Consider the following 57,671-nt stretch of genomic DNA (forward strand, 5'->3'; position numbering starts at 1 on the left):
ATCAGCTGATGATCGTGTAATCGGGGAAGGCAATCCGGGGGTTATGACAACAAAAATTTACGAAGCCTTTATGAAACGTGTGTGAAAACGAACCTGTCCCGTGAATGGGATAGGTGTTTTTTTTGTTTTAATACATTGAATTTTCAGTAAATAAAATGGTCAATTTTTAAATTGTATGTAATAATAACGGAAATACATTTATTGATTGCTTTTATTTTAAAAATATTAAAAAGGGGAATCGCAATATGAATGATCAAAAATTAAAAATTAATGGTGAGCGTTTGCAAGAATCATTAGAGGCTTTTGCGGATTTTGGACGGACAGAGCGAAATGGTGTGACGCGTTTGGCACTGTCTGAAGAAGACCGGCTCGCACGTGATTATTTTCGTACATGCTGCGAGGGTATTGGTTTAGAAGTAAAAGTGGATGATATGGGCAATCAATACGCAATGCTTGCCGGACGTGAAAATAAGCCGCCGGTTGTCATGGGTTCTCATTTGGATTCAGTGAAAAAAGGCGGGCGTTTTGATGGCGTGCTTGGTGTAGCAGCGGGACTTGAAGTGATGCGTACACTTGTTGAAAACAATGTCACACCCGCTATACCGGTTGTGGTCATGAATGTGACAAATGAAGAAGGAGCAAGATTTGAGCCGTCCATGATGGCATCTGGCGTGCTGTCCGGAAAGTTTGATAAAGAAACGATGCTTGCGAAAAAAGATGAGGACGGCATCACGTTTCATGAAGCGCTGCAATCAATCGGTTACGAGGGATCGATTGAAAACAGGCTGACAGAAGCGGAGGCATTTTTGGAGTTGCATATTGAGCAGGGGCCTATTTTGGAAAAAGAGCAGGTGTCAATTGGTGTCGTAGAATGTGTCCTTGGCATGGTATGCTATGAAATCGAGGTAGCCGGTGAATCCGATCATGCCGGCACGACGCCAATGTCAATGCGAAACGACGCGCTGTTTGCAGCGATAGATTTAATGAAAGAAGCACGCGAAAAATTGGCGGCGCTTGATGACGATCTTGTGTATACGATTGGCCGGGTCAGCGTGCTGCCAAATATTCATACCGTTATTCCAAATAAAGTAATTTTTTCACTGGAAGCGCGTCATGCATCAACTGACGTCATTAGTGAAGCGGAAAAAATCATCCGCGGCATGGAAGCATCAATGCAAAAAGCGGCATGTGACGTATCAGCGAAAAAGCTGTGGGGGCGCGACACTGTCTGGTTTGAGCCGGCGATTTGCGACGCATTTGAACAGTCCGCGGTTTCACTCGGCTATTCTCATAAGCGGATGGTAAGCGGAGCGGGGCATGATGCACAGTTTATAGCTTCCTACATTCCTTCTGCGATGATCTTTGTACCGAGTGTGAATGGAAAAAGCCATGATGAAGATGAATTGACTTCATGGGAAGACTGTGAAAAAGGGGTAAATGTGCTGCTTGAAACCGTGCTTTCGCTCATATAATCACACGGCCTCAGATGAAAGTCGCACGAAATAAATAAAGTCGCACCAACTCGGCTATGAATCGCATAAAACAGACAAAGTCGCACCACTAAAGCATAATATCGCACTAAACCAAACAAAAGGGCCCGCTCACTTGAAGTGATCGAGCCCTTTTTTAAAGATTTCCAAAATAATGTCGTGCTGCGTTTTGCTCATGACGTGCTGGCGAATTTCATTCAGCTCGGCAACAAGGCCGGCGTCTAAGTGGAGGTTGACGGTTTTTCCCTTATCAGACGGCTGAATGTCGTAGCCGTCGTCTCTTTTTTTTTCCTGGCCTTCAACGATTGTCAGCAATTCAAACGGAACGCTATCCGGAATTCGAATCAAATCGCCTTCGAAAAAAATCTCTGCTGCATCTTCAGAAAAAGAAATAGTTACCGGGTGGTCACTGCCACGGTTTTCATTTCGAATGAGGCGGGCTTTTTCTTGATTTTCTAATGTATTTTGAATGAGAATTTTAGCTTTCACGTCACGCCTCCTCTTTACCTAAACATGATTCTTTTATCCCTTTTTTTACCTCAAACGACGATTCTATCTGCACAGTATAGTGGAATTCGCCTTTTTCGAGCACCGCGTCCATAACCATGGCGCGCTCCCTTCCAAGCCAAACTTGATCCAGCACATCAAAAGCCGGTGTCAAGTAACCCTTTTCATATAAAAAGCTGTATGCATCAATTTTCGGGTATAAAAATCGTTTCTTTCCTTGCTTTGTGCGCAATGCGGGAAATGCCTGTTTTTCGTCAATCACTTCACCAAGATATCCTTCATCCGCCCATCGTTTAATTGTAGACATATTTAATTCGCGTCCGGTGTGACGATGAACGCGTTCAATGATTTCTTTGGACGACAAAAACTGTTTGCGCATTTCTTCCTGTTCAGCCACAACGGCCAGCTGACCACGCAGCTGCTCCAATTCTATCTCATATTCGGTTATTCTCTGTTCCAATTCATTTTTTTTCACGGCCGTCACTTCTCCCGTTGTTAGTCTCTTTATCGTACAACAAATGAATATCGCTTGTCAGAAAATATACCAAAAACGATGTTAATTTTTTTTGTTTGCTGTATAAATATTTTAAGATGCAATCAATGAATAATCAATAGACATAAAAATGCAAGGGGGAATGAAAAATGCACATGAATCGAATGAAAGATCGGTCTGTTTCTTTAACGGACCTGACAAAAAACTTTCTTGAGATCGAGCCGGATTTAACGGCTAAAGAAGCGCTGGATGAAGCGAACCGCTGTCTTTATTGCTACGATGCGCCGTGTATTACGGCTTGTCCGACATCCATTAATATTCCTTCGTTTATTAAAAAAATCGCGTCCGGCAATTTAAAAGGGTCCGCCAAAGTCATTATGGAAGCCAACCCCGTGGGTGCAAGCTGTGCACGGGTTTGTCCAACGGAAGAGTTGTGTGAGGGAGCGTGCGTCCTAAATAACGCATCACAGCCGATTATGATTGGCAACTTGCAGCGGCACGCAACAAATTGGGCCATACATAACAACGCGCAGCTGTTTAAAGCAGGAATGAAAAATGGCAAGTCGGTCGCTATTATCGGCGGCGGGCCTGCTGGATTGTCATCAGCACGTGAACTGGCCCGGCTGGGGTTTGACGTGACGATTTTTGAAGCGAAAGAGAAAGCGGGCGGTCTTGATACACATGGCATCGTTTCGTTTCGTCTTCCACAGCGCGTATCCATGTGGGAGGTGGAGCAGGTGGAAAGCCTGGGGGTAATGATTCGGACAAATGTAATGGTAGGCCGCGATATTGAGCCGGATGAAATTTTGAACACATACGATGCTGTTGTACTGGCGGTTGGAATGGCAAATGTTCCACTGGTCGGTATGGAAGGCGAAACAGTACAGGGCGTATATGATGCAATTGAATTTGTCGAATCAACGAAAACGCCGCCGATGGATACTCATTTAATCGGCAAAAAAGTCGTCGTTATTGGCGCCGGCAACACGGCAATTGATGCGGCAACGTGTTCAGTAAGACTTGGTGCCGCCGATGTGAAGATGCTGTATCGCCGAACGGAAGCGGAGATGACGGCATACGAATTTGAATATGAATTTGCGAAGCAGGAAGGCGTGGAATTCCGCTGGCTGACACAGCCGGTTGGCATTATCCAAAACGACGAAGGGGAGGTAACAGGGGTCAAATGCATTCGAATGGAGCTTGAGGCAGCAGACGAGTCAGGACGCCGCCGGCCGATGCCGGTTAAAGGGTCGGAATTTACGGTAGAAGCAGACGCCGTGATTCGAGCAATTGGCCAGACCCGATATGTGAGATTGATTGAAGCGTTTGGCTTAACACATAAATGGGGCACGGTCAAAGTCGACTCCAATACGTACCAAACGTCTAACAAAAAAGTGTATGCGGCCGGCGACGTTATTTTCGGCGATGGACAGGGCGATGCAATGGTCGTCTCAGCAGCTGAACAAGGAAAGCAGACCGCGTATTCTATTTACGAACAGCTTGTCGGAAGCGGCATGGCGCAAACATCTTAAAAGGGGGAGATCGGTAATGGCAGACTTACGAGTAAATTTTGCGGGAATTCAAGCACCAAATCCATTTTGGCTTGCATCCGCACCGCCGACCAATTCAGGCTATCAAGTGCAGCGCGCATTTGAAGCAGGCTGGGGCGGCGCGGTTTGGAAGACACTTGGCGATCCTGTTATTAATACGTCTTCCCGGTTTGCGGCCATGCATTTTAATGGCCAGCGGGTGGCGGGGTTTAACAATATTGAATTAATTACGGATCGTCCTCTTGAAGTAAATCTAAAAGAAATTTATGAAACAAAAAAAAGATTTCCGAATCATGCGGTGATCGCTTCACTTATGGTGGAGCCAAAGCAGGAAAAGTGGCATGAAATTGTTAAAAAAGTGGAAGCGGCCGGCGTAGATGGCCTTGAATTAAACTTTGGCTGCCCGCACGGTATGGCAGAACGCGGCATGGGTGCGGCATCCGGACAGGTGCCGGAACTTGTGGAAAAACAGACGAGGTGGGCAAAAGAAGCAGCCAATACACCGGTGATTGTGAAGCTGACACCGAATATCACTGATATTACCGCAACGGCCTGGGCGGCGGTGCAGGGCGGCGCGGATGCGATCAGTATGATTAATACAATTAACAGTCTCGCCGGCGTGGATCTTGATTCGTGGAATACCGTGCCGAATGTGGCCGGAAAAGGAGCGCATGGCGGCTACTGCGGTCCAGCAGTCAAACCGATTGCGTTAAACATGGTCGCGGAATGCGCCCGCAACCCGGAAATTAATATACCGATTTCTGGTATTGGCGGTATTTCCAACTGGAAAGATGCGGCTGAGTTTATCTTGATGGGAGCAGGCAGCGTGCAGGTTTGTACGGCGGCCATGCACCATGGCTTCAGCATTGTAGAAGACATGATTGACGGCCTAAACAACTATTTGGACGACAAGCAGCTTGCGTCCGTTGAAGAACTGATTGGCCGAACGGTGCCCCGCTACTCTGATTGGGGCAACCTCGACTTGAACTATAAAATTGTCGCCAGCATTAACAAAGATACGTGCATTAACTGCAACAAATGCCATATCGCCTGTGAAGACACAGCCCATCAATGCATCGATATGCTGACGTCGCCGGATGGAAACAAATATTTGCAGGTGCGCGAAGAAGACTGCGTTGGCTGCAACCTTTGCTCGATTGTCTGTCCGGTAGACGGAGCAATCGATATGATTGAAATTCCAAACGGTCCGCCGATGACGTGGAATGAACGCCAGACAGCCATTGAACAGCCAATCGCTTAATAAAAAAGGAGCGGATCGAGATGAAAAAGATGATTAAAAACGGTGTAATTGTGACAGCGACGGATCAATACGAGGCAGACGTTTTCATTGAAAAGGGCAAAATCGCTAAAATTGGTGCCCATCTCGATGACGCAGCGGATGAAGTTATCGACGCGAAAGGCGCATTCCTTTTCCCTGGTGGCATTGACCCGCACACGCACCTTGATATGCCATTCGGCGGCACGGTAACCGCAGATGATTTTGAAACGGGCACTATTGCAGCAGCGTTCGGGGGTACGACAACGGTCATCGACTTTTGCCTGACGAATAAAGGAGAGCCGCTGCAGGGTGCGATAAATACGTGGCACGAAAAGTCGAAAGATAAAGCCGTCATCGACTACGGCTTTCACTTAATGATCGGGGAAGTGAATGATGATGTGCTGGCGGAAATTCCGGATGTGATTGAAAAAGAAGGGATTACGTCATTTAAAGTGTTTATGGCTTATAAAAACGTATTTCAGGCGGACGATGCGACGCTGTTTCGAACACTGCTAACAGCAAAAGAACACGGGGCGCTCGTGATGGTTCATGCAGAAAACGGGGATGTTATTGACTACCTTGTGACCGATGCGCTCCAAAAAGGCCACACCGATCCCATTTATCACGCATTGACCCGGCCGCCGGAAGTGGAAGGGGAAGCAACGGGACGGGCTGCCGCACTAACCGGTCTTGCCAATTCACAGCTGTACGTCGTTCACGTGTCGTGTGCCGAAGCGGCCAATAAAATTGCCGAAGCACGCCAGAAAGGCTTTCAAGTTTGGGGGGAAACGTGTCCGCAATATTTGCTTCTTGATCAAAATGATTTAGAAAAACCGAATTTTGAAGGAGCAAAGTATGTCTGGTCCCCGCCGCTGCGTGAAAAATGGAACCAGGACGTTTTATGGGATGCGCTGAAAAACGGCCAGCTGCAAACGATCGGCTCTGATCAGTGCTCGTTTAATTTCAATGGCCAAAAAGACCTCGGGAAAGACGACTTTACAAAAATTCCAAACGGCGGACCGATCATTGAAGACCGATTCAGCCTGCTATTTTCAGAAGGAGTGAAAAAAGGGCGTATTTCCATTCATCAGTTTGTGGACCTTGTCTCGACCCGTTCGGCCAAGTTATTCGGCTTGTTCCCGCAAAAAGGAACGATCGCCGTAGGCAGTGACGCAGATATCGTTATTTTTGATCCGGACAAAGAACGGACCATTTCTGCCGAAACGCATCATATGAATGTTGATTACAGTGCATTTGAAGGGATGAAAGTGACAGGCGAACCGGTCTCCGTACTTTCACGCGGTGAATTTGTTATTCGGGACCGGGAATTTACCGGCAAGCCAGGCAGCGGCCAGTATATAAAACGAAGCCGCTACAATAGTACGCAGACCCGCCAGGCGATAACTGTTCAATAACAACTAAATACGAGGAGGAATGACAAATGAAAAAGTCCAGCCGTTATTTAAAATCTCCGGATTTATTGCCGATTGCTCATAGCGACCGTAAAATTGGCACCTTTGGTTTTGCGCTCATGTGGGTCGGGATGGCGGTTGTTTTAGCTGCTTTTGCAATTGGAGGAGCAGCCGTCGAACAGATGCCGCTTTCATGGGTGCTCGCCGCGTCCTTTATCGGCTGTGTGCTGATCGGCCTTTTCATCTCGGTCATTGCCGATATTGGTATTGAGCATGGATTGTCATTCCCCGTATACATGAGGGCGCCCTTTGGAACGGTCGGAACGCATATCCCATCCGCTATCCGCGGCATTGCCGCATCCATGTGGTTCGGGATTAACACGTATTTTGGCGCAATGGCGATTAATGGAATTTTAAACATTTTATTTGGCTTTGATAACTGGTTCGTCTGCTTTCTTGCCTTTGTCGCTGTACAGGTCGCAAATACGATTATTGGAATTAAGTCAATTGAAAAATTCGCGGATTTAGCTGCGCCGGTCATTATTTTAATTTCGCTTTGGATGTACGTGACATTGGCCGACCAAGCTGCCGCAGCTGATAAAAACGTCTGGTCGTGGGTGGAAAATCCACTGACTGGGGGGTTGTTGTTTAACGCATTCATGGTCGTCATTCTTGGGAACATGGGTTATTGGTCTACACTGGCAGCCGATATTTCGTCGATTTCACGTTTTATTAAAGCACCGCAGTTTGAACGAAGCTGGGTGAAACGCAATAAAAGTGTGCTTGTTGGCAGCTTGATTGCTATGCCGCTTACACAAACGTTTGTGGTCGCTATTGGCGGTGTCGCCTTCATTGCGGTTGGCAACTATGATCCGGTAGCAGCGTTGCAGGAAACATCAAGTGGGATTGTGCTGGCGATCTTGCTGCTGATGATCGTGTTTGCGCAGTGGTCGACGAATACAGCTGCAAACTTAGTTCCGGCTGCGACCGTATTCTCGAATATCGGCGGACCGAAAGTGCCTTTTTACATTGGCGTATTGGCGGCTGGCGTAATCGGGATGGTCACACAGCCGTGGAATTTGTTTAACGTACTTATGCCGTTTTTGCTCGTTGCTGGCGGTATACTTGCCTCCATTGTCGGCATTTTATTTGCTGATTACTATTTAATCCGCAAACGCCGTGTGAATGTACCGGATTTATATGAAATGGATGGACAGTACCGCTACCATTACGGCGTCAACTGGGCCGGTATTATTTCCTGGGTAATCGGCGGCGCGCTCGCCGTCACGTTTTCAACGTATTCATTTTTTATGGGCTTTGCGGTCGGAGCTGCTGCATATTATGTACTGGCAAAGTTTTGGTGGTTTAATAAATACCCACAGGCTGAGCTTGAAGACCCGGACGATGACAAATACCTCGGTGTGACCGTTGGGCGTGACTGGACTATTCCGTTAGAAGGCGAACCGGCTGCCGAAGAGCTTCCGGCTGCCGTGGGCGAAAAACTGTAAAGGGGGCGTGTTTTTATGTCGGACTACAAAGGGTTTTTAAAGGAAAAAAACGCCGTTGACGAACTTATTCAGGACGGTTACCGCATCATTGCGGTGAAAGAAACGCTTGAAGGGGATTTCATCGAATTTGAACGGCATCTCGAACGAAAAGAATTGCAGCTGCTGACGGCGGACGCGCGCAAATACATCGGGACGATTATTGTCGAGGCGAAAAGAGGTGGACATATTGATTCATACGGCGGAGCATTCGAGCAAGCTGGCGCAGCAGGATCGTGACCATCTTTGGCACGCGATGGTCAAGTTTAATGAGCAGGCATCACCACTCATGGCGGTCAGTGGAGACGGTGCCTGGTTTACCGCCGCAGATGGAAATCGGTATATGGACGGCGTATCCGGCCTTTGGTGCTTAAACTTAGGTCATGGCCGAAAAGAAATTGCGCAGGTGGTGTACGATCAACTGATGAATGTTTCCTATTTCCCGCTGACCATGAGTCATGAGCCAGCAATTGAACTATCGGCTAAATTAAGTGAGCTGCTCGGAGCGCCGTACACAACCTTTTTTACGTGCAGCGGCTCGGAAGCCAATGAAGCGGCGTTTAAAATTGCCCGGCAGTATCATGCACAAACCGGCAAGCCGGAAAAGATAAAGATCATTTCCCGCTACCGGGCGTATCACGGCTCAACGCTTGGTGCATTAAGCGCTACGGCACAGGCGAACCGGAAGCTGAAATACGGAGCGGAGGCGCCGGGTTTTCTTCACGTGCCGCCTCCATATGCCTACCGGCCGTCATTTGAAGATGATCTTGCTGCCGCTAATCACATTGAAAACGTGATCGAATGGGAAGGACCCGACACAATCGCCGCTGTTATTATGGAGCCGTTTATTTCCGGCGGCGGTGTTATCATTCCGACGCCGGCGTACTTGCAGCGGGTGGCGGAAATTTGCCGGAAACATAATGTGCTGCTCATTACCGATGAAGTTGTGTCCGGCTTTGGCCGCACCGGAAAAATGTTTGGCTTTATGCATTCGGAAGGCGTACAGCCGGACATTGTGACGATGGCGAAAGGCTTGACTGCTGGCTGCATGCCGCTCGGAGCAACAGCGGTTCGGGCGCATCTATATGACGCGTTTAAACAAGCAGAAGCGGGCTCTCATTTCCGTCACGTTTCCACATTCGGCGGTCATCCCGCTTCCTGCGCCGCGGCATTAAAAACAATTGAAATTTTAGAAGAGGAACAAATTCCGAATCGGGTGGCACGGCTTAGCCAGGACACAATGAAAGAATTAAACAGGCTTGAATCGTGCCAGATCGTCGGCGAAGTGCGCGGTGTCGGGTTCTTATACGGCATTGAAATCGTTGAGGATAAAAAAACGAAAGCCCCTGCATCTGAAGAAACAATGCTCGCCATTGTCGGTGGTTGTAAGGAAAAAGGGTTAATTATCGGGCGTAACGGCGATACAGTACCGGGTTATCAAAATATCTTAATCGTTGCCCCGCCGCTTTCTTCCACTGAAGAAGATTTACAATTTTTAGTTGATACTGTGAAAAATATTGTTAAAAAAGAGGCTGCAAAACAGTCGAATTCCGTAACGAGTTAAGTCTTAAACGAGTTTGCGAGCTGAATGCCTTCATTCCTATGAATGATCGCATTTTTCGCAAACTTTTTTCTTTGAGCCGGTCAAATGACCAGAAATCAGAATCGGGAGAAGAACATCGCTCTCAAAAGAAAAATAAGGCTTGCCCAATGACCAGTCCGGCGGTTCCAACAGCGGGGGCGATTTTCAATGTCATGACGCCGCTTGTTGTGGAAACGAGTGGATCCAGAGGGTCTTTAGTGGGTGAAGCGAGAAGGTGAATAAACCAATCCCAGCCTTTTGCTTTCATAGGGAAATCAGGAATGTCTACATGATATTCATCCAGTTTGGTTCGCAAATGGGATTCCTTTTTAAACGGGTCTTGATCCATTGAAATTTTCCTCCAACTCTTCTTTTAGTTGACGAACAGCTCTGTGCAGGCGGTGTCAAACACCTCTTTTTTTAGTTGTTACTTACTATACAAGTAAGGATGGATAAAGGTTCATTTAAATTGAACTATTTTTCAAATCGAGTTGCTGGGAAAGAGCAGCGAACCATTTCAGCGTGAGATTTTCTTCCAATATAATCAAAAGGCAAAAAGAAATGTGGTAAGCTGAAATCAATTTTCACAATATGGACGTTTGCCTGCCAGAGGAATCAATCGCGAATTGGAGGCTGAGACAATGAAAAGAACGGGGTATCGCGGCATTAGTTTTCAGGAAGCGGAACGGGTGGTGGCGAATCAGCATTATGAGCGAATGGAGAGGCGGCGGTTTCAGGATGGTCTTCAAGCGCGGTCTATTTTTGGTTCCGGCCTTTACTTGATTAGTGACGCCGTGCTCGCTGCTCAGTATGCGTTTTGTCATGCGGAAGCAGAAGGAGGCGGGCAGGCAGCAGTATTAAAACAGGAGATTGTGCTTGATCGGCCGCTTGTTATCAATTGCCGGTATTCTGAAACGCAGCTCCGGCAAGACGCACTTGATTGGAAATACAAAGGGAGACAGCTTCCGAATGTGCGGCCGGAACACGTTCACGCCTGGCTCGGCCGGACGACGAAAGAGTACGCGCTTGCCCATTCATTTGACGGCATCGTCTATCATTTAGATGATTCGCTCATTTATTATGTCGCATACTTTCAAGAAAAACAGGTCAGCGGCATTGATCTCGAATTTGTTTTTACAATGAATGGCGTATAAGACAGTTCATTCAAGCGTAAACGCCGCTTCTTTTGATACAATAAGAAGAAGACTCAACAGAGGAAGTGGCATACATGATTAGACGAAGCATGTTGTTATGCTTTTTTCTTATAAGCAGTATCACGCTGCCGGTGCAGGCATCCGCGATGAATTATGTGGCCATCGGGGATTCACTCGCGGCAGGACAGACACCGAACAGGGAAATTGGCGCGGGGTATGCGGATATGATTGCACTGGCACTGCAGCCAGAAGTCTTTTCCAAACAGCTTTCGGTGCCGGGGTATACGGTAGAGCAGGTCATTGGACAGGTGGACAGTGAAGTTGGCCAGAAAGCGATTCAATCGGCGGATTTGATTACGATTTCAGCTGGGGCCAACGATTTGCTGCCGCTTATCCAAAATGATTCAAACCGGGGGATGCTGTCATTTAATGCCGTCACAGCTGCTTTTTCGCTGAACGGAGTGCGGGAGGATTATGCGCTGCTGCTTGAGAAAATTGAGACGCTTAATCCGGATGCCGATGTGTATGCAATGGGTTATTATTTTCCGTATCCGCACGTGTTTGACCAGCATAAGCCGGCTGTCAGCAGGCAGCTGGACGTGCTGAACGAGATTATCGAGCAGGAAGCGGATAAAGCGGGAGCGGTGTTTGTTCCAGTTGCGGATCGGTTTGGGCTTGACGCAGCAGAGTACTTGCCGAATCCGGGGGATGTGCACCCAAATGAAGCGGGTTATTTAGAAATGGCCAATGCCTTTTTGGATATGTATGCACCGGGGATGCAATTGCCGGCTTCTATTCTAGAACAACTGCCGGAGCCCGTGTCGCTTTCGGAATTGCTGAAACAGCGGGAGGCGGCGGATGATGAGCCGGAAGAAACCAGTGAAGTTGAAGAAACGGCAGCGATTCAAGGCTGCACGAAAGAAGAAGTATACACTGCCGCACGATAAAAAAGGTATTCCCGGATATCCGGGAATACCTTTTTATTTTTAATTAAACGACACCTTGTGAAATCATCGCATCTGCGACTTTTACGAAGCCGGCAATGTTAGCGCCAACGACAAGGTTATCTTCATAGCCAAATTCAGCCGCCGCTTCTTTTGACTGCTTGTAAATGTTTTTCATAATGCCATGAAGTTTGGCATCTACTTCTTCAAATGTCCAAGGCACACGTGCGCTGTTTTGCGCCATTTCAAGAGCGGAAACCGCTACGCCGCCTGCATTGGCCGCTTTTGCCGGGGCAAAAAGAACACCGTTTTTCAAGAAAATATCGATTGCTTCAAGCGTTGAAGGCATATTCGCACCTTCACCGACAGCTTTTACGCCGTTGTTCACAAGAAGTTGTGCGGATTCTGCATCGATTTCATTTTGTGTTGCGCAAGGAAGGGCGATTTTACATGGAATGCTCCAAATGCCTGCGCAGCCTTCTGTGTAGGTTGCAGTCGGGTGGAAATTTACATATTCGCTGATGCGCTTACGTTCTACTTCTTTCAATTGCTTAACAGTAGCGATATCAATGCCGTTTTCATCATAAATGTAACCGCCTGAATCCGAGCATGCAACAACAGTTGCGCCAAGTTCTGTCGCTTTTTGTATCGCGTAAATGGATACATTTCCAGAGCCGGATACTACAACCGTACGTCCATTAAATGTTTTTCCTTTGTCGCGAAGCATTTCATCAACGAAGTAGACCGTTCCGAAGCCTGTTGCTTCTGTACGCGCAAGGCTTCCGCCGTATGCAATGCCTTTTCCTGTCAAGACGCCTGCTTCATAGCTGCCGCGAAGGCGTTTGTACTGACCAAACATGTAGCCGATTTCACGTGCACCGACACCAATGTCGCCGGCTGGTACGTCCACATCCGGACCGATATGGCGGTACAATTCTGTCATGAAGCTTTGTGTAAAGCGCATCACTTCATTGTCGGATTTTCCTTTCGGATCAAAGTCAGATCCGCCTTTACCGCCGCCGATCGGCTGGCCAGTTAATGAGTTTTTAAAAATTTGCTCAAACCCAAGGAATTTAATGATACTTGCATTAACAGACGGGTGGAAGCGAAGGCCGCCTTTATATGGTCCGATCGCACTGCTGAACTGAACACGGAAGCCGCGGTTTACCTGCACGTTGCCGTTATCATCTGTCCAAGGTACACGGAAAGAAATCACACGCTCCGGCTCTACCATGCGCTCTAAAATGTTATGCTGAATGTATTTTGGGTATTTCGCGAATACCGGTGTCAGCGATTCAAAGATTTCTTGAACCGCCTGGTGAAATTCATTTTCACCAGGATTGCGTTTTTTAACAATTTCAAACACATGGTCTACATATTGTTTAGCAGCCTGCATTTCTTGTGTTAATTCATTCGTAGTTGTCATTTTTATAATCTCCTTTGTACATAATAAACAATTTTCAGATAATATCATCATATTCTGAAAAAATGATGCCATCAATGCCTTAAAAAGATTGTATTGATATCATAAAGAGAATGATTTTTAGAAAAGAGAATAATAAACCTTTATTTTAATAAAAACCAGCTTTTTTAGATCGGAAATTAGCTAAAAAGAAAAGATGAAGGAAAATTGATCTCAATTTGAGAACAAATTAATAAAGCGTTCACGAAATAGTCAATATTCGTGAACGCTTTTATTATAATTACAATTGGCTGATCGTATACGCGAAAACGACCGCAATCGTAATCGGCACAAGCCAGCGCATAAGGGGCAGCCAGAACGTATAGGCTGCGCCAAGATTTCCTGCGCTTAATTCAAACTGTTCTTGTACAAGAGATTTATCCATTCGCCAAGCGATAAAAAGAGCGATAAGCAAATTGCCAAGCGGCAGCAGGATGTTGCTCACAAGATAATCGGTCATGTCAAAAATACTGCGCCCGAAATAAGAAATATCAGCTAGAACGCTAAAAGAAAGGGCCGCCGGAATACCAGCTAAAAAGACAACAATCCCGGAGATGAGTGCTGTTTTTTTACGGGAAGATTCTTTTCCTTTTGTAAAAGCCGCCGTAATGATTTCAAGCAGGCTGAACGACGATGTGAGCGTCGCAAATAAAAACAGCAATAAAAACATAAACAAAAACAATTCGCCGAATGGCATTTGTGAGAAGACCGCCGGCAGTACGACAAACAGAAGCCCTGGTCCTTCCGCTGGCTCTAAGCCAAAGGCAAAAACAGCCGGGAAAATGGCGAGACCAGCCAAAATTGAAACGAAAATATTCATAATTGCAACAGAACCTGCGGAGGATGGAATGCTGACGTCTTTTCCTAAATACGAGCTGTAGGTGACCATACAGGAAAATCCGACCGCAAGTGAGAAGAATGAATGCCCGAGTGCGTACAAAACTGCTTCCCCATTGATTTTTGAAAAGTCCGGCTGTAAGAAGAACGCCACACCTTCCAATGCTCCATCAAGTGTCAATGAGCGAATAACTAAAATGATAAAGAAAAGAAATAAACTGGGCATCATATATTTGCTGGCACGCTCAATCCCATTTTGAATGCCGGCTGCAATGACGATAATGTTCAGCAGCATAAACAGGGCATGTCCGCCAATCGTTAAGCCGGCATTTGTCGTGACAGCGCCAAACAGCGCCCCAGGATCGCCACCATCAATCACACCGCCATACAGGGAACGGACGGTATAAATAAGAACCCAGCCGCCGACAACACTGTAAAAAGACAGCAGTAAAAAGCAGCCGGCGACACCGAGTTTGCCGGTTACCGTCCAGAAGGAATCTGGTGCGAGTTTCTTATACGCGCTGACTGCCTCACGCCCGGATCCACGTCCAATAATAAATTCCGAAATAAGCATCGGCAGCCCGATCAGCATTGTAAAAAGAATAAATAAAAGCAAAAATGCTCCGCCGCCGCTCTGCCCGGTCACATACGGGAATTTCCATATGGCTCCGAGTCCGATCGCCGCACCGGCTGAGGATAAAATAAAGCCGATTTTAGACGACCATTGTTGCTGTTTTTCCAAAAAATCCGCCTCCCTTTACAAGTAAATTTTATTATTTTACTATAGCACGAATCGTATTCAGCGGCTGAATATATTTTCAAAGCGTAATGAATCGTTTATAATAAGTAAATTAAATTGATAACTGGAGTGTACAACATGACTGTAAACATAAATGCACGTGAAAACACATCGAACGGACAGAGCCGTTTTGCCAATCGCGGTCGGCTGCTCGTAAAGTGCCCGGATGGTCCCGGAATCGTGTCGGCGCTGTCAAGGTTTTTATTCGAACAAGGCGCGAACATTATTGAATCGAGCCAATACACAAGTGATCCGGAAGGCGGGACGTTTTTTATTCGTTTAGAATTTGACTGCGATGGATTAACAGAGAAGCGCGGCAAGATGGAAGCGGATTTTGTGATGCTGGCGAAAGACTTTGACATGGATTTCCGTTTTGCTTACAGCAATGACCGAAAAAAAACAGCTATTTTTGTTTCCAAAGAGCCACATTGTTTGTTAGAGCTTTTATGGGAATGGCAAAGCGGGGACCTGCAGACGGATATTGCGTTTGTGGCAGGAAACCATGAAGAAGCCCGCGGAATGGTTGAATCACTTGGGATCCCGTTCCATTACATCCCAGCGAACAAAGACATCCGCAAGCAGGTGGAAGAAGAGCAGTCGCGCCTAATTGAACAATACGATGTCGATGTTATTGTCCTGGCACGTTATATGCAAATTTTAACACCGGAGTTTGTCGAGAAATATCCGAACAAAATTATTAACATTCACCATTCGTTCCTGCCGGCATTTATCGGCGCGCGTCCATATGAGCGTGCATATAACCGTGGTGTAAAGCTAATCGGCGCAACGTCTCACTATGTAACAAATGATTTGGACGAAGGGCCGATCATTGAGCAGGATATTGAACGTGTGGATCATCGCGACCATGTAGCGGATTTGAAAAAAATCGGGCGCTCGATTGAACGACGCGTTTTAGCCCGTGCGGTAAAATGGCATTTAGAAGACCGGGTTATCGTACACGGGAACAAAACAATCGTGTTCCAATGAGAAAAAAGGATGTGCCAACTTTGGCGCATCCTTTTTTCTATCTTTTTCGCAAATTTCTTATAAAAGCAAACTAATCGTGCCACAAGGGCATAGAAAAGTTTCAGCTTCTTTTTCTGACGAAAGTTAAACGACTGGAATAAATAATTATTTAATGTAGACATTTCCCCGAGTTTGCCGCCGAGTTGACACAGCAGCCATCTTCAGGCGACGGAAGTGCGAGGGCCAGTCTATTTATGCGCTTGAACATAAAAAAGCCCTCCTTTTATTCACGCTCACACTATATGCGTAAAGAAGAGGGATGGTGCCTATTTTTGGAGAAAACGCCTATGGGCGCGAATCGACCGCCAGTAAAAAACAATGGACAAGATGAAAAGAGCAGGGCCTCCGTATAAAAGCGCAGTTTGTTCAGTCCAGAGAGCAGCGGGCACAGTCGGGAATGTAAGAGCTGTAAACAAAAGCGCATCCCGGCGGTTTTTCAGCAAATACCGCTCCATTTCAGCTTTTTCCCGGTGTGCGTCTTGCTGCTCACGGTGCCGGACCGGCTCATCGAGAGCGGACGACAGTTTTTGAGGAAGAGAAAGAAGCGGCCGCAGTGATTGAAGCAAAACCGTCTGTGGCGTCGTTTTTCCGGCATGCTGCTCAAGCCAGTTTAAAACCGGCTGCCGGCCAACTTTCATTAAATCAATATTCGGATCTAAAATATGCAAAAGACCGATAAACGTAGAGAACGCCCGTCCTAAAAACGCAAAACCAGCCGGCAGCTGCACTGGTTCCTGCTTGACAATCAGCTGTATTTCTTCCAGCAGCTGCCCGACGGCAAGATCATCCATTTTTGTGAAAGACTGCGATGTGTACGCATCGACCATCGCCTGGATCACACGTTTCAGCCGCACCTTGTCCGCATGCGGCAGTAAAAATTGCAAACCTTCAAGCCCGTCTACCACCTTCGTGTAGTCTTCCATTAAAATGCCTTCGATCATCGCGCGGATGTAGGTAGCATCAGCTGCTGGAAGCATGCCGACCATGCCGAAATCAATGAGTACAATCGTGCCATCTGCTCTTACTAATATATTGCCGGGGTGTGGATCTGCATGAAATCTGCCTTCCTGCAGCAACTGTTCTAAAAATATGGTGGTCAGGCGTTCGGCTAATGTATGCCGATCGATGCCGTTTTGTTCGAGGAAATTGAGATCCGTAATACGGGCGCCTTCAATCCACTCCATTACGAGCACACGCTTTGTAGAAATCTCACTGTTGTAGTCAGGGACGTCAACCTCATCAAATTGTTCATACCGCTTCTTAAAATAACGGCCGTTGGCAAGCTCGCTCCTAAAATCAAGCTCTGCTCCAATAACGGCGGTCATTTCACGGTATAAAGCAGGCAAGTCCGTCTGCCTGCCGAATTTCGTGAACCGTCCGGCGAGGCTCATGACGATCCTGACTGCTTTAAAGTCAACCGCGATAATTCGGTCAATATCCGGGCGCTGTACTTTCACCGCCACGTTTTCACCGGAATGAAGCGTTGCTTTATATACTTGGCCAATCGAAGCAGACGCGACCGGCTGCTCGTCAATATGAGCGAGAATCGTTTCAAACGGACCACTCCACTCCGTTTCCATGACCGCTTTGGCTTCTTTCCACTGAACGGCTGGCACGCGGTCAATTAAGTCTTCCAACTCCTCTAAAAACGCTTTTGGCATGACATCCGCCCGTGTGCTTAAAAACTGGCCGAGCTTAATAAGCAGCCCTTCCAGACGAAGAGCCGTCTGGCGATACTCTGCAGCCTGCTTTTTCACGAGCGCTTCCCATTTGCGGTTCGTTTCATCGGTCCACCTGCCACGGTGTCGTCTTTCAAATAACATCAGCTGAATAAAAAAAACAGCGGCCATTTTAACAATCATAAAAATACGGAAAAAGGCGATATTCGTCAAAAAATCCATCCTCTCCGGATACGTTTTTCAAAAGATAAAAAATACATATTTTTGGAAAATGCCCAGCTCCAAGCGCCATCGGCTCGAGATCATAAGCCCATCTCTTCTGGAAGCAAAAAGTGCCTCCGGCAGTGCTCGTTTTATGCTTGTCGCCGATAAACGAAACGGGCATTTTGCGCTTTTCTTAGTTTACCGGACGGGCGCCGCAGTTGTACAATTTCAGCTTTGGAAAGCGTAAAGTTTTTAAAACATGAAATTTGGGAACAAACACGGTAGTATGTATAAAAGCAAATCGAAGAGGAAGGAAGATGTGATGTTTGATTCTTTGCTGTTTTATTTAATGATCACGCTCGTTGTCGGGATTGCCTCTCAGTGGACGGCGTGGCGCTTCCGTCTTCCGGCGATTGTGGTCATGTCGGTCGCAGGGTTGTTAATCGGTCCGCTGTTCGGCTGGTTTAATCCAAAAGATGTATTCGGGGATTTATTCGGTCCGATTATTTCAGCGGCTGTGGCGATTATTTTATTTGAGGGAAGCTTAAACCTTGATTTTCGTGAAATCAGAACGGTCCGGCAGCCGATCCGCCGTATTGTGACAATCGGCGCGTTTATCGCCTGGATTGCGGGGTCCCTCGCGGCGCATTACGTAGCGGGATTATCTCTTGCTGTAGCATTTGTCATCGGTGGATTGTTTATTGTAACTGGACCGACCGTCATTTTGCCACTGCTGCGCCAGGCAAAACTAAAACCGCGTACGGCCGCTATTCTGAAATGGGAAGGGATTGTTGTTGACCCATTTGGTGCACTTCTCGCTTTATTCGCATTTGAATTAATTAAATTTTTTACAGGAGAAGTCACTGCGGCGACGTTTATTAACTTCTTATTTGGCTCAGCTTTTGCAGTTGTGCTTGGCGTTGTTTTTGGAATTGGACTCGGCAAAGCGCTTGAAAAAGGACGTGTGCCGGAGTATTTAAAATCACCGGCTGTTTTTGTGGTTGTCATCGCCTGCTTTACGATTGCAGATGAAGCGATGCATGAGACAGGTCTTTTAGCTGTTACAGCAATGGGAATGGTCATGGCGAACATGCACATTTCTTCTATTAAAGACATGCGTCATTTTAAAGAGAACATTTCCATTCTCTTGATTTCGACGATTTTTATTATGCTAACCGCGTCTCTGACGAGAGAGACGCTTATGCAGATTTTTGACGTCCATATTATTGCATTTGTATTGATCATGCTGTTTGTCGTCCGTCCGCTGTCGATTTGGCTGTCAACGGTTGGCACAGACATGACCAAACAGGAAAAAACGCTCGTCGGCTGGATTGCGCCGCGGGGGATTGTGGCGTTAACCGTATCCGGCTACTTTGCCCAATCTTTATTTGAAGCGGGTTACGAAGACGCTTCACTGCTCACGCCGCTAACATTTGCCCTTGTGTTTTCTACCGTTGTCGCCCACGGATTTTCGATCGGCTGGCTGGCGAAAAAGCTGGACCTTGCATCGACAAATAAGCCGGGTGTATTGCTTGTTGGCGGAAATACGTTTACCGCCAAGCTCGGCAAAACGATGCAGGACTTAAACATTCCGGTTCTTGTCGCAGATGAATCATGGCAAAGGCTCCATTCAGCGCGCCAGTCGAATTTGCCGGTGTATCACGGTGAAATTTTGTCTGAAAGCACCGAGTATCATTTGGAGCTGACACCGTATGAATACATGATCGCTGCAACAAGTGATGAAGCGTATAACGCGCTCGTCTGCTCGACGTTTGTGCCGGAAATGGGCCGTGTGAATTTATACCAGATCGCGGCTGGACCGGAGCGGACGGAAACAACGAAAGAATTTAACAAAACAGTTGGCGGAAAAGTGCTGTTTGATTCATCGGCTCACTACCAGGCGCTCACGTCCCGGGCTGCTGATTACGTATTTCGGAAAACGGAACTGACAGAACGGTACGGGTATGACAAGTATTTAAAAGAGATTGATGAAAATACATTGCTTTTGTTTATTGTTAAAGCTTCCGGAAAACTGGCATTTTACACGCGTGACGTTTCACCAAAAGGAGAAGCGGGGGACACAATTGTAAGCCTTATGCCGCCGGTAAAAGAGATTGCCAAAGCAAAAGAGAAAATTGCGGAACAGCGCCGCGATCAGTAAATTGAAAAAAGCGGCCTTCACCGGGGCCGCTTTTTTCTGACAGTAAATCAGAGAGAGTATGGAATGTATTTTGTAAGTTGAGCCGGTTAGATCGGCTTCTTGTTAATAATTATAAAAGTTTTTGAAAGTGCTTTCATTAAAAATTACACAAAATATCATATAAACGACATGAAGTAGAAAAATTTTGACGTTAAGAACAAATTTTAGCTCATATAGATAAGTGGGCGATTTTTTCTTATTAAATCATCGATTTTTGTCCCGCTTTTGTAACAAAAAGAGCTGCTTCGGAAGCAGCTCTTGTGAAGGGAAGGTTCTATATATAAACGCCGTACCGCTTTTTGGCTGGAAGTCGGTTTAAGATCGAATTCTGGAATCGGTTTTGCCAAAAGCGGCCGAACAGACGTCACGAAAGGGAAATAGGCTGTTCCTCACGCATCGTACCGATTTCAGCGAGTCGTGTATGCCAGGACAATGCTTTTTCGAGTATATGCGGTGTTTGGCCGCCGCGTGTGAGGGCCTCTTCGTAATAGCTGCGCAGCTGGTCTTTGTATGCCGGATGTGCACAATTTTCAATGATAACAAGCGCCCGTTCACGTGGTGCAAGTCCACGCAAGTCCGCAAACCCTTGCTCAGTCACGATGATGTCTACATCGTGCTCTGTGTGGTCAACGTGTGAAGCGAACGGGACGATGCTGGAGACCGCACCGTTTTTCGCTGTCGATTTCGTGACGAAAATCGCTGTCCGGCAGTTGCGGGCAAAGTCACCCGATCCGCCGATGCCATTCATCATTTTCGTACCGGAAACGTGTGTAGAGTTCACATTGCCGTAAATATCCACTTCAAGCGCCGTGTTAATGGACAATAAGCCAAGACGGCGGATAAGCTCGGGGTGATTCGATATTTCCTGCGGCCGAAGCACAAGCTTATCCCGGTATTTTGCTAAGTTTGAATACACATCTTTCATTTTTTCTTCTGAAAGTGTAATCGAACAGCCGGAAGCGAAACGGATTTTACCGTGGTCAAATAAGTCGAAAACGGCATCCTGCAGCACTTCAGAGTAGACTTCCAAGTTTTCAAATTCCGAGTCAATTAAGCCATGCATCACTGCATTGGCAACCGAGCCAATGCCGGATTGAAGCGGCGCCAATTCGTTGGTCAACCGTCCCGCTTTCACTTCTTCGCGGAAAAAGGTAATTAAATGCTCAGCCATTTTCGCTGTCTCCGTATCTGGCGGTACAATCGTTGAAGGTGAATCCTTTGCATTCGTTATGACAATGCCTTTTACTTTTGCAGGGGCAATGCGGATGCCAATTTCTCCAATGCGCTCATCCACAGATGTCAACATAATTGGTCCACGCCTGCCTTGACCGTTCGGGCTGTAAATGTCATGAAGGCCTTCGAGTTCCACTGGTTGTGCCGTATTTAGCTCAATAATGACATTTTCTGCTTTTTCAATAAAAATCGAGGAGTTGCCGACAGATGTCGCAGGGATGATCAGCCCGTCTTCTGTGATGGCAACCGCTTCAATAATGGCGTAATCAATCGGGCCGAGTGTCCCATTGCGGATTGCTTCCGCTGTATGGGACAAATGCTGGTCCACAAAAAACAGCCCGCCTTCGTTTATTTCTTTTCGCATCACCGGGTCCGCCTGAAATGGAAGGCGTTTATGAATAATCCCGGCTTCTGCCATCATTTTATCCAAATCAAAGCCGAGCGAAGCGCCTGTGAAAATGTTCACTTTAAACGATTCTGTTTTTGCTCGTTCTACAAGTGACATAGGCACCGCTTTTGCATCTCCAGCCCGTGTAAATCCACTTAACCCCAATGTCATGCCGTCTTCAATCCAGGATGCAGCCTCACCCGCGCTTACAATCCTGCTTCTTAATTCCTCGATGCGAATACGTTCATTCATTGTGATTCGATCCCCCCGGTTCGTTTTGACAAGTGTAGCAATGTTTGGAAGGGTTTTCATTTGCTTCGCAATGAAAAGCCGCAAAAAAGACGCGAAGAAGAAATTTCGCGTCATCAAGCAAGTTTGTTAATAATTGAGCGATTTCCGAAAAGCGCTCGTGTATGTTTGTGTAACAGGGATTTTCGTACGGTCCTTCATAATGAGCAAAAACGTGGAATGGGAATCCGGCTGAATTTCCTGAATAAAGTTTACGTTGACGATGTAGGAGCGGTGTACACGGATAAACGCGTCATCCGGCAGCATAAATTCAAGCTCTGTTAAATTCAGCTTATGATAACCATTTCCAGTTTGCGCCTGCACACGCGTTTTTCTTCCTTCTGATTCCAGGTATAAGACGTCCGAATACGGAATCGGATACCACCGGTCTTCGGATTTTATAGTTAAAATGTTTTGGGAAATGGGCGACGGCTTTGCCGGATAAATGGTCGTAATTGCACCGGACAGCACATGATTATCAAAAATGGGCACGCTCATCGCATAATAAGGAATACCGTACACATCGCTGTCAATATATGTGGACACTTGATGTTTTTCCGTAATCGCCTGCTGCGTCACGCTGCCTTCCTTGATCGGGTCGCCCACCCGGATATGCAAATCGACGAGACGGCTCGGCTGGTAATAAATAAATTTTTCGTGATTCGACACGGCGACAGACGTATTCGGCGGGAAAAACTCTTTCATTACTTCCATCAATCCGGAAACGGTCATTTGATCCATTTTTTCACCTCTTTACATTAGCTGTAGTACAATCATTTTAACATAATTAAAGGGGGAAGCAGGATGGCAAAAGGAAAAACAAATGCAATGCGGCTGCTTGATGCGGCGGGTGTTTTGTATCAAATGCATGAATATGACAACAAGGATGGAAAGATAGACGGCGTATCGGCTGCAGCAAAAATCGGTGCTGAGCCGGAGCGTGTCTTTAAAACGCTTGTGACACAAGGGGCAGGGGGCTTTTACGTATTTGTCGTGCCGGTAGAATGTGAGCTTGACTTAAAAAAAGCGGCTCGCGCGGCAGGTGAAAAAAAGATCGAAATGATTCCGGTAAAAGACATTCAAAAGCAGACCGGATACATACGCGGCGGCTGTTCACCGATTGGCATGAAAAAGCTCTACCCGACATTTATCGACGTTCAGGCAGAAGAATTTGAGATGATTATTGTCAGCGCCGGCAGGATCGGGGCGCAAATAGAACTGGCTCCAAAAAAGCTTGCTGACATAGTAAACGCTTCCTTTTGTGAAGTTGTGAACAATTTTTGAATGGAATGTTACTGAATTGTGGAAAAATATGATTTTCAGGCCGCTGCCGGTTCTCTTTTGAAAAAAAACGGCGTATACTAGGGGCATCAAATGAAACAGGAGTTGACCCATAACCATGATGGTCGTTGAAAATCTTCTTGACGTGAAAAGCTATTTTGCCGGTGAAGTAAAAGAAAACTTTGTAGTGCAGTACGAAAAAATGGCCAAGTCAGGCGCATTTTTTAAAGAAGGCGGATGGCACGAACTAGAAGAAGAAACAGCGGAATGTGTAAAAGTATTATGCCAGACAGGCCAAGCATGCTCTGTCACACGAGTAAAAGAATATCCCGTAAACGCTGAATCAACTGTTGATGCCGTTTTAGCCCGCATCCGCGAAACACATAAAGATATTTTTAAAGGATAACATATATAAATCAACCGGCCCCTTTTAAAAGGGACCGGTTTTTTGCTTCTAAGCGGACACTATTTTAATTAAGCAAACACTCCAGTTAGAGGAATGCCACAGGACATAGCATTCGTAAAGAGCGGCAGCATTACACTGCAACCTCAGTCTTTGATCTTTATTTATAGCCAAAAAACGCGCCGATTTTTTCATCAACGATCGGCGTTTCATGAAGTCCGCTATGATGAATGGTTTTATCATAAAGTACATCAACACGGTATTGATCTTCCGGCACAAGCGCTTTTAAGCTGAGCGCACTTTGCAATGGAGTTACCTGATCGCCGGTGCCGGCTATGTTTAATACATTCGTCCCGTCTGGGAAGCGATTATGGTTTGCAGCTATGCGGGCGAGTGCTGGAGAACCAGGCATTAGATCATATACGGCAGGACCATGGTTTTGTGTGAACCAGCGGCTGCCGGAAACGCCGTTAAATGGACTGCCAATCGTGACCAGCTGGTCTGTGACCGGGTGGAGATCCGGATCATACAGTTCCTGCAGAAACTTCACCGATACAATGCCTCCCATTGAATGGCTGACGATTTTTACGCGCTCCACGCCATATTCATTTCGCAGCACCTGCATAACTGCTGCAAGCGCAGTCGATGTAGCGTCAAAAGAAGAGCGGTTGTTTTCAAAAATGACGTGAATAAACGCAGGAAGTTCCGCTGAAAACGGCTCTTCCCGGACGAGCAGTTTTCCGGTACGCGTAACATTCATCGTTAACGCCCGTTCGCCCCAGCCGCGCTCCTCAAAACGGGCAATCATTGTATTAAACGACCGTCCCGTTCCTTTAAAACCGTGAATAAACAAAACCGGATCTTTATACTGATTGCCGGACACGGCATAATCACTTTTTTCGAGAGACAAAGAGCTCACATAAATCAAAAAAACAGCAGCCAACAATAACATGTATTTCCGCATTGCGGGTCTTTCCTCTCTCATAAAAGTAGTATGTTTTATTATACGAAATTTCGACATGAAGATATACACCGGATACAATGGAATTAAAAGGAGGCGGTTTTAATGAAAGAGTGGGTTAGTCGATGCGCCATCTGTGGAAAAGATGTGTATTGCCTGGACGGCTTTTTGAATGGCGTAAAAGAAGAAGGAGAATTGCGCTGCTTTGACTGTGCAGCTCAAGAGCAATAGGTATAGTTTTCACCAATCTTGAGCTGTAAGCTTTTTAAAAAAGAAGCAAAGATATAAAAAAGCAAAATAGTCAAAACAAACGATATTCCAACAATGTAAACGCTATCCATGACTGGAGATCGCCCAGATGCAATCCATACCATGTCTGGAATTAAAAAAAGAAGAAGGGAAATTGGCAAGCCTGATAAAAGCATCTGTTCAGTTTGGTTTGCTTTTTCAAGTGAAACAAATAAACGAGTTAACAATAGAAGGGAACAAATGGACAAAATGATCAGAAGGACGTGCATTATGATTAAACCCTCCCGATGTAATCGTGAAAATGCTCTTCAGCCTCAGCGGCATCGTACGTGCTGAAGAGCCGGTAATCGTCGGTGTCAAGTATACGATAGTGGCCGCTGATGACATTTTGCTGGAGGCGGAAGCCGTTTTGATGATCAAGTTCACGCCACCAGACGTGTCCGCCCATTGTTTTGCCGCTAGGAATTCATACGTAGTATATCGGAAAATAGTTTCATTTTTTTATAAAAAATGGAAATAAAAAAAGCTGTCCCGATTGAGACAGCTTTCCTTTTAATCAATTTCTTTGCCTGCCGCTTCCCGGATCTCGGTCCGCTTCTGGTACAAGTTCGATAAAATTGTTTTGATGACACCGTAAAATGGAATCGCGAGAATAACACCCCAAATGCCAGCGATATTTCCAGCTGCTAAAATGACAGTAATGACTGTCAACGGGTGAATATCGAGCGCTTTGCCCATGACGTTCGGTGAGATAAAGTTACTTTCAATCTGCTGGGCTACGAGCATAATGATGGCGACGTAAAGCGCCATTTGCGGCTCTTGCATCAACGCGATAATCAAAGCCGGTACGACGGCTAAATACGGGCCGAGAAACGGAATCACATTAGTAAACATGCCGAACAGTGCCAGCAATAGCGCATAATCAAGACCGATAATTAAGTAACCAATTAATAACATAACGCCGACAATAAAGCTGACCAACAGCTGGCCTTGAATATAAGAACGGAGGGTCACATCCAAATCGTGCAGCGTCTTACGAATCCAAGTTTTTCGTTCACCATGGAAAAAGCCGGCCACAAACGGTGCGAATTTTTCATGATCTTTCAGCATGTAGACAAGGAAAAATGGCGCTAAAATTAGCAAGAACAATCCTTGAACGAAACTTTGCAGGAATGTCAGCAGCCAAGAGCCAAAGCCGGCCGCCCAGTCATTTACATTGTTTGTCACATCGCTGATCGCTTTTCCAACAGAATCCTGTGCCTGCGGAGGCAGATCATCGCGCTGACTCAGCAAGTAATCGAACCACTTTTCACCTTCTTCAATCATGTCAGGTGTGTTTTTGGCGAGAGAAGTGGATTGCTCGCCGATTACCGGGGCGATCATCGCATAAATAAGCCAAAACACAAAAACGACAACGGTAAGCACGAATGTAATGGACGCCCAGCGCGGGAGCTTTTTCGATTCAAGAAATTGGAGCAGCGGCCGTGTTAAGTAAAAAAGCACACCACCGATTAAAAGCGGCAGGAAAATTGTTCTGGCAATAATAACGAGTGGGCTGAATACTTCTTGAATTTGCTGAAACATAAAGATAATCAGCATTGCCAGTAAGATACCGATCCCTGTTTGAAACCAAAGTTTATGTGTCAAAATAAACTACTTCCTTTCTATGTACCATCTTATCTTTACCCGATTATACGAAAAAAAAGCCGGGAAGTTCCGGCTTTTTAAAAATAAAGGTGGGCAACGCCCGCAATAATGGGCAGTGAGATAAGTGTACGGATGATAAAGATAACAAAAAGATCTTTAAACGAAACGGGAATCTTCGTTCCAAGAAGCAGACCGCCGACTTCAGACATATAAATGAGCTGAGAGACGGATAAAGCGGCAACAACAAAACGAGTCAGTTCGCTTGGAATGCTTTCTCCTAAAATTGCCGGCAAAAACATGTCCGCAAACCCGATCATGATCGTTTCGGATGCTTCTTTTGCAAAAGGGATCTGAAGAAGCTCAAGGAGCGGAATGAACGGGAGCCCGAGCCATTGGAAAAGAGGTGTCGTTTCCGCAATAATCAAGGCTGTTGTTCCGAGCGCCATAACGATTGGAATAACACCAAGCCACATATCGAGCACGTTTTTCACGCCGTCTGCCGCCGTTTCAGCAAAGCGGTTGCGGTCAGCGCGCTGGATCGCCTGTTCATATCCGTAGGAAAAAGGTGTATATCCAGCTGGGATCGCCTCGTCATCTGCCTGACGTGGCGAACCGTCAATAAAGGTTTCCGGCTTGCGTGACAAAGGAGGAATGCGTGGCATAATCAAAGCACACGCAATACCTGCCAGCACAACCGTTAAATAAAACGGAATAAAATATTGTTCCAGTCTAACCTGGCCAATGACAACAAGACAAAAAGTAATAGATACAACGGAAAACATCGTCCCGATAATCGCCGCTTCTTTTTTCGTATAAAATCCTTCTTCGTACTGCTTGCTCGTCAGCAACACGCCAATCGTTCCATCACCGAGCCATGAAGCGAGCGCGTCAATGGATGAACGGCCCGGCAGTAAAAAAAGCGGCCGCATTACTTTAGTGAGTGAGTAGCCGACAAATTCAAGTAAGCCAAAATTAAGCAGAAGCGGCAGGAGCAGACCAGCAAATAAAAAGACGGAAAACAGCACGGGCAGCAGGCTGAACAGCAGCGTTCCGCCAGTTACATCCGACCAAATCGCCTTTGGACCAATTTGGAAATACGTCATAACCGCAAAAATCGCTCCAAGCACGCGGACAATTGTCCAAAAAAGTGAAATATCAAACAAGGATGCCCAGAAAGGAGAGTGGCGCACAAAGCCTGGACGAGCTGTTTTTACAACGAGAGTAAACAAAGCAGCCAGCACGATCAGCAGCGTCATAATGCCTGGAATCACGCCTCCAATGGCATTTTGAAGCGCTCCAGATAAAACCGCAATTGGAATTGTCATGCCATCTTTCACTGGTACAGGTATTATAAACAATAAAATCCCGATAACAGACGGAATAATAAACCGCCACGGGGAACTAGATCCACGCATATATAGAAATCCTTCCTTTGTATAAATATTCATCACTGACACAGTTTAATTCATTATGCCCTAAAAATCCACGCTTCCGGACATATTCATAAAATACTGAATTTAGATACCGCTTACATCCTTTAAGCCGCAACGTTCCAGCATTTTTCCGGATTCCGAACTATTTTCATGTTAAAATAGGAAGGGATTAAATATAAACGAGAAGGTGACATGAATGATTACAAGCATCGCAACGGATATGGACGGAACGTTACTGAATGGAAAAATGGAAGTAAGCGCAGCGAACCGCGCCGCCATAAAAAAAGCGCAGGAGCTTGGCATCGAAGTCGTTGTTGCCACAGGCCGATCATATATGGAAGCCCGTTTTGCACTTGATGGAACCGGCATTGAGTGCCCGATTATTGCGGTAAACGGGGCGGAAGTGCGCGATGTGAAAGGCGAAATCATTCAATTTACCGCGCTTGAAGATGATCTCGCATACGATTTGTACCGCCGCTTGAAAGATGTCGGCGTTTACTTTGAAGTGTATACAAATCAAGCAACTTATACAGACAATGCGGAAAAAGCAGTCGAGCTGCTGATTGATATCGTGCTGTCCGCGCATCCGGAAACAAAAGTAGAAGATATTCGTGAACGGGCACGGCTCCGTATTGATCGCGGTCTTGTAAAGCAAGTGAACGATTATGAAGAAATCATTCGAGACACAAATGAGCACATTTACAAATTTTTCGTTTTTTCAACGGATTATGACCTATTGCAAAAAGCGGCTGACCGGCTTGAAGGAATCGACGGAGTAGCTGTCAGTTCTTCAGGAAACGAAAACCTGGAAGTGACGAACGCTCAGGCGCAAAAAGGGATTACGCTGGAAAATTATTTGGCATCAAAAGGCCTGTCGATGAAAGATGCCCTGGCTGTTGGCGACAACTACAATGATTTGTCGATGCTTGAGCGTGTCGGCTATTCGTACGCGATGGGGAATGCGGACGCAAACATAAAAAAAGCGGCCCGATTTGAAACGGCGAAAAATGAAGACAGCGGCGTGGCGAAAGCAATTGAAGATGCACTGGAACGAAGCATGGTCAAATGATACAATAATTCTTAAAATTCGTAATTAGAAGGAGAATTCGCCTTGTCAAAAGTATCGGTAGAAGAAATCGTTGTGGCGAACCAGGTGCTCAAAGACGTGGTTATTAAGACGCCGCTTCAGAAAAATGAAATTTTATCCACACGTTACGGCTGTAACGTGTATTTAAAACGTGAAGATTTACAGATTGTCCGGTCATTTAAGCTGCGCGGCGCATACAACTTTATCCGCAGCCTCACAGAAGAAGAGCGGGCAAAAGGAGTCGTTTGCGCGAGCGCCGGCAATCATGCCCAGGGTGTTGCGTATTCATGCCTTGCGCTAGGAATCGAAGGAAAGATTTTTATGCCGTCCACGACACCACGCCAAAAAGTATCGCAAGTGAAGCGGTTCGGTGGGGACAAAGTATCTGTTGTGTTAACAGGAGATACGTTTGATGACTCATACACAGCAGCAATGGAATATTGCACGGCAGAGGAAAAAATGTTTGTTCACCCATTTGATGACTACCGGACGATCGCGGGGCAGGGAACAGTTGCGGTGGAAATTTTAAATGATATACAGGTGCCGATTGATTACATGTTTTGTTCAATCGGCGGCGGGGGCCTGGCAGCGGGTATCGGTTCGTATTTAAAAGGCATCAGTCCATCGACAAAGCTGATCGGTGTAGAGCCAGAAGGAGCGGCTGGCATGAAAGCATCGCTAAACAGTGGACAGGTGACTCGCCTCGATACCATTGATCCATTTGTCGACGGCGCGGCTGTAAAACAAGTAGGCGATCTGACAATGGATATTTGCATGGACGTATTAGATGGCATTTCGGTTATTCCGGAAGGCAAAGTGTGCACGACCATTCTTCAGCTGTACAATGAGAATGCGGTTGTCGCGGAACCAGCGGGCGCATTGTCTGTAGCGGCGCTCGATTTTTACAAAGATGAAATTAAAGGGAAAAACGTTGTCTGCGTCGTGAGCGGCGGCAACAACGACATTGAACGCATGCAGGAAATTAAAGAGCGTTCCCTTATGTACGAAGGATTGAAGCATTATTTTATCGTCACATTCCCACAGCGTGCCGGCGCGCTCCGCAAGTTTATGGATCAGGTGCTGGGTGAGCAGGATGATATTACTCGTTTTGAATATACAAAACGGACGAATCGTGATGAAGGACCGGTGCTTGTCGGCATTGAGCTGAAGTATAAAGAAGATTACGAGCCGCTTTTGAAAAGAATGGAAGAAAACGGATTCCCTTATAAAGAATTAAATAATGATCCGATTTTATTTAATTTACTAATTTAAAAAAAGCTGATCTGCATGCGCAGATCAGCTTTTAATTTCGCTTACTTTGTCTTTTTCATCAAATGTGTACGTCCAGAAGTGCTCATAGTTAAAACGATCGTGCAGCTCGCTTCCTTCAGCAGCGACGCTTGATTCTAGATCTTTCAGCATCCAGATCGTTTGTGAAATGTGTGCTTTCATCGCGTCCATTTTTTTGTCATACACGTGCCGGATGTCATAGCGAATATCCGCCGCGCCAATTTCTTCAAGCGTATTGTTTGCAAACGCGACGCAGTGCAGCTTTGGCCGTTTGTCCGCTTCCAAAACACGCACCGCCCGGACAACCGCACGTGCTGTTGCTTCGTGGTCCGGGTGAACGGAGTAGCCCGGATAAAATGTAATAATGAGCGAAGGGTCCAACTCGTTAATCAGATCCGTTACAAGATTCATCATTTTTTGATCGTCTTCAAACTCAAGCGTTTTATCACGAAGACCCATCATGCGCAAATCCTGAATGCCGATCGCAGCCGCTGCTTTTTGCAATTCCGCTTTCCGAATATCCGGCAGCGACTCACGTGTCGCAAACGGCGGATTGCCGAGATTTCGCCCCATTTCACCGAGTGTTAAGCATGCATAGGTAACCGGTGTTTTACGCTCTGTGTGGACCGCAATTGTACCGGATACGCCAAAGGCTTCGTCATCTGGGTGCGGGAAAATGACGAGTACGTGGCGTTCTTGTTCAATTTCCATCGTCGTTTCTGTCATGGTCTTCAATCCTTTCTATTACTTAAATGGCGTTTTGCCCATTTCAAGCGCAACCGCTAATTTTCCATCAAAGTCGTGACCTGCCAAAAGCAAATGGCCATCTTCATCAAATCCGTAATGTGTCAGCCCTTCCGCGTATACCCAGCCGATTGCCAGCTTCAATCCAACACGAAATGGCCCCTCACCGACAATTTTGCCATGTTCATATGTAAGTTTCGCATTGCGGATATAGGCTCCCGCTGAGAAAAACTTTTCATTAAAATGTGATGCATAAGCGCCATTTGTCGTTTCCATATGAAGATAAACTTCTTCACCGGCAAACTTGTTTATGAGCTCCTGCACCTTTTCAGGTAAAATCGGTTCCATGCCCGTTGCCCTCCCGTCAAAATAAGTTCTTGCTTTATTGTACTAAAAAATGATTCGGATAGCGAAAATCCTGCTTTTCCAGTATGATGGAAGGGAGATTACTTTAAGATAGAGGTGTTTAATTTGCTGAAAACGATTATTCAAGAACGACGTTCCATTAAAAAATTTAACGGCAAATCTGTGGCGCTGTCAGATATAACCGCTGTTTTAGAAGATGCAGCCTGGGCGCCGAACCATGGGAACCGGGAGCCGTGGCGTTTTGTTGTCGCAGCTGAAAAGGGGCTAGAGGCGATCCGGACTACGATAAAGGAATGCACAGTTCCAAAATGGAATATGTTAGCGCCAGAAGAGTTGGAACAAAAAACGGCTGGCTTTAAGCTTCCAGGCGCATTTGTATTTGTGATCGTTCCAGAAGATCTGCGGCAAAAAGAACGACTTGAAGACTTCTCGGCTGCGAGTGCCTTAATTCAAAACGCCCAGCTGCTCGCTTGGGAAAAAGGAATCGGCACGTGCTGGAAAACGCCGGCTTGGATTGACGCGCCAAAATTCCGCCAGGCACTCGGCGTGAAGCCAGGTGAACGTATTTTAGCGATGCTGCAGTTCGGATATTATGATGAATTGCCAAAAGCAAAAGAACGAACACCAATTGAAGAAAAAATTACGTATTTTGGCTGAATGGACAGAATGACAAGAAAGCACCCGCCGGACAATTGTCCGGCGGGTGCTCCTGTTTAGTTTTTGTTATAAGCTCCGTGCATAACTGGACCGACGTATTCGTTTAGTTTCCAGCCATGTTTAATAGCTGCATTAACAAAGTTTTTCGCGTTATTGACCGCTTCTTTTACGTCCTGCCCATTTGCTAAATTAGCTGTAATCGCAGCCGCAAAGGTGCAGCCGGCGCCATGATTGTAAGTCGTGTTATGTTTTTCGCCTTCAAGCAAAACAAATTCTTTTCCGTCATAGAAAAGATCGATCGCTTTGTCGCTTTCGAGCTGTTTGCCGCCTTTAACAACGACGTTTTTCGCACCGAGCTCATAAATTTTTTTCGCCGCTTCTTTCATATCGTCAATCGTACGGATTGGACCGACACCGGACAACTGCCAAGCTTCAAACAAGTTTGGCGTGACAACGGTTGCGAGTGGCAAAAGCAAATCACGCGTTGCTTCGGCTGCTTCAGGGTTTAATACTTCATCTTCGCCCTTACATACCATAACCGGGTCGATGACAACTTTTTCGACGCTGTTCGCTTTGATCGATGCTGCTGCTGTTTCGATAATTTCCGGTGTGGCAAGCATCCCGGTTTTTAGTGCGTCAATACCGGTCGACATTGCCGTTTTTAATTGTGCTTGGAGCGCATCAATTGCTAACGGAAAAACGCCATGACTCCAGCCGTTATCAGGATCCATCGTCACGATCGTCGTCAATGCCGTCATCCCGTACGTGCCGTGCTCCTGGAATGTTTTTAAATCCGCCTGAATGCCAGCACCGCCGCTCGTATCTGATCCTGCAATTGTTAATGTCTTTTTCATGATGAAATTCCTCCTCTGTATACACTTCCTCTAGTTTAAGAAACTATTCCAAAATGCACAAGAAAAAACGCCCTTTTCTAGATGGCGTTGATGTTGTCAAAGTCATTTATAGTCTAATACTTAATGGCCATCGTTCTACAGCTGTATTTACCCGCCCACTTTATTTTTAAACAGGAGCTGTTTCCTTTATAATAGGAGGTGAGGTGAGCCAAATGAACAAAAAGATTTTAATAAATGACTGGGCGCGGCTGCTTGAAGGCGAATTTGAAAAGCCGTATTATCAAGAACTACGGTCTTTTTTAAAAGAAGAATATAACACACAGACGATTCATCCAAGCATGAATGACATTTTTAACGCGCTTCATTTTACACCGTATGAAAATGTGAAAGTCGTTATTCTCGGCCAAGATCCGTACCACGGGCCAAATCAGGCACACGGTCTTAGTTTTTCTGTTCAGCCCGGAATTGTGCCGCCGCCCTCTTTGAAAAATATGTACAAGGAATTAAAAGAAGATCTTGGCTGTGCGATACCTAATCACGGTTATTTAAAACAATGGGCAGATGAAGGAGTGCTGTTATTAAACACGGTTTTAACCGTTCGGGAAGGGCAGGCTCATTCACATCGGGGGAAAGGCTGGGAGAAGTTCACGGACCGGGTTATTCAGCTTATTAGCGATCGTGAAAAGCCCGCTGTTTTTTTATTATGGGGAAGACCGGCTCAAGGCAAAAAAGCGCTTATCGACACTAAAAAACATGTGATCATTGAATCGCCGCATCCAAGTCCGTTATCCGCATCGCGAGGTTTTTTCGGCAGCCGTCCATTTTCTAAGGCAAATGATGCACTTTCCTCAATGGGTGAAGACCCAATCAATTGGTGTTTGGAAAATAAGATATAAATGTTTCACGTGAAACGTGTTGATTGTATGACAATAGAGAAGGGATGTGTTGGAAACGGAACCAAATTGCATGAAATGCCGGCATTTTTTCGTGACGTGGGATCCAAAATCGCCTCGTGGCTGCCGTGCGTATGGATTTAAAACAAAGCAGATGCCATCTGTTATTGTCAAGCGTTCATCAGGCCACCCGTGCTTTCAATTTTCGTCGAAAGTGGGTGATAAAAAATGAATGTATCGTATGAAAAAGTACTGAAAAAGATGGAGCAGGAAATGAATGCCGCTAAACATGCAAATCCAAATGAGATAGAACGGCACATTTACGCGATTAAATCAATGTGTGACCTGCTGATTGGATTGGAAACGCCAATGCCTGCACTAACAGCTTCTCCCATACCGTCCGTTGTTCCGCCGCAGCCGGTACAGCAGCCTATTCAGGTAGTGGGTCAGCCAGGTCGGATTGCAACAGAGGACGGGTCAAACGGAGACTCTATTTTTGATTTTTAAAGGAGCATAAATATGAAATTATTTATTATTTTAGGGGCGGTTAATGCCTTTTTAGCAGTAGCACTTGGCGCGTTTGGCGCCCATGGATTGGAAGGGAAAGTAGAAGCTAAGTATTTGGAAATTTGGAAAACAGCTGTTCAATACCAGATGTTTCACGCAATCGGCTTAATGATCGTTGGCTTTTTAATGGGGCAGTACCCAGAAAGCTCGGCGCTTAACTGGTCGGGCTGGCTTATGCTGGCCGGTATCGTTTTATTCTCAGGGAGCCTGTTTATTCTTGCAGTCACAGCCATCAGTAAACTCGGTGCGATCACTCCTCTCGGCGGGCTCGCATTCTTGGCAGCATGGATTTTGGTTATTGTTGCTGCTGTGAAAAATATGTAATAAACAGGTGATCCTCATATAGGATCACCTGTTTATTATCAGCGGTACGGATATTCGTAAGCAATTTCACCTTCAAATGTGGCATAGTCCAAATAGAGAAGAGGGATAAGATAGCGCCGGCCGGTAGGCTCACTTAAAACTAAATGGTCACGTCCAGCTGCTTCGATTTGTCCACGAAACACTTTGGCGTTCCACTCTTTATTGTTTTCAAATGTTGTATATACCGTCACCATTTTGCCCCGGTTCAGGCGAAAAATGTTCTCGATATAAGATTCTTCCATTGTAGGCTGAACGGGAGCCGCACCCTGCCCGGGACCCTGTCCCATACCTGGTGGATATTGCCCTTGCCCTTGTCTTGGACCACCAGGCATAGGCATCGGTACTTGCTGAACGGGCATTGCCATGTAACCGTAAGGATTCATCTTTACTATTCCCCCTTAATTAATATACACGTGGACAAACGGATCGAAGCAGAGCGAAAAAACAGTGGGCTTTGTGAATCGCCCGGTATTGGACTGGCCATACCATTGAGCAGGGCATTCTCCTGCAGGCTCAAAAACCAGAGTGCATTGGATGCCGGGTGATAGCGGCCGCCATTAACGACTTTTCGTGCCAGATCAATGTCTATCTGACGGGATAATTGGTAAAAATATCCTTTTTTGTTGCCTCAAAACCCCCAGGAGACTGAAACACCCTGTCTTGTAAATTGCGGATTTGAGTGAAGTCAAGACAGTCTGCACGTGTTCGATTAACGCCAACATTTCCAACCATCAGCATCCCGAGTGGGCCTTCTCCTTCTGCTTCCGCCCGCATCAGCCGGGCTAAAAGCTTTAAATGCTCTTCTGTGTAAGCGACAACAGGCAAATGAACACCTCCCTTTGTAAGGTATGCATTTTTGTATTTAAAGGTGCTATTGTCTACGGAACTCGCACAAACAAAAACCGCGCCCGATGAGGGCGCGGTTTCCTTTCAACCTTTAATTGACATGCATCATTTGTGCGAATTTCTCATCTGTCAGCAAGCTGCCGACAAAAAAGGAGCCGAATTCGCCGTAGCGTGCGCTCACTTCATCGAAACGCATTTCATAAATTAATTTTTTAAATTGAAGTACGTCATCTGCGTAAAGCGTGACGCCCCATTCATAATCATCAAAGCCCACAGAACCGGTAATAATCTGCTTAACGAGGCCGGCATACTGGCGTCCGATCATGCCATGGCTGCGCATGAGGGAACCGCGTTCTTTCATCGGAAGCATATACCAGTTATCTTCGCCCTGGCGTCGTTTGTCCATCGGATAGAAGCAGACATATTCCGATTTCGGCAGTTCCGGATACAGACGTGCACGAATTTGTGGATTTTGATAGGGATCTTCATCAGAAGAAAGGTAGTTGCTAAGTTCGACCACCGATACGTATGAATAGGCCGGAGTCGTAAACTCGGCAATTTTCAGCTTATTAAATTCGGTTTCAATCACATTCAATTCGGCCATCGTCGGGCGCAAAATCATCAGCATGAAATCAGCTTTTTGTCCAACGACGCTGTAAAATGAATGACTGCCTTCTTTCAACTCCTGTGTGGCTTCCAATTTATAAAGAAACTTGCGGAATTCGCTGAGTGCATTTTCCCGCTCGTCACTCGACAGCATTTTCCACGATGCCCAGTCAATTGACCGGAAATCATGCAAACAGTACCAACCCTCAAGTGTTTTTGCTGCTTCACTCATTTTCATTCATCTCCTATGTATTGTATTCTGACTCTACTATAGCATAAAATGATCAAAAGCTAACTTCGCGGCGTCCTGCCGCCGTATGTCAAAACTGCCCACGCCCTGTGGCATTCACCCGGGACCGTCGTCGCTCTTCAAAGCTGCAGTTAAAAGAAAACATTTTGTGAAGGAGAATATAATTATGGATCAATCAGACTCGCTCCTCTGCCGGCCGATCTGGCGGTTTATCGATCAATCCGCATATGGACCCGGCTTTAACCCCATTCATTCCTTTGCGACGGATGATGCGCTGGCAACAGCAATCGGTGCCGGACACAGCCCGGCAACTGCACGTGCATGGGTGCATCATGATACAGTCGTTCTTGGCATTCAAGATACGAAGCTTCCATATTTAAAAGAGGGCGTGAAAGTACTGGAAGATGCGGGCTACCGGGTCATTGTCCGAAACTCAGGAGGATTGGCCGTGCTTCTTGATGATGGCGTGTTAAACTTGTCGCTTATTGTGCCGGACACGGAAAAAGGCATCGACATTGACCGTGGCTATGAAGCGATGTACGCGCTTATTCGCCATATGTTTCCACAAGCCAATATCGATGCCTATGAAGTTGTCGGTTCTTACTGCCCTGGAAGCTATGATCTTAGTATCGGCGGAAAGAAGTTCGCCGGAATTTCACAGCGCCGTTTAAAAAAAGGTGTCGCTGTTCAAATTTATTTGTGTGTGAATGGCAGCGGATCAGACCGGGCTGCGGAGATTCGCACATTTTATGAAGCGGCTAAACGAAATGATGAGACGAAATGGGTCTATCCGAATATTAAGCCGGATGTAATGGCGTCTCTTGCGGAGCTGACTGGAGAACCGCTGACAATCCAGAACGTGATCATCCGTTTTCTTCAGTCATTAAAAGAAATGGGCGGACCGCTTGAAGGCGGCTCCATGACTTCATTTGAAGCAGATGTATTTGACGGATATTTACAGCGGGTCATCGAACGGAACGATAAAGCACTCGCTTAAACTCACTCCGCTACTTTTTCCAGGTTGCCGTTTCGTTCCATCTTAAATGTCACAGCCTGCTTTTCTTCATCATCAAGGGCAACAAATTTACGGGCACGATTCATTATTTTCATCAATGTTTCATAGTCTTCCTGCATAATTTCGGAAGACTGCTCGATTTGATCTAATCTATGCTGCAATTGTTCGTTTTCAGCGCGAAGCTTTTCGTTTTCTGCTTTGACAGCATCAATTGAATCAATGGTTTGCAAGTAGCCGATAACATCTGCCATTGTTAACGTTCCTTGGGCGGGAGGCGTATACAGCACTTTTTTTTCAATCGTACGGTTTCGCTGTTTTCGCTGCTTTTTAGCGAGACCGAGCGCTTTTTCATATTGTGTACGGACGACGGCATTCCAGCGAAATCCGCAAGCAGCAGATGTCCGGTTTAAGATGTCACCAACTTCTTCAAATGCGTTCAATTGCGTGCTTCCTTCACGTACATGGCGGAGAACTGTTTCAGCGAGCAGCAAATCATTTTCTTCTGACCAGGCATCTTGACGAACTTTCATCTTATCATCTCTCCTTATGAAAAATAGTCTCTATGAACAGGATTGCCGGACATCTGCCATTTTATACATGGTAGGCTTGCAAACACGCTTTTTTCCATGTAAAATATCGTGATGAATGAACGGAAGGGAATGTTAGACATGGCGAATGAGTTTCGTGTATGCGATGACTGCCAGGCAGTGAATCTTAAAACGTTGATTCCTAAGCTCGAAAAATTAGATCCGGACGCATCGATCGATGTAAAATGCCAGTCCTATTGCGGTCCTGGCCGCAAAAAAACGTTTGCGTTCGTCAATAACCGGCCGGTTGCGGCTTTAACAGAAGATGAGCTCATGGAAAAAATCGTGAAAAAGCTAAAGTCATAATCCAAATCACCTTTTCTTTTGAAAAAAGGTGATTTTTTTTCTATTTGCTAGCAGTATATGCATCCATCAGTGCGAATTTTCCCATAATAATTGATTTTTCCGTTATAATGGACAAAAAAAGAGACTGGGGGCGCATATGTGAGCTACGCGAAGCAGAAGTTGAAAGAAGAGAAAGTGTTTAAAGATCCGGTTCATCGCTACGTTCATGTGCGGGATGTGGTGATTTGGGATTTAATCGGCACAAAAGAGTTTCAGCGGCTGCGTCGAATTCGCCAGCTCGGTACAACGTACTTCACCTTCCATGGAGCAGAGCACAGCCGGTTCAACCATTCTCTCGGTGTCTATGAAATTGTCCGCCGGATTGTCGATGATATTTTTCGCGGCAGACCGGAATGGAATGCGGAGGAGCGGCTTGTCAGCCTTTGCGCGGCGCTCTTGCACGATGTCGGCCACGGTCCATTTTCTCACTCATTTGAAAAAGTATTCGGACTCGATCATGAAGAATACACGAAGCGGATCGTCCTTGGTGATACAGATATTAACCGGGTGCTGTCCAAAGTGAGTGAAGATTTCCCGGAACAAGTAGCCGCGGTCATTAATAAGACATATCCGAATAAACTGGTTGTAAGCTTAATTTCGAGCCAGATTGATGCGGACCGGATGGATTATTTGCAGCGTGATGCGTATTACACGGGCGTGAGCTACGGCCATTTTGATATGGAGCGTATCTTGCGGGTTATCCGTCCACGCGCGGAGCAGGCTGTTTTTAAATTAAGCGGCATGCATGCGGTGGAAGATTACATTATGAGCCGCTATCAAATGTACTGGCAAATTTATTTTCACCCGGTGACGCGAAGTGCGGAAGTGCTGCTGTCTAAAACATTGCACCGGGCAAAAGAATTATATGAACAGAGCTATTCATTTCGACAGAAGCCGGTTCACTTTGCATCGCTGTTTGAAGGAGACTGCTCGCTTGAAGAGTATGTAAATTTGGATGAATCGGTTGTGATGTTTTATTTTCATGTCTGGCAGGAGGAAGAAGACGAGATTTTGAAAGATTTGTGCAGCCGGTTCATGAACCGGAATTTATTTAAATACATTGAGTTTGATCCGGCGGCGGAGCAGGAAAAATATGCAGAGCTGGAAGATTTATTTCGAAAAGCGGGCATTGATCCGGAATATTACCTTGTCCACGATTCATCATCTGACCTGCCTTACGATTTTTACCGGCCGGGTATTGAATCGGAGCGGCAGCCGATTTATTTACTGATGAAAGACGATGAAACACTGCAGGAATTGTCCAGCCGTTCAGACATAGTTGAAGCCATTTCCGGCAAACGGCGGACCGATCATAAACTGTATTTCCCCGTTGATGTGCTTCGGGATGAATCCTCGAACCGGACGGTAAAAAGAAGGATAAGGAATATATTAGAAATATATCGGAAGTAAAGGAGCGCTTTTTTGGATACTTTTTTAGAGAGTTTTTTACGCTTTGATTTAGAACAGCTGCCGTTTGTTATTATTTCGCTGCTTGTTGCGTTTACGGTGCATGAATTCGCACATGCGTATACAGCGTATAAATTTGGAGATGATACGGCAAAAGATCAAGGGAGATTGACGTTAAATCCAGTTCATCACCTTGACCCGATCGGAACTATTTTTATTTTAATTGCCGGATTTGGCTGGGCGCGCCCTGTACCAGTTAACCGGCGAAACTTTAAAAACCCGAAGCTTGCCGGTGTGCTTGTGTCGCTTGCGGGGCCGCTCAGCAACTTCCTGATCGCGTTTATCTCATTAGGCGCTTTATATTTAATCGGCGCAGGTGCACCAGTCTTTGTTTTTCAATTATTAGAAATGATGGTCTGGCTGAATGTGCTTCTGTTTGTATTTAACCTGCTGCCTTTTCCGCCGCTTGACGGCTATCGGATTTTAGAAGATTTGGCGCCGCCGAATCTGCGTGTAAAATTGACACAGTACGAACAATATGGTGTGCTGTTGTTTTTAATTGTGGTTATTACACCGCTTGGCAATTATACGATCAGCCCATTTTTGGGCACAATGACAAACGCCGTGCTCGCTGGATTTAACACGATTTTTGGCGCATTTTTGTAAGGAGGGCTAAACAACGATGGAACAAAAAAAGAAAGTCGGCTTTAACATTATTAAAAACGATCCGACAGATGGACATAAAGGATTTGGGAAAGGTGCACTCAGCCTTGAGCAGGTGTCGCCAGTTATTATCGACGTGGAGGATGATTCTGCTCATATTGATATTGGCGCGATGCATGCGCGCAGTGCGGTTGAAAAAGGCATTAAGTTTTTAAAAACAAAAGAAGAAGTGCCGGATGCAAAACCGTATTGGCTCGTTTGGGTGACCATTGACCGAAAAGAAGAAGGTCCCTATTACGCTGGGGTGACAGCGTGCGAAATGACGGTAAATCGTGAAATTCGCCGCGGTTATAAGTCGCTGCCGGAACACGTAAACCGCATGGATAAATCGCTGAAACGCCATATTATTGTCGATGTGATGGATGACCGTTCAAAAACGATTTTGCGTGAGTTTCTCATCAGTCATAACGAGGACATGTGGAGCCGTTCATCAGATGAATTAAAAGACGGCTTAAATGTGACGAAAATGTGAAGAATACAGAATTCGGATTTCTCCTGTTGCCGGATACCGCAAAAAGAGAGTAAACTGAAAGCGATGCATAAGGTGCATACGCTAGGACATGCAAAAGCCCGGGGACAGCACCCCCGGGCTTTTGCATGTCATCGAAACCATTCCGGCAGCTCCGGAAACAGCATATCTTCTGTTTGCTCGTCTGCCTGCTGGCACTCTTTTGTCGGTTCTGTCCCACGCTCAAACAGCAGTTTATGACCTTCGCTGCACGCAGTCCCAGTCTTTATATCCACTTCTACTTCAATTAATCCGCGTGGCCGCGTGAATACCTCCGGCTGTCTGCCCGCATGGACCTTTTCCATGTATTGTGCCCAAATGACCTTCGCGCGCGACCGGTCTTCCGTTTTTGTAATTTCTGCTCCATCATCGTAGCCCGTCCAGACGACAGATGTAAGAGAAGGGGTGAATCCGGCCATCCAGTAGTCGTACGGGGTTGACCCGGATTTCCCCGCATACGGACGCGTTAAGGAAGGCGCCATCGCTGCGCCGGTTGGCGTTGCATAGTCACTCATTGTTTCATCAAACATACCGGTCATCAACCGAGTCAGAACGGCGACTTTTTTTTCATCAAATCGCTGTTCATGCTGTTTTTTATACTTGTACAGCACTGCTCCATCCATATTTTCCACTTTGGTAATGAAGACAGGTCTCTCATACATGCCGCCTGAGGCGATTGTGGCATAGGCGTTCGCTGTTTCAAGAACGGTCATGCCTGACGTACCGAGGGCAAGGGATGGAACGGCTTCCAGCTCAGATGTGACACCAAACTGCTTCATCGTGTTAACAAGTGTTTCCGGCCCCAGAAGCATATTGGTTTTCACCGCATAAATGTTGTCAGAAACGGCCAGCGCCTCTGCCATCGTCACGCCTCGCTCCGCGTATTGGCTGTTAAAGTTTTTCGGTGAATACGCTGCGTTAAAGGTTGTCGGTTCACTTTTTCGTTTTGTTGTAGGTGTGAACCCATTTTCAAGCGCTTCATAATACAAAAAAGGCTTCATTAAAGAACCCGGCTGCCTAAAGGCTTGAATGGCCCGGTTAAACGGACTTTCAGCGTAATTTCGCCCGCCGGACAGGGCGGTTACATAATGAGTGTCAGGATCAATCGAGACAAGTGCTGACTGAACAGAGGCGCCGTCCATAATGCCTTCCGCTATTGCTTCATCGGCTGCCTTCTGATGGGACGGATTAAGCGTCGTATACACTTTCAGCCCGCTTTGCTCCCGAAACCCGAGCGATTCCAGCTCAGCCCGTACAGCGTCGATAAAATAGGGCGCTTCATTTTCGCTGTTTGCAAACTCCCCTGTCACATTCGGAATTTCGGCTATTGCTTCTTCGTACTCGTTTTTTGGCAAATTCATTTCGGATAAAATAAGCCGGCGCCGTTCTTCTGATTTTTCACGTGAGGCGAGCGGTGAATAAATAGACGGGCCTTTTGGAATGGCGGCAAGCAGTGCCGCTTCCGAAGCTGTTAAGGCATCGGCGGACTTGTCAAAGTAAAATTGTGACGCCGCTTCAATGCCATACGCCCCATGGCCGAAATAGACGGTATTTAAATAGCCTTCTAAAATTTCTTCTTTTGAATAAAAGGCTTCAATTCGGAGGGCCTGCCATGCCTCTTTCAGCTTGCGTGTCCACGTTTTATCATGTGTTAAAAAAACGTTGCGCGCATATTGCTGTGTAATCGTGCTTGCTCCCTGCACTTTCGCCATCGCTTTTATGTCCGCCAGTGCGGCACCGGCAATCCGTTTTGGATCGAGGCCGAAATGCTTATAAAACTGCTTGTCTTCAATGGAGATGACGGCATCAATCACATGTGGGGAAATGTCATTAAGTTTTACCCAATAGCGTTTTTCTCCGGTATGTGTTTCGGCTGATTTTGTTCCGTCTGCTGCATAAAAAAGGGTCGAGCGAGGCACCGTAACATCTGGCGGCCCGGCGGCATACAGCGCGTAAAAAAAGATAAGAGCAGCGCCAACAACCGAAACGAGTATCGCAATGAGCCACTTTTTCATGCGGCTTCTCCTCCTTTTTTCTTTAGATTAAGAAAGTGTATATTTTGGGAAATTTTCCAGCCTCAACATCCTGGCGCCTAGTGTACTTCGCTTCTCTCCTTACAATAAGTCAACATCAAATCGCGGGTTCACAGGATGTTGGTCGAAGGCGTTGCGACGATTGAGATGAATCTCGTCGGGCGAATGCCACAGGATGTGGGAGCTTTGAATCGCGGCGGCATGATGCCGCGTTCCTATTTTTATCTCAATCGGAGCGCCCCAGTCCATACGGTGCTGAACAGGGTGTTTGCGCTTTTCTTGTTAGTATGAAAAAAATGTCGGTTTTTTAAACGTCTTATCACAAAATCACTAGGCTTTTTCATCAAATTGTTCTATACTTTTTTCCGAGGGTCCGCAGGGTGAGGTTCACAAAGGTGTTGCGTACTTAGCCTTTGTTTATTTAAAGCAGGATGCGGATCATAAAGGCATTAATCCTCATATCAATAAGGAGGCGGCACACATGAGTGAATTATGGTACACGGAAAAGCAGACAGGCAGCTACGGCATCACGATGAAAGTGAAACGTACTTTGCATACAGAACAAACCGATTTTCAATATTTGGAAATGGTTGAAACTGAAGAGTGGGGCAACATGCTGTTTTTGGATGGCATGGTCATGACGAGCCAGCGTGATGAATTTGTTTACCACGAAATGGTTGCGCACGTACCATTGTTCACGCACCCGAACCCGGAAAACGTTTTGGTTGTAGGTGGCGGTGACGGCGGTGTTATTCGCGAAGTGCTAAAACATCCGTCTGTAAAAAAAGCGACACTTGCTGAAATTGACGGCAAAGTTATCGAATATTCAAAAATATACTTGCCTGAAACCGCGGGTGATCTTGAAGATCCACGTGTCGAAGTAAAAGTTGGCGATGGATTTATGCATATCGCGGAATCTGAAAACGAATATGACGTCATTATGGTCGATTCAACAGAACCGGTCGGCCCGGCGGTGAACTTGTTTACAAAAGGCTTTTATGCGGGCATTTCAAAAGCGTTAAAAGAAGATGGTATTTTTGTTGCACAATGTGACAACCCGTGGTTCAAAGCAGATTTAATCCGCCAAGTACAGTCCGATGTAAAAGAAATTTTCCCAATCACACGCCTGTACACAGCGAATATTCCAACGTATCCGAGCGGTCTTTGGTGCTTTACAATCGGTTCCAAAAAATACGATCCACTTGCAATAGAAGAGAGCCGTTTCCACGACATCGAAACAAAATACTACACGAAGGAGCTGCACAAAGCGTCATTTACGCTGCCAAAATTTGTGCAGGATTTAACATAAGATGAGATTTGACGAAGCATATTCAGGAAATGTTTTTATAGGAACACAATCGACTTTTGAAGAAAGCACTGTTGTGCTGTACGGCATGCCGATGGACTGGACGGTCAGCTACCGCCCGGGCTCTCGTTTTGGCCCGTCCCGTATTCGTGAAGTATCAATCGGTCTTGAAGAGTACAGTGCATATTTAGACCGTGAGCTTCATGAGGTGGCATATTTTGACGCGGGCGACATCCCATTGCCGTTCGGCAACGCGCAGAAGAGCCTTGATATCATTGAAGATTACATTGACGGCTTGCTTGAGGCCGGCAAAAAACCGCTCGGCATGGGCGGAGAGCACTTAGTCTCGTGGCCGGTCATGAAAGCGGCGGCGAAAAAATATGACGATCTTGCTATCATTCATTTTGATGCACACACGGATTTACGTGAGGAATATGAAGGCGAGCCATTGTCTCATTCAACGCCAATCCGTAAGATCGCCGAGCATATCGGACCGAAAAATGTTTACTCATTCGGCATTCGCTCCGGCATGAAGGAAGAGTTTCAGTGGGCAAAAGAAAACGGCATGCACATTTCAAAATTTGAAGTGCTTGAGCCGTTGAAAGAAATCCTGCCGACACTTGCGGGACGCCCGGTCTATGTCACAATCGACATCGATGTGCTTGACCCGGCCCATGCGCCTGGCACAGGGACAGTAGACTGTGGCGGCATTACGTCAAAAGAGCTTTTGGCATCGATTCATGCGATTGCCGGTGCTGGCGTAAATGTGATCGGTGCTGACCTTGTTGAAGTGGCGCCGATTTACGACAACTCCGAGCAAACAGCCAATACCGCAGCAAAGCTGATTCGTGAAATGCTGCTAGGTTTCTTTTAATGAATGAAGTGTCCGGTTCTCAGCCGGGCGCTTTTTTTGTACACGTATAGGGGCAGTATGGTCACAGACGTTAAGAAAATAATCACGCTCGAATCGGCAAGTCCTGGAAAATGGGAGATACTCATGATTAGAGCAAAATAATAATAGAAAAACAGAAGTTCAGCCTTCGACATTTCTGTGTTAAAATATACACACATTAAAACAAGGAAGTGATTCGGCGTGACGGATGAGCAGATGCCGGTGAAAATCCGGGTGAAGACGGATGTGGCGCACGAAGGGGAAAGTGAAACATTTGAGCTGTCGCTCTTTGGCCAGCTCTTTAAAAAAGATGGTTCGACGTTTTTAAAATACGATGAAGTGCAGGATGAGGGGATCGTGCATACAATCGTTAAGCTTGCGAACGAAAATGCTTTAATCCTGCGAAGCGGGGCACTGAAAATGCGGATGATTTTTGAAGAAGGCCAGCAATTAAATGGCTCCTATGAAAGCCAATACGGCACGCTTCTTGTCACAACCGACACGCAGGCCTTTACCCATAAATCGGACGACGCCGGAACCGGGCAGGCAGAATTGGTTTACAATTTGCTCATGCAGGGTGATGCGGTTGGCACGTACACGATGAACATTCATTACGAACTGGAGGAAAACTTGTGAACATTGCAGAACAAATGCAGGCACAGCTGAAAGAAGAAATAAAAGCGGCTGTCCTGAAAGCGGGACTTGCCGGAGAAAGCGAAATCCCGGCCGTATTACTCGAAACACCGAAAGATAAATCACATGGCGATTATTCAACAAATATGGCGATGCAGCTGGCTCGTATTGCTAAAAAAGCGCCGCGCCAAATTGCCGAAGCTATTCAAGAAAATATGGATTTATCAAAAAGCTCTGTCCAGAAAATCGACATCGCCGGACCTGGATTTATTAACTTTTACATGAACAACAGCTATTTAACAGATCTTGTCCCCGCCGTATTAAAAGCGGGCGATGAATACGGAAAGTCGAATGCAGGACAAAATCAAAAAATCCAAGTGGAGTTTGTTTCCGCCAACCCAACCGGTGACCTGCACCTTGGCCATGCCCGCGGCGCATCTGTCGGTGATTCATTGTGTAATGTGCTTGATGCAGCCGGCTATGATGTCACACGTGAATATTACATTAATGACGCCGGCAATCAAATTCACAATTTGGCCTTGTCTGTTGAAGCGCGTTACTTCCAGGCGCTCGGCAAGGAAAAAGAGATGCCTGAAGATGGCTACCATGGAAAAGATATTATCAACATCGGGAAAGAGCTTGCCGATGAATTTGGCGATGAATTTGCGAATATGCCAGAAGAAGAGCGTTATAAAACATTCCGTGCGCATGGCTTAAAGCTCGAACTTGCCAAGCTGCAAAAAGATTTAGCGGATTTCCGCGTAAACTTTGACGTCTGGTTTTCTGAAACATCCCTTTATGAAAACGGCAAAATTGACGAAGCACTCAAGGCGCTCGATGAAAACGGTCATACATTTGAAGAAGATGGTGCACTTTGGTTCCGCTCAACAACGTTCGGTGACGACAAAGACCGTGTTCTTCGCAAGCAGGACGGGTCATACACATATTTAACGCCAGATATTGCTTATCACCGCGATAAATTCGAACGGGGCTTCCAAAAAGTCATCAACATTTGGGGTGCTGACCATCACGGCTACATTCCTCGTATGAAAGCGGCAGTCGAAGCACTTGGCATGAAGCCGAATCAGCTGGAAGTGGAAATTATTCAAATGGTGCAGTTGTATAAAGACGGAGAAAAGATGAAGATGAGTAAACGGACAGGGAAAGCTGTAACGATGCGTGAGCTTGTCGAAGAAGTCGGTTTAGACGCCGTTCGTTATTTTTTCGCGATGCGCAGCGGCGATACACATATGGACTTTGACCTGGATCTTGCGGTATCGCAATCAAATGAAAACCCTGTTTATTATTCACAATACGCTTATGCCCGTATTTCAAGCATTTTACGCCAGGCGGCCGAGCAAGGCTTAAAGGCTTCACCAGAAGCAAATGTTGCATTATTAACATCTGAAAAAGAAATTGATTTACTGAAAAAAATCGGAGACTTCCCGCAAGTTGTAGCTGAAGCGGCAGACAAGCGCATTCCGCACCGAATTACAAACTATGTGCATGAGCTCGCGGCTGGGTTCCACAGCTTCTACGGCGCGCACAAAGTCGTTGACAAAGAAAATGAAGACGTATCAAACGCACGTCTTGCACTCGTTCAGGCGGTGCAGATTACATTGAAAAACGCATTGAAATTGATTGGTGTTTCCGCACCTGAGACAATGTAATACATTTTTTAGCTGCCCGGCGAAAGCCCGGCAGCTTTTTTGTACGTCACATATATGAAGGAGAGAATCGCATATACATTTTTTAAGAATGCCATAAAAAATATTGACTGAATGCTCATTCATATATTACGATAGAAGAGATCAAAGGGGATTAATGGGAAAGGATGTGCACAGCATGAACGGATTACTATGGGTGAATTTAATTGCTGCACTTTTTGTAATCGCTTACGCAGGTTACTTATTTATGTATTTATTGAAGACACGCTATGAATTCATTAAGCTCGGCAAAAAAGAAGAGTTTAACGGGAAAAAGGATGAACGGATCCAAAATATTATGGTCAACGTTTTCGGCCAGAAGAAGTTATTAAAAGACAAAAAAAGCGGTGCGATTCACGTCATGTTTTTTTACGGCTTTTTGCTTGTCCAGCTTGGGGCGCTGGACTTTATTATAAAAGGAATCTTACCGGGTGCGCATTTACCGCTTGGTCCGCTTTATGGACCCTTTACATTTTTCCAGGAACTTGTCACATTAATAATTCTCGTGGCGGTCGTCTGGGCTTTTTACCGCCGTTATATTGAAAAGCTCGTCCGCCTGAAACGCGGCTGGAAAAGCGGCCTTGTCCTCATTTTTATCGGCTCGCTAATGGTATCGGTTTTAGTGGGCAATGGGATGTCGCTCATCTGGCATGAGGAAACGGTTCATTTTAGCTGGTCCGAACCGGTCGCATCTGTTATTGCGCTTATTTTCGCCGGCCTTTCAAAGCCAGTTGTCATCGGGTCGTTCTATGTAATGTGGTGGCTACACTTATTCGTGCTGCTGACGTTCCTTGTATATGTGCCGCAGTCGAAGCACGCGCACTTGATCGCAGGACCGGTAAACACATATTTTCACCGGTTGGACAAGGCAGGCACACTGCGCAAAATTGATTTTGAAGACGAAACACAGGAATCATTTGGTGCTGGAAAAATTGAAGACTTTACACAGGCACAGATGATCGATTTTTATGCGTGTGTAGAATGCGGCCGCTGCACGAATATGTGCCCGGCAACCGGAACAGGGAAAATGCTGTCACCGATGGATTTGATCGTGAAACTGCGTGACCACCTAACGTTTACCGGAGCGGCAGTAAAGTCCCAGCAGCCGTGGGTGCCGGCGTTTGCATTTGCGGATACCAAGGGAAACAAAATTGCAAATGGAATTGATCCGTACAGCCCACAAATGATTGGTGACATCATTACGGAAGAAGAAATCTGGGCATGTACGACGTGCCGCAATTGTGAAGATCAGTGTCCAGTCATGAACGAGCACGTAGATAAAATTATCGATATGCGCCGTTATCTCGTGCTGACAGAAGGAAAAATGAACCCGGATGCGCAGCGTGCGATGCAAAATATTGAGCGCCAGGGCAACCCGTGGGGATTAAACCGGAAAGATAAAGAAAAGTGGCGGGAGCTGCGCGATGACGTCCACATTCCAACGATGAAAGAAGCGCAAAAAGCGGGCGAAGAACCGGAATACTTATTCTGGGTCGGCTCCATGGGCGCGTTTGACAGCCGCAGCCAAAAAATTGCCCTGTCCTTTGCGAAGCTTATGAATGAAGCCGGTGTCTCCTTTGCTATTCTGGGTAACAAAGAAAAAAACTCCGGGGATACTCCGCGACGTCTGGGGAATGAATTTTTGTTTCAAGAGCTGGCAGCTTCAAATATTGCGGAATTTGAAAAAAACAACGTAAAAAAAATCGTCACCATTGACCCGCATGCGTACAATATTTTTAAAAGAGAGTATCCGGATTTCGGCTTTACAGCAGAGGTATACCATCATACTGAGTTATTAGATAAACTTGTGAAAGACGGAAAGATAAAGCCGCTGTACGCAGTCAACGAAAAAATCACGTTCCATGATTCGTGCTACCTTGGCCGCTACAACAATGTATATGATCCGCCACGCGAAATTTTAGCTTCCATTCCGGGCGTCGAGCTTGTTGAAATGAAGCGAAACCGCCAAGACGGCATGTGCTGCGGCGCAGGCGGCGGTATGATGTGGATGGAAGAGGATACGGGACACCGTGTCAATGTTGCCCGCACTGAACAGGCTCTTGCTGTCACTCCGTCTGTGATCAGTTCAGGATGCCCATTCTGTTTAACGATGCTCAGCGACGGAACGAAAGCGAAAGAAATAGAAGACAAAGTCGCAACCTATGACATAGCAGAAATTTTAGAGAAATCCGTTTTCGGTACGCAGCAAGAAGCGAGTGCCTCATAAGGGAAGCATTTGTTTGCTTCCCGTTTCCCGTTCTGAAGGAGGGCGTAATGTGAAAATAAGAAAAATTATGGTGATTGGAGCCGGCCAGATGGGTTCCGGTATTGCTCAAGTGTGCGCGCAGGCTGGATATGATGTCATTCTTTACGATATAAGTGAAGAAAACATAGAAAAAGGCATGCGGAATATTGAAAAAAATCTCGTGCGCCAAGTAGAAAAACAGCGCATGAATGAAGAAGGAAAAGAGGAGGTCCTGGCGAAAGTAACGCCGTCTGCTGCATTACAAGATGCGTCTTCCGTGGATCTGGTCATTGAAGCGGTTGTTGAAAGCATGAATGTGAAGCGGGATATTTTTGCACGGCTGGACGAAATCACACCGGACCATACGATTCTTGCTTCGAACACATCATCGCTGCCCGTTACAGAAATTGCAGCTGCAACTGATCGTCCCGAAAAAGTAATCGGCATGCACTTTATGAACCCTGTTCCGGTAATGAAGCTTGTTGAAATTATCCGCGGACTGGCTACGTCGGATGAAGTATATAAAAAAATAGAAGAGGTAACAAAAGCAATCGGGAAAATGCCCGTTGAAGTAAACGACTTTCCCGGCTTTGTTTCAAACCGTATTTTAATGCCGATGATTAACGAAGCCATCTACACGCTGTATGAAGGGATAGCGACGAAAGAAGCGATTGATGAGGTCATGAAGCTTGGGATGAATCATCCGATGGGTCCAATTCAGCTCGCTGATTTTATCGGACTCGATACATGCTTGTCGGTGATGGAAATTTTGCATGAAGGCTTTGGTGATGATAAATATCGGCCATGTCCGTTACTTCGGAAATATGTAAAAGCTGGCTGGGTTGGCAAAAAAGCGGGACGCGGATTTTACACCTACGATTAAACGGGGGGATCGAGATGAACTTCGGGTTTACTGCTTCACAGCAGCAAATGCGTGACGCCGTCCGTTATTTTGCGGAAAACGTTGTCGCTTCATTTATTCCGCAAATGGAAGCGGGCGAATTTCCGTCTGCACTCGTACGGAAAATGGCGGAGCAGCAGTTGATGGGGATCACGATTCCGAAAACATATGGAGGAACCGGGCGCGATTTCATCTCGTACATCATCGCTATCCATGAACTGTCAAAAGTAAGTGCGGCTGCCGGCGTTATTTTATCCGTCCATACATCAGTCGGCACCACTCCAATTTTATCGTTTGGGACAGAAGCACAAAAGCAAGCATACATTCCAAAGCTTGCTTCCGGTGAATGGCTCGGCGCTTTTTGCTTAACCGAGCCGTCCTCGGGTTCTGATGCGGGGTCTTTGAAAACAACCGCACGCCGTGATGGAAACAGCTATATTTTAAACGGATCAAAGCTGTTTATTACAAACGGCGGCGCGGCGAATACATATATTGTGTTTGCCAGAGCAGAAGGAGGCATTACCGCTTTTATTGCACAAAAAAGCACGCCGGGTCTCATGATTGGCAAGGATGAGAAAAAGATGGGGCTGCACGGATCAAAAACAGTCTTCATCACATTTGAGGACATGTGTATTCCACTTGCAAACAGGATTGGGGAAGAAGGAGACGGTTTTAAAATCGCTATGGCAAACCTCGATGGGGGACGAATTGGGATCGCTGCACAAGCGCTTGGCATTGCAGACGCGGCATATCAGTATGCGCAGGCACATCATCCAAACATACAGCTGGCTGACATGGCCGTGTCCGTTGAAGCAGCCAGACTGCTCGTATATCAGGCAGCTTTTCTGAGGTCGGCAGGACAGCAATGCGGAAAAGAAGCATCGATGGCAAAACTTTTTGCTTCAAAAGCGGCTGTGGCGGCAGCTACTGAATGTGTGCGGCAGATAGGGAGAAATGGAGCGGCGGAGAGGTATTTTCGTGATGCAAAAGTGACGGAAATTTACGAAGGTACATCAGAAATTCAACGGATTGTCATCAGCAAGCATTTAGCAAAGGGGATGGGAATATGAACTTTACACTATCAGAAGAACATAACATGATTCGCAAAATGGTACGGGACTTTGCCAAAAATGAAGTAGCACCGACCGCAGCCGAACGGGATGAGAAAGAGCGATTTGATATGGAGATTTTCCGTAAGATGGCGGAGCTTGGCTTAACGGGCATCCCGTGGCCGGAAAAGTACGGCGGCATCGGCAGCGATTATCTTGCGTATTGTATTGCGGTCGAAGAATTATCCCGTGTATGTGCATCAACCGGAGTGACGTTATCTGCGCACACGTCGCTTGCCGGCTGGCCTATTTATACGTTCGGCACTGAAGAGCAAAAAATACGGTATTTAAAGCCGATGGCACAAGGAGAAAAAATCGGGGCTTATGGATTGACGGAATCCGGAAGTGGTTCGGATGCGGGAGGTATGAAAACGACTGCCCGCCGCAGCGGCGAAAACTTTATTTTAAATGGATCAAAAATCTTCATTACAAATGGCGGCATTGCGGACATTTACATTGTGTTTGCGGCAGCGGAAGAAGGCATCACATCGTTTATTGTTGAAAAAGAGTTCACCGGATTTTCCATCGGCAAAAAAGAACAAAAAATGGGCATCCGTTCCTCGCCGACAACAGAGATTATCTTTGACAATTGCCACGTTCCGGCGGAAAACGTACTTGGTGAAATTGGAAGCGGTTTTAAAATCGCGATGATGACGCTTGACGGTGGACGCAATGGCATTGCAGCGCAGGCAGTCGGCATTGCGCAAGGGGCGCTTGATGCAGCACTCCTTTATGCGCAGGAGCGTAAACAATTCGGCAAGCCGATTATGGCCAATCAAGGCATTTCATTTAAGCTGGCGGATATGGCCACGTCGATCGAAGCAGCCAGGCTGCTTACCTATCAAGCAGCCTGGCTGGAAACGGAAGGAAAGCCGTATGGGAAAGCGTCGGCGATGTCGAAGCTGATGGCTGGTGATACAGCAATGAATGTTACAACAGAAGCCGTGCAAATTTTTGGGGGCTACGGCTATACGAAAGACTATCCGGTCGAGCGGTTTATGCGTGACGCGAAAATTACGCAAATTTATGAAGGGACGCAGGAAATTCAGCGCCTCGTTATTTCCAGAATGTTAACAAAGTAAGGGTGTGTAAAAAAATGGAACGAACGAAACGACCTGTGCAAACATCGGTGAAAGACAAACAGCTTATTGAAAAGCGCCGGGGAGAAATGATTCGCGGTTCTGTGCAGCTTTTTAAGCAAAAAGGATTTCATCGGACAACAACCCGTGAAATTGCGAAAGCGGCGGGTTTTAGCATTGGTACGCTATATGAGTACATTCGGACAAAAGAGGATGTCCTTTACCTTGTCTGTGACAGCATTTATGATCAAGTTAAAAAACGGCTGGAGCAAATTGATCTCGAACAAGGGACGCTGGAAAGTTTAAAGCTTGGAATCAGCTATTATTTTCATGTGATTGATGAAATGCAGGATGAAGTACTTGTTATGTACCAGGAAGCAAAGTCGCTTTCAAAAGATGCGCTGCCTTATGTGCTGCAAAAAGAAGTAGAGATGACGGGCATGTTTGAGACACTCATTCAGCGCTGCGTCGATCGTGGTGTGATAGAAATGAGCGAAGCATATGTTCATTTGCTGGCGCAAAATATTTTTGTGCAAGGACAAATGTGGGGGTTCCGCCGCTGGATGCTGCAAAAAAGCTTTACATTAGAGGAATACATTTTTTTACAGACGGATTTGCTTTTAGAAGGAATCAAGGGATATCAAAAAAACTCCGCTCTCAACTGAGAGCGGAGCGGATTCTTTTTATAACAAGCCGTCACGATCTTTCCGGAGTTTATCTTTTCCGACTACGCTGCCGTCTTCTTCTATATGGGCTTCTTCACGGCGAACCGTATCACGAACCGTTTCTGTATCTTCTACTTTACGCTTGCCAATAACGATTTCTTCTGTAACAACCGGTTTTTTCGTCACTTCGACGCGCTCTTCCGTAATTGGCACTCGAATCGTTTCCCCGTCCTCTTTAAATGCAGGGTCTCGCTCGTCAAATGCGGTTAAATCATTATCTGTTGCTGTAAGATCACCTTCTGTCACAGGGCGGCGCTCAACAAATACTTCTTCGCGCTCAACTGGCACGTCAATGACCTGCTCTTCCTCAATCACTTCTTTTTCAACATAAACCTCGCCCGTTTGAACGCGTTCTTTATTTACATTTAAGCGTTCTTCATGCAAACGCAGCGTTTCTTCTTCTCTTAATGTATCATCTGAACGCAATGAGTCGTTTTCTGTATACAAATTGCTGCCTAAATTAGCGTCTGTTTTATCCGCTGATGTAAGGGAGCCGGAGCGGTTTGTATTTAAGTCGTTAAGCCGGTCATAATCAATCGGTTCTAAACGCTCTCCATTTAGATCCGCCGTATTTCCATTAGCAATGCCGACTGTTCTGCTTGGATCATACTCACTGTCGTAGCGGCTGCCATAATCACGGTCTACATATAAAAGCATGCCTCCGTTTTCGATGTCGTTATAGTAGCGGTCTGATTCTTCATCTGAAAGCCCCATATTGCAGAATCCATCGCGGATCGGATCGACGCCGGATAAGAATGACATAAAACGGTCACCCCAAGAGCCGCCTGCCGTTTCAACTTCGGCATTTGTCCGGCCGCGTACCATTGAAACGGCATCTTTGTCCTTTACTGTAATGTACATATCTTCTTCTGCATAGCCGTTTGTTTTTAGTTCGTCCATTTTAGCCATTAAATCTGTTTCATTGTGATATACGCCAATAAATTTTTTATTATCCATGATGTTATAATCCTCCTGAAAAAAATTTTTGTTTTTTGCTGTGTCTGCTTTTTAATTACCCGGCGTACATAACCCAAAACACTACAGCTTGAAAATGATTATAAGGACGCATACCTATGCCGAAAGTTTCTTTTTCGCCCAAAGTCGAGTTATTTTTTAAAAAAGCGGGAATAATTATTAATAAATTTACATTTCATACATATTCTTATTATAGTAAGAAGATATACTGTGAATACAAATTAGAAAATAATCGAAAACTGTCGATTGAAAGGGCGTGAAAGATTGAAGCAGTTTCTTAACTACGTAACAATCGCCGTGGTCTCAATTGGATCTTACTGGCTTTATATGAAACAATTTGGGGCTATTCCGTTCTTGCTTCTTTCGATTTTTTTCTTTTATAAAACGTATGACGAAGTAACAGGACGGGCAAAAAAGCGCCGAGAAACGAAGCAAATAAGCCATTCCGCTGCTCCCGCAGGAAAAAAAACAGAAATCATCACATAAATATGGCGTAGAGCCATATTTTTTGTTTATAATGGAGAATATGCCAAAAACGTTTTTGCTCTTTTTTTGGGCGTGCAAATAGAGAAGGGAAGTGCGGATGGTGAGCTTGCAACAACATTCGAAAGAACAATTAAAAGAAATGTCATTCCTTGAACTGGCACATTTGATCCTTGCTGATAAACATGAGCCGGTTTCGTTTAAAGATCTGCTTGCTGAAATTAAAAAGCATTTGGAGATTTCAGAACAAGAAGTAAAATCCCGTATGGTTCAGTTCTATACAGATCTGAATATTGATGGGAGCTTCTTACCGCTTGGTGACAATCGCTGGGGGCTTCGCGCTTGGTATCCGGTTGAAAAGCTGGAAGAAGAAACGACGAACGCACCAGTGAAAACACGTAAGAAAAAAGCGAAAAAAGTTGTTGAGGATGATTTTGAAGAAGAAGTCCTCGAAGAAGAAGAAGTCCTCGTTGATTTTGATGACGATGATGATTTCGATGATGTGGAAGACGATCTTGACATTGACGAAGATGATGACGATGACGATCTGGACGACGATCTTGAAGATGACCTGGACGTTGAAATCGATGAAGATCTTAAAGACGACGAAGATGAATTTGAGGAAGAAGAAGGCGCCGAGGATGAGTACGACCTCGGTGATAAATAAACAAGAATCTTCCCTTGACTATTTCATTCGTGAATTGTAGTATGTTATTTGGGCTCTTTATGAGACGATGAATTTAGTCGATAACGCTCCTCTTACTGAGAAGTAAGCGGGGCGTTTTTTGTATTTTTTTAAAGAATTAAAACCATTTGAGGAGGATTTTCACTTTGACGAAATATATTTTCGTAACAGGCGGCGTTGTTTCATCTCTTGGAAAAGGCATCACTGCCGCATCTCTCGGCCGCTTGCTGAAGAATCGCGGGTTAAAGGTGTTTATTCAAAAATTCGACCCATACATTAATGTGGACCCGGGAACGATGAGCCCGTATCAGCATGGAGAAGTATTTGTAACAGATGACGGGGCAGAAACGGATCTTGACCTTGGTCATTACGAGCGCTTCATTGATATTAATTTAACGAAGCTGAGCAACATTACAACGGGTAAAGTATACTCTACGGTTCTCCGTAAAGAGCGCCGTGGTGAATATTTAGGCGGCACGGTACAGGTTATTCCGCACATTACAAATGAAATTAAAGAGCGCGTATTCCGTGCGGGCAAAGAATCAGGGGCAGATGTTGTCATCACAGAAATCGGGGGCACAGTCGGTGATATCGAATCCCTTCCATTTCTAGAAGCGATCCGCCAAATTAAAAGTGATGTTGGCCAGGATAATGTGTTATACATTCACTGTACACTTATTCCATATTTAAAAGCCGCCGGCGAAATGAAAACAAAGCCAACACAGCATAGCGTAAAAGAACTTCGCAGCTTAGGCATCCAGCCAAACATTATCGTTGTGCGGACGGAAATGCCGATTTCACAGGACATGAAAGACAAATTAGCTCTTTTCTGTGATATCGCGAAAGAAGCGGTTATTGAAGCGACAGATGCCGATACGTTGTATGCTGTTCCGCTTATGCTTCAAAAGCAAAACATGGACGAACTCGTTTGCCGCTTGCTGAAAATGCAATGCCACGAGGCCGACATGACAGAATGGAGCGCGCTTGTAGACAAAGTGCGCAACCTGCCGAATAAAACACGCATTGCCCTGGTTGGCAAATATGTAGAATTGCAAGATGCTTATATCTCTGTTGCGGAGTCATTAAAACACGCCGGCTATCAGTTCGATACAGATGTTGAAATCGACTGGGTAAACTCAGCGGAATTGTCACAGGAAAACGCTGCAGAACGTTTAAAGGACGCAGCTGGCATTATTGTGCCTGGCGGATTTGGTGATCGCGGCATTGATGGAAAACTGGCGGCGATTCAATATGCGCGTGAAAACAATGTGCCGTTTTTCGGTATTTGCCTGGGTATGCAGCTCGCATCCATTGAATATGCACGCAACGTACTAAAGCTTGAAGGGGCGCATTCAGCGGAAATCATGCCGGACACACCATATCCGATTATCGATCTTCTGCCTGAGCAAAAAGATATCGAAGACTTGGGTGGTACGCTTCGTCTTGGGCTTTATGCATGTAAACTAAAACCGGGTACACAGGCGCGCGCCGCATACAATGAAGAAATTGTGTACGAACGTCACCGCCATCGGTACGAATTTAACAATGAATTCCGTGAGCAAATGGAGAAAAAAGGCTTTATCTTTTCCGGCACAAGCCCGGATGGCCGTCTCGTTGAAATTGTTGAGCTTGCAGATCACCCATGGTTTGTCGCTGCGCAGTTCCATCCAGAATTCACATCGCGCCCGACGCGGCCGCAGCCGTTGTTTAGAGAATTTATTCAAGCTTCTATTAAAAATAATTAAA

58 protein-coding genes and 2 pseudogenes (1 of these 60 cut by a window edge) are annotated in these 57,671 nt (G+C 46.0%); 38 read left to right on the forward strand and 22 right to left on the reverse strand.

The window, feature by feature from the left end; translation table 11 throughout:
* Positions 1–85, forward strand: the 3' portion of a protein-coding gene (dat, locus tag BA724_RS09595) for a D-amino-acid transaminase (protein ID WP_069938447.1). It extends 746 nt beyond the left edge of the window; only the last 85 of its 831 coding nucleotides appear in the window; its start codon lies beyond the left edge, outside the window; its stop codon occupies positions 83–85.
* Positions 86–245: 160 nt separating this feature from the next.
* Positions 246–1,472, forward strand: coding sequence for a Zn-dependent hydrolase (locus tag BA724_RS09600; protein ID WP_069938448.1), 1,227 nt, complete (start codon positions 246–248; stop codon positions 1,470–1,472).
* 129 nt (positions 1,473–1,601) lie between these two features.
* On the opposite strand, the gene BA724_RS09605 is transcribed toward BA724_RS09600, so the two are convergent.
* Positions 1,602–1,979 (reverse strand): hypothetical protein, encoded by a 378-nt coding sequence (locus tag BA724_RS09605; protein ID WP_069938449.1) that lies wholly within the window; start codon positions 1,977–1,979, stop codon positions 1,602–1,604.
* 1 nt (position 1,980) lies between these two features.
* Positions 1,981–2,472: a hypothetical protein gene (locus tag BA724_RS09610; protein ID WP_069938450.1), complete on the reverse strand. Its 492-nt coding sequence runs from the start codon at positions 2,470–2,472 to the stop codon at positions 1,981–1,983.
* A gap of 173 nt (positions 2,473–2,645) precedes the next feature.
* On the opposite strand from BA724_RS09610, the gene BA724_RS09615 reads away from it, so the two are divergent.
* The 6 genes from BA724_RS09615 to BA724_RS09640 are packed head-to-tail and all read left to right on the forward strand — an operon-like array spanning position 2,646 to position 9,839.
* Positions 2,646–4,022, forward strand: coding sequence for an NAD(P)-dependent oxidoreductase (locus BA724_RS09615; protein WP_069938660.1), 1,377 nt, complete (start codon positions 2,646–2,648; stop codon positions 4,020–4,022).
* A gap of 16 nt (positions 4,023–4,038) precedes the next feature.
* Entirely contained in the window at positions 4,039–5,301 is a 1,263-nt protein-coding gene (gene preA / locus BA724_RS09620) for an NAD-dependent dihydropyrimidine dehydrogenase subunit PreA (protein ID WP_069938451.1), read from the forward strand.
* A gap of 20 nt (positions 5,302–5,321) precedes the next feature.
* A complete protein-coding gene (hydA, locus tag BA724_RS09625; protein ID WP_069938452.1) occupies positions 5,322–6,734 on the forward strand; it encodes a dihydropyrimidinase in 1,413 nt (470 codons plus the stop codon).
* Positions 6,735–6,760: 26 nt separating this feature from the next.
* Positions 6,761–8,239: an NCS1 family transporter gene (locus tag BA724_RS09630; protein WP_069938453.1), complete on the forward strand. Its 1,479-nt coding sequence runs from the start codon at positions 6,761–6,763 to the stop codon at positions 8,237–8,239.
* Between the two features lie 15 nt (positions 8,240–8,254).
* Positions 8,255–8,515 carry a hypothetical protein gene (locus tag BA724_RS09635; RefSeq protein ID WP_069938454.1) on the forward strand — a complete coding sequence of 87 codons (261 nt, stop codon included), beginning with the start codon at positions 8,255–8,257 and terminating at the stop codon, positions 8,513–8,515.
* 16 nt (positions 8,516–8,531) lie between these two features.
* Entirely contained in the window at positions 8,532–9,839 is a 1,308-nt protein-coding gene (locus tag BA724_RS09640; protein WP_425389017.1) for an aminotransferase, read from the forward strand.
* Between the two features lie 121 nt (positions 9,840–9,960).
* Here BA724_RS09640 and BA724_RS09645 read toward each other — a convergent pair whose 3' ends face one another.
* Entirely contained in the window at positions 9,961–10,206 is a 246-nt protein-coding gene (locus BA724_RS09645; RefSeq protein ID WP_069938455.1) for a hypothetical protein, read from the reverse strand.
* 292 nt (positions 10,207–10,498) lie between these two features.
* Between BA724_RS09645 and BA724_RS09650 the strand changes: the two genes are divergently transcribed.
* The gene (locus BA724_RS09650; protein WP_069938456.1) at positions 10,499–11,011 is read left to right on the forward strand and encodes a hypothetical protein; all 513 of its coding nucleotides are present in this window, start codon (positions 10,499–10,501) and stop codon (positions 11,009–11,011) included.
* Positions 11,012–11,085: 74 nt separating this feature from the next.
* Entirely contained in the window at positions 11,086–11,958 is an 873-nt protein-coding gene (locus BA724_RS09655) for an SGNH/GDSL hydrolase family protein (RefSeq protein ID WP_069938457.1), read from the forward strand.
* 43 nt (positions 11,959–12,001) lie between these two features.
* Here the strand turns inward: BA724_RS09655 and gdhA are convergent, their stop codons facing one another.
* Entirely contained in the window at positions 12,002–13,381 is a 1,380-nt protein-coding gene (gdhA, locus tag BA724_RS09660; protein WP_069938458.1) for an NADP-specific glutamate dehydrogenase, read from the reverse strand.
* A 277-nt stretch (positions 13,382–13,658) separates the two neighbouring features.
* Positions 13,659–14,996, reverse strand: coding sequence for a sodium-dependent transporter (locus tag BA724_RS09665; RefSeq protein WP_069938459.1), 1,338 nt, complete (start codon positions 14,994–14,996; stop codon positions 13,659–13,661).
* Between the two features lie 135 nt (positions 14,997–15,131).
* On the opposite strand from BA724_RS09665, the gene purU reads away from it, so the two are divergent.
* Complete coding sequence (gene purU / locus BA724_RS09670) at positions 15,132–16,040, forward strand: formyltetrahydrofolate deformylase (RefSeq protein ID WP_069938460.1); 909 nt, start codon at positions 15,132–15,134, stop codon at positions 16,038–16,040.
* Between the two features lie 71 nt (positions 16,041–16,111).
* On the opposite strand, the pseudogene BA724_RS18000 reads toward purU, so the two are convergent.
* Both BA724_RS18000 and BA724_RS09675 read right to left on the reverse strand, forming a co-directional pair.
* Positions 16,112–16,287: pseudogene (locus BA724_RS18000) on the reverse strand (manganese catalase family protein); the annotation flags it as partial.
* A 58-nt stretch (positions 16,288–16,345) separates the two neighbouring features.
* On the reverse strand, positions 16,346–17,971 hold the full coding sequence (locus tag BA724_RS09675; RefSeq protein ID WP_169818535.1) for an ABC1 kinase family protein: 1,626 nt from the start codon (positions 17,969–17,971) through the stop codon (positions 16,346–16,348).
* 313 nt (positions 17,972–18,284) lie between these two features.
* On the opposite strand from BA724_RS09675, the gene BA724_RS09680 reads away from it, so the two are divergent.
* Complete coding sequence (locus tag BA724_RS09680) at positions 18,285–20,123, forward strand: cation:proton antiporter (protein ID WP_069938462.1); 1,839 nt, start codon at positions 18,285–18,287, stop codon at positions 20,121–20,123.
* A 403-nt stretch (positions 20,124–20,526) separates the two neighbouring features.
* Here BA724_RS09680 and scpC read toward each other — a convergent pair whose 3' ends face one another.
* Positions 20,527–22,035: a succinyl-CoA:acetate CoA-transferase ScpC gene (gene scpC, locus BA724_RS09685; protein WP_069938463.1), complete on the reverse strand. Its 1,509-nt coding sequence runs from the start codon at positions 22,033–22,035 to the stop codon at positions 20,527–20,529.
* Between the two features lie 126 nt (positions 22,036–22,161).
* Positions 22,162–22,812, reverse strand: a complete 651-nt coding sequence (locus tag BA724_RS09690) for a LytTR family DNA-binding domain-containing protein (RefSeq protein WP_069938464.1) — start codon at positions 22,810–22,812, stop codon at positions 22,162–22,164.
* Between the two features lie 63 nt (positions 22,813–22,875).
* Here BA724_RS09690 and ybaK point away from each other — a divergent pair, with 63 nt between their 5' ends.
* Both ybaK and BA724_RS09700 read left to right on the forward strand, forming a co-directional pair.
* A complete protein-coding gene (gene ybaK / locus BA724_RS09695; RefSeq protein ID WP_069938465.1) occupies positions 22,876–23,355 on the forward strand; it encodes a Cys-tRNA(Pro) deacylase in 480 nt (159 codons plus the stop codon).
* A gap of 115 nt (positions 23,356–23,470) precedes the next feature.
* Positions 23,471–23,758: a hypothetical protein gene (locus BA724_RS09700; protein WP_069938466.1), complete on the forward strand. Its 288-nt coding sequence runs from the start codon at positions 23,471–23,473 to the stop codon at positions 23,756–23,758.
* A gap of 157 nt (positions 23,759–23,915) precedes the next feature.
* Here BA724_RS09700 and BA724_RS09705 read toward each other — a convergent pair whose 3' ends face one another.
* Entirely contained in the window at positions 23,916–24,719 is an 804-nt protein-coding gene (locus BA724_RS09705) for an alpha/beta hydrolase (protein ID WP_069938467.1), read from the reverse strand.
* Between the two features lie 102 nt (positions 24,720–24,821).
* Here BA724_RS09705 and BA724_RS19040 point away from each other — a divergent pair, with 102 nt between their 5' ends.
* On the forward strand, positions 24,822–24,947 hold the full coding sequence (locus BA724_RS19040) for a hypothetical protein (RefSeq protein WP_281182006.1): 126 nt from the start codon (positions 24,822–24,824) through the stop codon (positions 24,945–24,947).
* A gap of 216 nt (positions 24,948–25,163) precedes the next feature.
* On the opposite strand, the gene BA724_RS18295 is transcribed toward BA724_RS19040, so the two are convergent.
* From BA724_RS18295 to BA724_RS09725, 3 genes are all read right to left on the reverse strand, one after another.
* Positions 25,164–25,385, reverse strand: coding sequence for a hypothetical protein (locus BA724_RS18295; RefSeq protein WP_141719912.1), 222 nt, complete (start codon positions 25,383–25,385; stop codon positions 25,164–25,166).
* Between the two features lie 132 nt (positions 25,386–25,517).
* The gene (locus tag BA724_RS09720; RefSeq protein WP_069938470.1) at positions 25,518–26,612 is read right to left on the reverse strand and encodes an AI-2E family transporter; all 1,095 of its coding nucleotides are present in this window, start codon (positions 26,610–26,612) and stop codon (positions 25,518–25,520) included.
* A 77-nt stretch (positions 26,613–26,689) separates the two neighbouring features.
* Complete coding sequence (locus BA724_RS09725; RefSeq protein ID WP_069938471.1) at positions 26,690–28,027, reverse strand: YjiH family protein; 1,338 nt, start codon at positions 28,025–28,027, stop codon at positions 26,690–26,692.
* 214 nt (positions 28,028–28,241) lie between these two features.
* On the opposite strand from BA724_RS09725, the gene BA724_RS09730 reads away from it, so the two are divergent.
* Both BA724_RS09730 and ilvA read left to right on the forward strand, forming a co-directional pair.
* The gene (locus tag BA724_RS09730; RefSeq protein ID WP_069938472.1) at positions 28,242–29,114 is read left to right on the forward strand and encodes a Cof-type HAD-IIB family hydrolase; all 873 of its coding nucleotides are present in this window, start codon (positions 28,242–28,244) and stop codon (positions 29,112–29,114) included.
* Between the two features lie 42 nt (positions 29,115–29,156).
* Positions 29,157–30,404: a threonine ammonia-lyase IlvA gene (ilvA, locus tag BA724_RS09735; protein ID WP_069938473.1), complete on the forward strand. Its 1,248-nt coding sequence runs from the start codon at positions 29,157–29,159 to the stop codon at positions 30,402–30,404.
* 24 nt (positions 30,405–30,428) lie between these two features.
* Here ilvA and bshB2 read toward each other — a convergent pair whose 3' ends face one another.
* Together bshB2 and BA724_RS09745 are read right to left on the reverse strand one after the other, a co-directional pair.
* Positions 30,429–31,127 carry a bacillithiol biosynthesis deacetylase BshB2 gene (bshB2, locus tag BA724_RS09740; protein ID WP_069938662.1) on the reverse strand — a complete coding sequence of 233 codons (699 nt, stop codon included), beginning with the start codon at positions 31,125–31,127 and terminating at the stop codon, positions 30,429–30,431.
* A 39-nt stretch (positions 31,128–31,166) separates the two neighbouring features.
* Positions 31,167–31,514 carry a YojF family protein gene (locus BA724_RS09745; RefSeq protein ID WP_069938474.1) on the reverse strand — a complete coding sequence of 116 codons (348 nt, stop codon included), beginning with the start codon at positions 31,512–31,514 and terminating at the stop codon, positions 31,167–31,169.
* Between the two features lie 123 nt (positions 31,515–31,637).
* On the opposite strand from BA724_RS09745, the gene BA724_RS09750 reads away from it, so the two are divergent.
* The gene (locus BA724_RS09750; RefSeq protein ID WP_425389015.1) at positions 31,638–32,189 is read left to right on the forward strand and encodes a nitroreductase family protein; all 552 of its coding nucleotides are present in this window, start codon (positions 31,638–31,640) and stop codon (positions 32,187–32,189) included.
* 56 nt (positions 32,190–32,245) lie between these two features.
* Here BA724_RS09750 and pdxK read toward each other — a convergent pair whose 3' ends face one another.
* Entirely contained in the window at positions 32,246–33,043 is a 798-nt protein-coding gene (gene pdxK / locus BA724_RS09755) for a pyridoxine/pyridoxal/pyridoxamine kinase (RefSeq protein ID WP_069938476.1), read from the reverse strand.
* Positions 33,044–33,255: 212 nt separating this feature from the next.
* Between pdxK and BA724_RS09760 the strand changes: the two genes are divergently transcribed.
* From BA724_RS09760 to BA724_RS09775, 3 genes are all read left to right on the forward strand, one after another.
* Complete coding sequence (locus BA724_RS09760) at positions 33,256–33,939, forward strand: uracil-DNA glycosylase (protein ID WP_069938477.1); 684 nt, start codon at positions 33,256–33,258, stop codon at positions 33,937–33,939.
* 225 nt (positions 33,940–34,164) lie between these two features.
* Entirely contained in the window at positions 34,165–34,443 is a 279-nt protein-coding gene (locus BA724_RS09770) for a YwdI family protein (protein ID WP_069938478.1), read from the forward strand.
* Between the two features lie 12 nt (positions 34,444–34,455).
* Positions 34,456–34,827, forward strand: a complete 372-nt coding sequence (locus tag BA724_RS09775) for a DUF423 domain-containing protein (RefSeq protein ID WP_069938479.1) — start codon at positions 34,456–34,458, stop codon at positions 34,825–34,827.
* A 38-nt stretch (positions 34,828–34,865) separates the two neighbouring features.
* Here BA724_RS09775 and gerQ read toward each other — a convergent pair whose 3' ends face one another.
* From gerQ to hemQ, 3 genes and pseudogenes are all read right to left on the reverse strand, one after another.
* Positions 34,866–35,249, reverse strand: a complete 384-nt coding sequence (gene gerQ / locus BA724_RS09780) for a spore coat protein GerQ (RefSeq protein WP_083256173.1) — start codon at positions 35,247–35,249, stop codon at positions 34,866–34,868.
* Between the two features lie 19 nt (positions 35,250–35,268).
* Positions 35,269–35,691, reverse strand: a pseudogene (locus BA724_RS09785) (cell wall hydrolase).
* Between the two features lie 112 nt (positions 35,692–35,803).
* Positions 35,804–36,550 (reverse strand): hydrogen peroxide-dependent heme synthase, encoded by a 747-nt coding sequence (gene hemQ, locus BA724_RS09790; protein ID WP_069938480.1) that lies wholly within the window; start codon positions 36,548–36,550, stop codon positions 35,804–35,806.
* A gap of 184 nt (positions 36,551–36,734) precedes the next feature.
* Between hemQ and lipL the strand changes: the two genes are divergently transcribed.
* The gene (gene lipL, locus BA724_RS09795) at positions 36,735–37,565 is read left to right on the forward strand and encodes an octanoyl-[GcvH]:protein N-octanoyltransferase (protein ID WP_069938481.1); all 831 of its coding nucleotides are present in this window, start codon (positions 36,735–36,737) and stop codon (positions 37,563–37,565) included.
* 2 nt (positions 37,566–37,567) lie between these two features.
* Here the strand turns inward: lipL and BA724_RS09800 are convergent, their stop codons facing one another.
* Entirely contained in the window at positions 37,568–38,113 is a 546-nt protein-coding gene (locus BA724_RS09800) for an RsfA family transcriptional regulator (RefSeq protein WP_069938482.1), read from the reverse strand.
* A 138-nt stretch (positions 38,114–38,251) separates the two neighbouring features.
* Here BA724_RS09800 and BA724_RS09805 point away from each other — a divergent pair, with 138 nt between their 5' ends.
* The 4 genes from BA724_RS09805 to BA724_RS09820 all read left to right on the forward strand — a co-directional run bounded on the left by BA724_RS09805 (position 38,252) and on the right by BA724_RS09820 (position 41,117).
* Positions 38,252–38,476, forward strand: a complete 225-nt coding sequence (locus tag BA724_RS09805; protein ID WP_069938483.1) for a YuzB family protein — start codon at positions 38,252–38,254, stop codon at positions 38,474–38,476.
* Between the two features lie 138 nt (positions 38,477–38,614).
* On the forward strand, positions 38,615–39,925 hold the full coding sequence (locus BA724_RS09810) for an HD domain-containing protein (protein WP_069938484.1): 1,311 nt from the start codon (positions 38,615–38,617) through the stop codon (positions 39,923–39,925).
* Positions 39,926–39,937: 12 nt separating this feature from the next.
* Complete coding sequence (locus BA724_RS09815) at positions 39,938–40,588, forward strand: site-2 protease family protein (protein ID WP_069938485.1); 651 nt, start codon at positions 39,938–39,940, stop codon at positions 40,586–40,588.
* A 16-nt stretch (positions 40,589–40,604) separates the two neighbouring features.
* On the forward strand, positions 40,605–41,117 hold the full coding sequence (locus BA724_RS09820) for a YwhD family protein (protein ID WP_069938486.1): 513 nt from the start codon (positions 40,605–40,607) through the stop codon (positions 41,115–41,117).
* A 128-nt stretch (positions 41,118–41,245) separates the two neighbouring features.
* Here the strand turns inward: BA724_RS09820 and BA724_RS09825 are convergent, their stop codons facing one another.
* A complete protein-coding gene (locus BA724_RS09825; RefSeq protein WP_069938487.1) occupies positions 41,246–43,168 on the reverse strand; it encodes a transglycosylase domain-containing protein in 1,923 nt (640 codons plus the stop codon).
* A gap of 499 nt (positions 43,169–43,667) precedes the next feature.
* Here BA724_RS09825 and speE point away from each other — a divergent pair, with 499 nt between their 5' ends.
* The 9 genes from speE to BA724_RS09870 all read left to right on the forward strand — a co-directional run bounded on the left by speE (position 43,668) and on the right by BA724_RS09870 (position 53,722).
* On the forward strand, positions 43,668–44,495 hold the full coding sequence (gene speE / locus BA724_RS09830) for a polyamine aminopropyltransferase (protein ID WP_069938488.1): 828 nt from the start codon (positions 43,668–43,670) through the stop codon (positions 44,493–44,495).
* Between the two features lies 1 nt (position 44,496).
* A complete protein-coding gene (speB, locus tag BA724_RS09835; RefSeq protein WP_069938489.1) occupies positions 44,497–45,366 on the forward strand; it encodes an agmatinase in 870 nt (289 codons plus the stop codon).
* A gap of 219 nt (positions 45,367–45,585) precedes the next feature.
* The gene (locus tag BA724_RS09840) at positions 45,586–46,020 is read left to right on the forward strand and encodes a YwiB family protein (protein WP_245676190.1); all 435 of its coding nucleotides are present in this window, start codon (positions 45,586–45,588) and stop codon (positions 46,018–46,020) included.
* Positions 46,017–47,687 carry an arginine--tRNA ligase gene (gene argS, locus BA724_RS09845; protein ID WP_069938490.1) on the forward strand — a complete coding sequence of 557 codons (1,671 nt, stop codon included), beginning with the start codon at positions 46,017–46,019 and terminating at the stop codon, positions 47,685–47,687. Before BA724_RS09840 ends, argS begins: the two co-directional genes overlap by 4 nt.
* A 175-nt stretch (positions 47,688–47,862) precedes the next feature.
* Positions 47,863–49,950, forward strand: a complete 2,088-nt coding sequence (locus BA724_RS09850) for a (Fe-S)-binding protein (RefSeq protein ID WP_069938666.1) — start codon at positions 47,863–47,865, stop codon at positions 49,948–49,950.
* Between the two features lie 49 nt (positions 49,951–49,999).
* The gene (locus BA724_RS09855; protein WP_069938491.1) at positions 50,000–50,851 is read left to right on the forward strand and encodes a 3-hydroxybutyryl-CoA dehydrogenase; all 852 of its coding nucleotides are present in this window, start codon (positions 50,000–50,002) and stop codon (positions 50,849–50,851) included.
* A gap of 14 nt (positions 50,852–50,865) precedes the next feature.
* Entirely contained in the window at positions 50,866–51,939 is a 1,074-nt protein-coding gene (locus BA724_RS09860; RefSeq protein ID WP_069938492.1) for an acyl-CoA dehydrogenase family protein, read from the forward strand.
* On the forward strand, positions 51,936–53,060 hold the full coding sequence (locus BA724_RS09865; RefSeq protein ID WP_069938493.1) for an acyl-CoA dehydrogenase: 1,125 nt from the start codon (positions 51,936–51,938) through the stop codon (positions 53,058–53,060). Before BA724_RS09860 ends, BA724_RS09865 begins: the two co-directional genes overlap by 4 nt.
* Positions 53,061–53,074: 14 nt before the next feature.
* Positions 53,075–53,722, forward strand: a complete 648-nt coding sequence (locus BA724_RS09870; protein ID WP_069938494.1) for a TetR/AcrR family transcriptional regulator — start codon at positions 53,075–53,077, stop codon at positions 53,720–53,722.
* Between the two features lie 18 nt (positions 53,723–53,740).
* On the opposite strand, the gene BA724_RS09875 is transcribed toward BA724_RS09870, so the two are convergent.
* Positions 53,741–54,739 (reverse strand): YsnF/AvaK domain-containing protein, encoded by a 999-nt coding sequence (locus BA724_RS09875; protein ID WP_069938495.1) that lies wholly within the window; start codon positions 54,737–54,739, stop codon positions 53,741–53,743.
* 282 nt (positions 54,740–55,021) lie between these two features.
* Here BA724_RS09875 and BA724_RS09880 point away from each other — a divergent pair, with 282 nt between their 5' ends.
* The 3 genes from BA724_RS09880 to BA724_RS09890 all read left to right on the forward strand — a co-directional run bounded on the left by BA724_RS09880 (position 55,022) and on the right by BA724_RS09890 (position 57,670).
* Positions 55,022–55,243: a hypothetical protein gene (locus BA724_RS09880; protein WP_069938496.1), complete on the forward strand. Its 222-nt coding sequence runs from the start codon at positions 55,022–55,024 to the stop codon at positions 55,241–55,243.
* A 97-nt stretch (positions 55,244–55,340) separates the two neighbouring features.
* The gene (gene rpoE, locus BA724_RS09885) at positions 55,341–55,907 is read left to right on the forward strand and encodes a DNA-directed RNA polymerase subunit delta (protein ID WP_342670001.1); all 567 of its coding nucleotides are present in this window, start codon (positions 55,341–55,343) and stop codon (positions 55,905–55,907) included.
* 164 nt (positions 55,908–56,071) lie between these two features.
* The gene (locus BA724_RS09890; RefSeq protein ID WP_069938497.1) at positions 56,072–57,670 is read left to right on the forward strand and encodes a CTP synthase; all 1,599 of its coding nucleotides are present in this window, start codon (positions 56,072–56,074) and stop codon (positions 57,668–57,670) included.
* The last annotated feature ends 1 nt before the right edge of the window (position 57,671 follow it).

Source organism: Domibacillus iocasae (assembly GCF_001750285.1).
In the GTDB taxonomy this organism is placed as follows: domain Bacteria; phylum Bacillota; class Bacilli; order Bacillales; family Domibacillaceae; genus Domibacillus; species Domibacillus iocasae.

Coding starts and splice junctions, on each gene's coding strand:
- BA724_RS09650 (WP_069938456.1), top strand. CDS start 10,499: ATGAAAAGAACGGGGTATCGCGGCATTAGTTTTCAGGAAGCGGAACGG.
- BA724_RS09800 (WP_069938482.1), bottom strand. CDS start 38,113: ATGAAAGTTCGTCAAGATGCCTGGTCAGAAGAAAATGATTTGCTGCTC.
- BA724_RS09805 (WP_069938483.1), top strand. CDS start 38,252: ATGGCGAATGAGTTTCGTGTATGCGATGACTGCCAGGCAGTGAATCTT.
- BA724_RS09865 (WP_069938493.1), top strand. CDS start 51,936: ATGAACTTTACACTATCAGAAGAACATAACATGATTCGCAAAATGGTA.
- BA724_RS09870 (WP_069938494.1), top strand. CDS start 53,075: ATGGAACGAACGAAACGACCTGTGCAAACATCGGTGAAAGACAAACAG.
- BA724_RS09700 (WP_069938466.1), top strand. CDS start 23,471: ATGATGGTCGTTGAAAATCTTCTTGACGTGAAAAGCTATTTTGCCGGT.
- speB (WP_069938489.1), top strand. CDS start 44,497: ATGAGATTTGACGAAGCATATTCAGGAAATGTTTTTATAGGAACACAA.
- gdhA (WP_069938458.1), bottom strand. CDS start 13,381: ATGACAACTACGAATGAATTAACACAAGAAATGCAGGCTGCTAAACAA.
- lipL (WP_069938481.1), top strand. CDS start 36,735: ATGGATCAATCAGACTCGCTCCTCTGCCGGCCGATCTGGCGGTTTATC.
- preA (WP_069938451.1), top strand. CDS start 4,039: ATGGCAGACTTACGAGTAAATTTTGCGGGAATTCAAGCACCAAATCCA.
- BA724_RS09680 (WP_069938462.1), top strand. CDS start 18,285: ATGTTTGATTCTTTGCTGTTTTATTTAATGATCACGCTCGTTGTCGGG.
- hydA (WP_069938452.1), top strand. CDS start 5,322: ATGAAAAAGATGATTAAAAACGGTGTAATTGTGACAGCGACGGATCAA.
- hemQ (WP_069938480.1), bottom strand. CDS start 36,550: ATGAGTGAAGCAGCAAAAACACTTGAGGGTTGGTACTGTTTGCATGAT.
- BA724_RS09725 (WP_069938471.1), bottom strand. CDS start 28,027: ATGCGTGGATCTAGTTCCCCGTGGCGGTTTATTATTCCGTCTGTTATC.
- BA724_RS09770 (WP_069938478.1), top strand. CDS start 34,165: ATGAATGTATCGTATGAAAAAGTACTGAAAAAGATGGAGCAGGAAATG.
- BA724_RS09730 (WP_069938472.1), top strand. CDS start 28,242: ATGATTACAAGCATCGCAACGGATATGGACGGAACGTTACTGAATGGA.
- BA724_RS19040 (WP_281182006.1), top strand. CDS start 24,822: ATGAAAGAGTGGGTTAGTCGATGCGCCATCTGTGGAAAAGATGTGTAT.
- BA724_RS09615 (WP_069938660.1), top strand. CDS start 2,646: ATGAATCGAATGAAAGATCGGTCTGTTTCTTTAACGGACCTGACAAAA.
- BA724_RS09645 (WP_069938455.1), bottom strand. CDS start 10,206: ATGGATCAAGACCCGTTTAAAAAGGAATCCCATTTGCGAACCAAACTG.
- BA724_RS09875 (WP_069938495.1), bottom strand. CDS start 54,739: ATGGATAATAAAAAATTTATTGGCGTATATCACAATGAAACAGATTTA.
- rpoE (WP_342670001.1), top strand. CDS start 55,341: ATGGTGAGCTTGCAACAACATTCGAAAGAACAATTAAAAGAAATGTCA.
- speE (WP_069938488.1), top strand. CDS start 43,668: ATGAGTGAATTATGGTACACGGAAAAGCAGACAGGCAGCTACGGCATC.
- BA724_RS09775 (WP_069938479.1), top strand. CDS start 34,456: ATGAAATTATTTATTATTTTAGGGGCGGTTAATGCCTTTTTAGCAGTA.
- scpC (WP_069938463.1), bottom strand. CDS start 22,035: ATGAATGAACGTATTCGCATCGAGGAATTAAGAAGCAGGATTGTAAGC.
- BA724_RS09635 (WP_069938454.1), top strand. CDS start 8,255: ATGTCGGACTACAAAGGGTTTTTAAAGGAAAAAAACGCCGTTGACGAA.
- BA724_RS09690 (WP_069938464.1), bottom strand. CDS start 22,812: ATGGATCAAATGACCGTTTCCGGATTGATGGAAGTAATGAAAGAGTTT.
- pdxK (WP_069938476.1), bottom strand. CDS start 33,043: ATGAAAAAGACATTAACAATTGCAGGATCAGATACGAGCGGCGGTGCT.
- BA724_RS09860 (WP_069938492.1), top strand. CDS start 50,866: ATGAACTTCGGGTTTACTGCTTCACAGCAGCAAATGCGTGACGCCGTC.
- gerQ (WP_083256173.1), bottom strand. CDS start 35,249: ATGAATCCTTACGGTTACATGGCAATGCCCGTTCAGCAAGTACCGATG.
- BA724_RS09630 (WP_069938453.1), top strand. CDS start 6,761: ATGAAAAAGTCCAGCCGTTATTTAAAATCTCCGGATTTATTGCCGATT.
- BA724_RS09745 (WP_069938474.1), bottom strand. CDS start 31,514: ATGGAACCGATTTTACCTGAAAAGGTGCAGGAGCTCATAAACAAGTTT.
- ybaK (WP_069938465.1), top strand. CDS start 22,876: ATGGCAAAAGGAAAAACAAATGCAATGCGGCTGCTTGATGCGGCGGGT.
- BA724_RS09600 (WP_069938448.1), top strand. CDS start 246: ATGAATGATCAAAAATTAAAAATTAATGGTGAGCGTTTGCAAGAATCA.
- BA724_RS09640 (WP_425389017.1), top strand. CDS start 8,532: ATGGTCAAGTTTAATGAGCAGGCATCACCACTCATGGCGGTCAGTGGA.
- BA724_RS09760 (WP_069938477.1), top strand. CDS start 33,256: ATGAACAAAAAGATTTTAATAAATGACTGGGCGCGGCTGCTTGAAGGC.
- purU (WP_069938460.1), top strand. CDS start 15,132: ATGACTGTAAACATAAATGCACGTGAAAACACATCGAACGGACAGAGC.
- BA724_RS09820 (WP_069938486.1), top strand. CDS start 40,605: ATGGAACAAAAAAAGAAAGTCGGCTTTAACATTATTAAAAACGATCCG.
- BA724_RS09825 (WP_069938487.1), bottom strand. CDS start 43,168: ATGAAAAAGTGGCTCATTGCGATACTCGTTTCGGTTGTTGGCGCTGCT.
- BA724_RS09850 (WP_069938666.1), top strand. CDS start 47,863: ATGAACGGATTACTATGGGTGAATTTAATTGCTGCACTTTTTGTAATC.
- BA724_RS09655 (WP_069938457.1), top strand. CDS start 11,086: ATGATTAGACGAAGCATGTTGTTATGCTTTTTTCTTATAAGCAGTATC.
- BA724_RS09705 (WP_069938467.1), bottom strand. CDS start 24,719: ATGCGGAAATACATGTTATTGTTGGCTGCTGTTTTTTTGATTTATGTG.